The sequence below is a fragment of the Nonomuraea zeae genome (assembly GCF_005889725.1).
Lineage (GTDB): Bacteria > Actinomycetota > Actinomycetes > Streptosporangiales > Streptosporangiaceae > Nonomuraea > Nonomuraea zeae.
The window spans coordinates 1-47,817 of record NZ_VCKX01000066.1; the positions used below are offsets into that span (position 1 = coordinate 1).

Here is a 47,817-nt window from a genome sequence, read left to right on the forward strand (position 1 = left end):
GTGGTGGGGCGCATCGAGCGGGGCGGCGCGGAGGTGGTCGTGCAGGTGGCCGTCACCGCTTCAGGAGCCTGACTGGCATCGCCACGATCTGGGCCCGCCCTTTCCTCGACCTGGCCCGCCCTTTCCGTGACCTGGCCGTCGCCGTCGCGATCGGGCCATCACCACCCTGCGATCGGGCCATCACCACCCTGCGACCGGACCATCGCCACCGAACCCGATGGAAACCAAGAAACCTCACCAATCCTGACCACTCTTTGTTACCGCCCAGGAACGGTGCAGACATCCCCTAACCTGACTCTGCGTGTTGTGGCGGGGCCGTCCCCAGAGTCTTATTTCAAGAACCGCATGTCAGGGGAGCGGGCCCCGATAACATCGAGTGTCCTTGACCCCGGCAAGTGATGAGAGTGGCAGAAGATCGATGAGTTCGGTGACCGTACGTGTGCCCGCGAAGGTCAACGTGCAGCTTTCTGTCGGCCCGCTCCGGGAAGATGGCTACCACGACCTGGTCAACGTTTTCCACGCTGTGTCGATCTTCGATGAGGTGGTGGCGAAGGAGTCCGAGTCGATCACCGTCGTGGTCAACGGCAAATGGTCCGACCAGGTGCCCCTCGACGACAGCAACCTGGCGATCCGGGCTGCTCGCGCGCTCGCCAAGCACGCCGGGCGGACCTACGGCGCCGACCTGATCATCCAGAAGGACATCCCCGTGGCGGGCGGGATGGCGGGCGGCAGCGCCGACGCCGCCGGCGCGCTGGTTGCCTGCAACGAGCTGTGGGGGCTCGGGCTGCCCTTCGAAGACCTCATGGAGATCGCCGGAGACCTCGGCAGCGACGTCCCGTTCTCGCTGCTCGGCGGTACGGCGGTCGGCACCGGCCGGGGTGAGCAGTTGAGCGAGCTGCCCACGGGCGGCACGTTCCACTGGGTGTTCGCGCTGGCCAACGGCGGCCTCTCCACAGCCAGCGTCTATGCCGAATGCGATCGCCTCCGCGAAGCCGCTGCGACCGATGTGCCCTGGCCCAAGCTGAACGATTCGCTCATGGAGGCCCTGGGCACCGGCGACGCCTACGCCCTCGGCGCACACCTGAGCAACGACCTCCAGGCCGCCGCGCTCAACCTCCGGCCTGAGCTCGCGCCCACCCTCGATTCCGGCCACCAGCATGGCGCCCTGGGCGCGATCGTCTCCGGCTCGGGCCCTACCTGCGCCTTCCTGGCCATCGATGCTACGCATGCTCGTGACCTGGCGCTCAGCCTGACCACCACTGGCGCCGCCCACACGGCCGTCGCCGCCTACGGCCCCGTCCAGGGCGCCACCCTCATCTGACGATCCCGCAGACCCGGCACGCCCAACCCCTGACTCTTATCCTCTCCGCCCCAGGAGTCCGGGAGTCCAGGAGTCCCGCGAGCCCGCGAGTCCTACGGGTCTTACTACCCTGGAGCTCCATCGCCCCAAGGGCTCCGCAAGTCGCAAGAACCCCAAGAGCGTCATAAGCCCCTGGAGCCTGAGCCCTTTGGAGCTTGCGAGCCCCAAGAGCTCGCGAGGCTCAGTAGGTCAGGAGCTGGCGAGGCTAGGTAATAAGGCCACGAGCCCCCGACGAGCCCGGAGCTGCATGAGCCGCTCCAGGGGCGTTGGTACCCCACAACCCTCAGGATCTCCAGAAACCCAAGAAGCGGTCCCACGCGCCGGTTGGCTGGGCCGGCTGAGGTGTGCAGGCGGTCAGGGGTCCGGTGAGCGGGCGGGAGGTGGGGCGGAAGCCGATACCCTGAGTAGGCCATGAATCTGGTCAATCTTGAGTCGGTTTCCCATGCTTATGGGCCCAAGCCCCTCCTCAGCGACGTCTCACTAGGCGTAGAGGCCGGGGAGCGCATCGGCGTTGTCGGACGCAACGGGGGCGGTAAAACAACCCTGATGTCCGTCATAGCGGGAGATGTCCGGCCTGACAGCGGCCGGGTCACCCACAACCGCGGGCTACGAGTCGGGTTCCTGTCCCAGCAGGACACGCTCGACCCGGGCGCCACCGTGGGCGAGATCGTGCTGGGCGAGCTGGCCGAGCATGAGTGGGCGGGCGATCAGCGAGTCCGCGAGATCCTCGCCAACCTGATCGGCGACCTCGACCTCGCCGCCAAGTCCACCGCCCTGTCCGGTGGGGAGCGCAGGCGTACGGCCCTGGCGCAGCTGCTCATCGACGACCACGACCTGCTCATGCTGGACGAGCCCACGAACCACCTCGACATCGAGGCCATCGCGTGGCTGGCCGGGCACCTGGCCGGCCGGAAGAGCGCGCTGGTGGTCGTGACGCACGACAGGTGGTTCCTCGACGCCGTCTCCACGCGTACATGGGAAGTCGTGGACGGGCGGGTGGAGCGCTATGAAGGCGGATATGCCGCCTACGTGCTCGCCAAGGCGGAGCGGGCGCGCATCGCCCAGGCCGCGGAAGAGCGCCGCCAGAACCTCATGCGCAAGGAGATCGCCTGGCTGCGGCGCGGGCCGCCGGCTCGCACCTCCAAGCCCAAGTTCCGCATCGACGCCGCCCAGGCGCTGATCGCGAACGAGCCGCCGCCGCGCGAGAGCGTCGAGCTGATGAAGTTCGCCACGGCCAGGCTCGGCAAGACCGTCTACGACCTCGACGACGTCACCCTGCACGCCGGCGGGCCGGGCAGCGGGCCGCTGGTGCTCGATCACCTCACGTGGCAGTTCGGCCCGGGCGACCGGATCGGGCTGATCGGGGTCAACGGGTCCGGCAAGTCGTCCGTGCTGCGGCTGCTCGCCGACACGGTCAAGCCCGACTCGGGGCGCGTGGTCAAGGGCAAGACGGTACGCCTCGCGCACCTGTCACAGGAGCTGACCGAGCTCGACCCGACGCGGCGGGTGCTGGAGTCGGTCGAGGAGATCCGCAAATACCTCCAGCTCGGCAAGCGCGAATGGACGGCCTCCCAGCTGCTCGAACGCCTGGGCTTCAAGGGCGACGCGCAGTGGAAGGTCATCGGCGACCTGTCCGGCGGCGAGCGGCGGCGGCTGCAGCTGCTCAGGCTGCTCATGGACGACCCCAACGTCCTGCTGCTCGACGAGCCCACGAACGACCTCGACATCGAGACGCTCAACGAGCTCGAAGACCTGCTGGACGGCTGGCCCGGCACGCTCATCCTGGTGAGCCACGACCGCTACTTCCTGGAGCGGGTGACCGATCGGTGCGTGGCGCTGCTGGGGGACGGCAAGCTGGCGCTGCTGCCCGGCGGGGTGGACGAATACCTCGAACGGCGTGCGGCCGGCACGGCTCTGACCGCTCGCCTGGGCAACGGGGCCACCACCACGACCACCGCGACCCGCCCGGGCGGCGCCGCATCCGGTGGGGATGCCACCGAGGGGACGGCGTCCCAGGGCTCCGCCCCGGGCTCGTCCGTCGCCGGCCAGGACAAGCTCAGCGGGCTGTCGGCCAAGGAGGAGCGCGAGCTCCGCAAGGAGCTCAACCGCCTCGAGCGTCAGCTCGACAAGCTGAGCGACCAGGAGACCCGCCTCCACGCCGCCATGGCTGAGGCGGCCAGCGACTACGCCAAGCTGGGCTCGCTCGACGCCCAGCTCCGCGAGATCTCCGCCCAGAAGGACGCGATCGAAGCCGAGTGGCTCGAAACAGCCGACCGCCTGGGCGACTGAGCCCTCAGCCGCCCCATTCTCGGGCTTGATCCGCCGGCACCCAGACCAGTGTCGGCGGATCGGCCATTTTCACGCGCCTGCCGGAAAAGCCAGATCCGGGCGAGGAGCCAGGCCATGGTGAGGAGCCAGGTCACGGTGAGGAGCCAGGCCATGGGGAGGAGCCAGGTCACGGCAGAAGATGAGCCATCGTGACTGGCTGGTCCCGCCGCGAGGAGTAAAACCCGCCATGAGAAGTCGGGCCTACCGCGACAAGCCGGCCCCGCCTCGACGGCGGGGCGCCTGCCGCCGACGAGCCTGCCCGCCCGGGTGAGCTAAACCGGGTGAGCTAAAGGGGAGAGTCGAAGGGCTCCAGGAGGGTGCGGAGGAGGGCGGCGAGGGAGCGCTGATCGGCGGGGCCCAAGCTGGAGAGCAGGTCGTGCTCGCGCCGCAGCAGATCCGCGAAGGCCGCGTCCACCCGGGCCAGGCCCGGGTCCGTGAGCGACACCAGAACCCCCCGCCGGTCCTCGGGGTCGGGCCGGCGGCGGACGAGGCCGGCCGCGGCGAGGCGGTCGATGCGGTTGGTCATGGTCCCCGACGTGACCAGCGTGGCCCGCAGCAGCGCCCCAGGGCTCAGCTCGTACGGCTTCCCGGCCCGCCGCAGTGCCGTCAGCACGTCGAACTCCCAGGGCTCCAGATCGTGCTCGGCGAACGCCGCCCGCCTGGCACGGTCGAGATGCTTGGCCAGTCGTGACACCCTAGAGAGCACCTGGAGCGGCTCGACGTCGAGGTCGGGACGTTCCGAGCGCCAAGCCGCGACGAGACGGTCGACCTCGTCTCTAGCATCCTCGGTCATGACACAAGAGTGTACTGTCTTGACATCGAGATATCTCTCTCGATATCAATTATCTCTATGTCAAGAGATATCTGGGACCCGGTGACCTACGCGGTCTACGCGGACGAACGGTCGCGGCCGTTCATCGAGCTGATCTCCAGGGTGGGGGCGGTCAATCCCGATTATGTCGTGGACGCGGGTTGCGGCAGCGGCGAACTCACCGTTGAGCTGGGCAATCGCTGGCCGGACGCGACGGTGGAGGGGTTCGACTCCTCACCGGCGATGATCACGAAGGCCCGCCGGCTGGACACGGCGGCCAGGTTCGCGGTCGCCGACGTGGCCACCTGGCGTCCTGACCGGCCCATGGACGTGATCATCTCGAACGCCGTCCTGCAGTGGGTTCCGGCGCACCGCGACGTGCTGGAGCACTGGGTCGAGGAGCTGGCGCCGGGCGGCTGGCTGGCCTTCCAGGTGCCGGGCAACTTCCAGGCCCCCAGCCACGTCGCGATCCGCGAGCTGTGCGCCTCCCGCACCTGGTCCGACCGGCTCGGCGACGTGGTCAGGACCGAGCCGGTCGGCGACCCCGCCGAATACCTCGACCTGCTCAACGACGGCGGCGCCCAGGTGGACGCGTGGGAGACGACCTACGTGCACGTGCTCCAGGGGGAGAACCCGGTGCTCGACTGGGTCTCCGGCACCGCCCTGCGCCCGATCTTCGACCGGCTCCAGCCCGACGAGCAGCGGAAGTTCACGCAGGATCTCGCCAAGCCGCTGGCCGAGGCGTATCCGGCCCGGAGCTACGGCACGCCCTTCCCGTTCAGAAGGATCTTCGTGGTGGCCCAGAAGTGAGGTAGAGGATGATCAGAGCGCTTCATCACGTGCAGCTCGCCGCGCCCAAGGGCAGCGAGCCGCTGTTAAAGGAGTTCTACGAGGGCGTCCTGGGGCTGCGGGAGGTGCTCAAGCCGCCGGAGCTGGCCAAACGCGGCGGCGCCTGGTTCAGGGGCGAGGGCGTGGAGGTCCACCTCGGCATCGAGGACGACTTCAGGCCGGCACGCAAGGCGCACCCCGCGTTCCTGGTGGACGACCTCGACGCGTACGCCGCCAAAATCCCCGGCGCGCAGGCCGACGACCTCTTCCCCGGATACCGGCGGATCTACATCTCAGACCCGGTGGGCAACAGAATCGAACTCCTGCAACCCGTGTGATGTTCACCCTGCGGTGGCATGATTGTCCGAAATCGGACTCTTGCGAGGTGCAGTGGGCATCGAGATCGAGGACAAGTTCGACGTTTCTCCGGAGTACGTGGTCCCGGACCTGAGCGGCCTGGCAGACGTCGTGGGCCCGAAGGGCTATCAGCTCGTCGCGCTCTACTTCGACACGCCTGACCTGCGGCTGGCCGCCCGGGGCGTGACGCTCAGGCGAAGACGCGGAGGCTCCGACGCCGGCTGGCATCTGAAGCTGCCCAAGGCCAAGGGCGTACGCCAGGAGATCACGCACCCGCTCACGCGCAGCACCAAGATCGTGCCCGCGGAGCTGGCCGAACTCGTCCGTGCCTACACCCGCGGCGCAGAGCTGAAGGTGGTGGCCGAGCTTGAGACCCGCAGGAACGTCACGGTCCTGCGTGACGGCGAGACCGGGCTGGTCGAGATCGCCGACGACCGCGTCAAGGGCACCGTCTACGGCGAGGACGTCAGGATCGTACGGTGGCGCGAGGTCGAGGCGGAGCTGCTCGACGGCGGCGACCAGGCGCTGCTGGCCAAGGTCGGCAAGCGGCTCAGGAAAGCGGGCGCCACCCCGTCGGAGGCCACGAGCAAGCTCGCGAAACTGCTCGAACCCGCTCCGCTCCCCAAGGCCCCCACGAAACCGGGCACGGCCGGAGAGACCGTCATCGATTACCTGGCGAGCCAGGTCGCAGCCCTCCTTTCGCAGGACCCGCGGGTGCGCAGGGCGGAGGACGACGCCGTGCACCAGATGCGGGTGGCCTCCCGCAGGCTGCGCAGCGCGCTGAAGGCGTTCAAGACCGTCGTCACCGGCACCGGCTCGCTCCAGGAGGAGCTGCAGTGGCTCGGGGCGGTGCTCGGCGAGGCCAGGGACCTGGAGGTGATCAGGGCCAGGTTCGGGCGGGAGCTCGCCGGGCTGGCCCCTGAGCTGGTCACGGGTCCCATCCAGGTCAGGCTCGGTACGGATCTGCACAAACGGGAGGAGGAGGCGTACGAGCGCATCAAGGACGCGTTGAGCGGCGATCGCTACTACACCCTCTTGAACTCCCTCGACGCCCTCGTGGCGGCCCCGAACCTGGGCAAGGCGGCGGCCAAGCCGGCCGAAGAGCGGCTCAGCGCCATCGCGGCGGCCAACTGGGACCGGGTCACCAAGGCGTACGACACCGCACAGGCCGTCGAGGAGCCGGAACGCCGCGAGATCGCCATGCACGACGTGCGCAAGGCGGCCAAACGCGCTCGTTACACCGCCGAAGCGCTCCAGCCCACCCTCGGCAAGAACATGGCGAAGCTGGCCAAGCTGGCCGAGGGCATCCAGGAGATACTGGGAGCGCACCAGGACGGAGTGGTCGCCCAGGAGACGCTGGCGAAGGAGGCCGAGAGCGCCAGGCAGGCCGGCGAGGACACCTTCACGTACGGGCTGCTCATCGGGATCGAGCGCAACGCCGCCGAGCGGGCGCACGACGAGTTCCCCGGCGTCTGGGCGAAGACGGTCGAGGCAGTGAGGAAGGTGCTATGAGCAGACCGGTCATACCCTTCGAACGCGGCAACCCGCTGGAGGTGCCCACGGCGTACCGGGACCTGCGGGCCAAGGAGGGCATCGCGAGGGTACGCACCCGGATGGGCGACGAGGTCTGGCTGGTCAGCGGCTACGAGGACGCGCGTGCACTGTTCAACGACAGCCGGCTCGGCCGCTCGCACCCGGAGCCGGACAAAGCCGCCCGCGTGTCGGCCTCGGCCCTGCTCGGCGGCCCGCAGGGCGAGGCGGCCACGGAGAAGGCCGAGCACGATCGGATGCGCAAGCTGTTCACACCGTCCTTCTCGGCCCGCCGGATGAAGGCGCTCGGCGACGACGTCGGCGCCCTCGTCGATGAGCTGCTGGAGCGGCTCGCCGGCCTCTCCCCGCCGGCGGACCTGCACGCCGAGCTGTCGTTCCCGCTGCCCGTGCTGGTCATCTGCCGGCTGCTCGGCGTGCCGTACGAGGACAGGGAGTACTTCAGTGGCGTCTCCGCCCGCATGGGCGACCTGCTCGACGAGGAGAAGGGCCTGGCCGCGCGCGAGGAGATGGGCGCGTACATGGCGGGCCTGATCGAGCGCAAGCGGCACGAGCCGGGCGAGGACGTGCTGTCCGACCTGGTGGACGAGCTGGACGACGACGGGACGATCTCGCAGCTCGCGGGCGGCCTGCTGTTCGCCGGCCACGAGACCACGGTCAACCGCATCGACTACGGCGTGCTGCTCCTGCTGGCCAACCCGGAGCAGCTCGACCTGCTCAAGGCCGATCCCGGGCTGGCGAAGAACGCGGTCGAGGAGATCCTGCGCACGGCCGCGCCGAGCCTGCACGGCCTGCCCAGGTACGCCCACGAGGACATCGAGTACGGCGACATCACGATCCGCAGGGGCGATGCCGTGGTGATCACGACGCCTGCGGCCAACCGGGACGAGCGGATCTATCCGGATCCGGATGTGTTCGACATCCGCCGTCCGCAGACGAACCCCCATCTCGGCTTCGGGTACGGCCCGCGCTTCTGCGTCGGAGCCAGCCTGGCCAGGGTCGAGCTGGAGGCCGTGTTCAGCAGGCTGTTCCGGCGGCTGCCCGATCTGCGGCTGGCCGTACCGACAGAAGAGCTGCCGCGCAGCGAGGGAAGGATCACCGAAGGGTTCGCGCAGCTGCCCGTCACCTGGTGAACCGGCCAGATCAGGTCGCGTAGCGCTCGACGCTGATCACCCGGTCGCCGGCTCGGTGCAGGACGGCGAACGCGCCCTTGCGCAGGTGCACCTCCTTGCCGCTGAGCGCCTCGATCAGGCCGGGCAGCACCTTGCCGTGACTGCACACGGCGGTGGGCAGGGTGAGGTCCCTGACCAGCGCGGGAGTCTTGTGTGGATCCTGGCTCTCCTCGCTGAGCAGCGGCTCGATCCTGATCTCGCCCCCGTACGGCTCCAGAGTCTGGACGCATCGGGCACTGGGCGAGCTCACCAGCACCTCGGGCCGGTAGGCGGGCAGCGCGGTGGCCAGGCTCGCGGCCTGGGCGGCCCCGACGACGTCGAGCGGGCGCAGCGCGTCGGCGTGCGGCCACTCGCTTCTGGAGCCGGCCGCGCCGTGCCGGACGAGGATCAGCGGCACGGTCTCCAGCGGCGCGGCCCCGAGCGCGCGCAGCATCCCCGCGTCCCACTCGTACGTCAGCAGCCGCCGCGCCTCGTCCACCGGCAGCCAGCGCAGCTCGTCCACCTCGTCGTTGGGCGTGAACCCGGCGTCGGCGAGCACGCGGGCCGTCCAGTAGTCGACCCGCTTGAGCCGCCCCCCGCTGAGGTAGTGGGTGGGCGGCAGCGCGCGGCCGAGCAGGACCTCCAGGCCGGTCTCCTCGCCGACCTCGCGCAGCGCGGCGGCGATCACGTGCTCGCCGGACTTCAGCTTCCCCTTGGGAAAGGTCCAGTCGTCGTACGCGGGGCGGTGGATGACGGCCACTTCCGGGTGGCTCGCCACGCCCCTCCAGACCACGGCTCCGGCGGCGCGGAGCAGGTCAGTCATCAACGGTCCTCCAGCGGCGGGTGCCGATGAGATGGCTCTGCAGGTCCTCGCCCGGGTGGCGGGCCCACGTGCCATCGGAGTTCAGCCACCACGCGTTCGTGGTCTCGGCCATGGCCAGGTCCATCAGCTCGATGAGATAGGCCTTGTGCTGCTGCGCGGTCACCTTGACCAGGGCCTCGACGCGGCGGTCCAGGTTCCTGCGCATCAGGTCGGCGCTGCCGATCCACACCTCGGGCCGGCGGCCCAGGCCGAACTCGTACACCCTGGAGTGCTCAAGAAAGCGCCCCAAGACCGACCTTACGCGGATATTTTCGGACAAATCTGGGATTCCTGGGCGGAGGATGCAGATTCCGCGCACCCACAGGTCCACCGGGACGCCCGCCCTGGACGCTCGGTAGAGTGCGTCGATGATCGGCTCGTCCACCAGCGAGTTCGTCTTGATCCTGATCCGCGCGGGGCGGCCGGCCTGCTGGTGCGCGATCTCCCGCTCGATCCTGGCCAGCAGCCCGCTGCGCATCGAGTGCGGGGCGACGAGCAGCCGGCGGTAGGCGGAGTGGTTGGAGTATCCGGTCAGGTGGATGAACAGGTCGGTGACGTCCTCGCCGACCAGCGGGTCCGCCGTGAGCAGGCCGAAGTCCTCGTACTGCCGGGCGGTCTTGGGGTTGTAGTTGCCGGTGCCGATGTGGCAGTAGCGGCGCAGCTCGCCCGATGGCTCCTGGCGCACCACGAGGGCCAGCTTGCAGTGGGTCTTCAGGCCGACCACGCCGTAGACGACGTGGCATCCGGCGCGTTCGAGCTTGCGGGCCCAGGAGATGTTCGCGTGCTCGTCGAAACGGGCCTTGATCTCCACGACGACCACGACCTGCTTGCCCGCCTCGGCCGCGTCGATCAGGAAGTCCACGATGGGGGAGTCGCCGCTGGTCCGGTAGAGGGTCTGCTTGATCGCCAGGACCCTCGGGTCGGCCGCGGCCGCCTCGATGAAGCGCTGCACGCTGGTGGCGAACGAGTCGTACGGGTGGTGCAGCAGCACGTCGCGCTCGCGCAGGATGGCGAAGATGTCGTCCTCGGCGTTGATCACCTCCGCCGGCACGAACGGGCGATAGCTGAGCTCGCCCCGATCCAGGTCGGCGATGGCGCCCAGGCCCGACAGGTCGAGCGGCCCGGGCAGGCGGTAGATCTCGTGGGGCGCCAGCTCCAGCTCCTCCACGAGCGGGGCCAGCACCTCGGGCGTGATCGTGTCCTCGACCTCCAGCCGGACCGGCGGGCCGAAGCGCCGCTTCAGCAGCTCCTTCTCCAGGGCCTGCATGAGGTTCTCCGTGACGTCCTCGTCGACGTCGAGGTCCTCGTTCCTGGTGACGCGGAAGACGTGGTGCTGGACGATCTCCATGCCCTTGAAGAGCTGCCCCAGATGTGCCGCGATGACATCTTCCAGCGGGACGAATCGCTCTTTGGACGCCGGTACGAATCTCGGCAACTGCGAAGGAACTTTGACCCGGGCGAAAACCGTGTGATCGGTCGCCGGATTCCGCACCAGAACCGCCAGGTTCAGGCTCAGCCCGGAAATGTAGGGAAACGGGTGGGCGGGGTCCACGGCCAGGGGCGTCAGCACCGGCCTGATGCGCTCCCTGAACAGCTTGCGCAGCTCCGTGCGCTCCTCGCGGCCCAGGTCGTCCCACCGGGCGATCTCGATGCCCTCGCTCGCGAGCTGCGGGCAGATGTGCTGGTGGAAGGCCGCGGCGTGCCGTCTGGCCAGCTCGTTCGCGATCGTCGCGATCCTGGCCAGCTCCTCGCGGGGCTTCAGCCCGCTCTTGGTCCGCAGCAGCAGGCCCGTCGCCATGCGCCGCTTGAGCCCGGCCACGCGTACGCGGAAGAACTCATCCAGGTTGCTCGCGAAGATGGCCAGAAAGCGCACCCGCTCCAGCAGCGGGAGAGAGGGGTCCTCGGCAAGCTCCAGAACCCGCTCGTTGAATTGGAGCCAGCTCTCCTCACGGTTGAGGAACCGCTCCTGTGGCAGGGGTAGATCATTTGCTGGGTGGAACGGTTCCGCGGACATATCGCGTATATTGCCCCGTTTGGTTGAACAGAACGTTAACGTAGCCGCAACGACTCACATTCAAGGTCTGCCCAGCTCTGAAGGGACATCACCCGGGACGGCCGACCCGTTCAGGCGGGCGTCACCCGCGACAACCGACCTCGTTCGAGCGCGGACGCCACTCGGGATGATCGGCCTTTTCGAGCGCGGACGTCACTCCGGATGGTCGGCCTGTTCGAGCCGGGCGGCGCGCTCGGCCAGACGCGCCTCCCGCTGGCGGATCTTCTCTTCCCGCTCGCGGGCCTTCTCCGCCTCCTTCAGCAGCCGCTCGCGCTCCTTCAGCTCGCGGACCCTGGCCTTCTCGGCCTCCTTCAGCTCGCGCTGACGGACCTTCTCGGCCTCCTTGAGCTCCTTCTCGCGGGCCTTCTCCAGGTCCCGCTGCTCCTTCTCGCTGGTGCGCGGCTTGGCGATCGCCGATTGGGTGCGGGTCGCGGCGGTGATCTCGGGGTTGGGGTTGAGCCCGGTCAGGCCGTTCCATGCCAGGTTGACCAGGTGGGCCGCGACCTCCTCGCGGCCGGGCTTGCGCACGTCCAGCCACCACTGCCCGGTCAGCGCCACCATGCCGACGAGCATCTGCGCGTACATCGGCGCGAGCTTGGGGTCGTAGCCGCGCGAGACGAACTCGTCGGCCAGCACGTCCTCGACCTGGCTGGCGATCTCGCTGATCAGGCTCGCGAACGTGCCCGTGCCCGAGGCGGCGTGCGAGTCGCGCACCAGGATGCGGAAGCCCTCGCTGCTCTCCTCGATGTACTGCAGCAGCGCCAGCGCGGCGCGCTCCAGCTTGATCAGGGAGTGCGTGGCGGAGAGAGCTTCGGTGATCATGCTGAGCAGCTTCTGCATCTCGCGGTCCACCACGACCGCGTAGACGCCCTCTTTACCACCGAAATGTTCGTATACCACGGGTTTCGACACCTGTGCGGTAGCTGCGATTTCTTCGATAGAGGTCCCGTCGAACCCCTTCTCCGCGAAGAGGGTGCGGCTGATGCTGATCAGCTGCTCTCTTCGCTCGCTACCGGACATACGCCTGCGAGCTCGGGGTTCGGTCACGGTTTCCATAATGACGGCCACGGATGAATGACCGTTCATCGGCTGATCTGTGACAGGGTCACGCAATGCGCTTCGCCGCCAGGCGCTCCGGCGTCGGCCAGCGCACGTCGTGGACCCAGCCCAGCTTCTCGAAGATGCGGATGAGGCCGGCGCTCAGGTCGATCTGACCCTTCAGCGCGCCGTGCCTGGCGCAGGTGGGGTCGGAGTGGTGCAGGTTGTGCCACGACTCGCCGAAGGACGGGATGGCCAGCCACCACACGTTGCGGGACTTGTCGCGCACCTCGAAGGCCTCGTCGCCGAAGACGTGACAGATGGAGTTGATTGACCAGGTCACGTGGTGCAGCAGGCCGATGCGGACCAGCGAGCCCCAGAACAGCGCGGTCAGCGCGCCCTGCCAGGACCAGGTGAGCAGCAGGCCGAGCACGCCGGGGAGCAGGATCGAGGTGAGGGCGATCGCGGGGAACCACTTGTGCAGCTTGATGATGTCCTCGTCCTTGCACAGGTCGGGAGCGTACTTCTCCCTGTTGGTGCGCTCGCTCTCGAACAGCCAGCCCATGTGGGCGTACAGCAGGCCCTTGGACATGGACTTGAAGCCGGGGCCGAAGCGCCACGGCGAGTGCGGGTCGCCCTCCTTGTCGGAGAACTTGTGGTGCTTGCGGTGCGTGGCCACCCAGTCCAGCACGGACATCTCCAGGGAGAGGCTGCCCGCGATGCCCATGGCGATCTTCAGCGGGCGCTTGGCCTTGAACGAGCCGTGCGTGAAGTAGCGGTGCAGCCCGACGGTGACGCCCAGGCCGGAGACCACGTAGAAGACGAATGCGATCGCGATGTCGGTCCAGCCCAGCCCCCATCCCCAGGCGAACGGCACCGCTGCCGCGATCGCGACCAAGGGCAGGCCGACGACGAGTCCGAAAGTGATGAGCTCCGCCCTGGATTTGGGTTCGGGCTCGAAGTCGGGCTTCGGGGCAGGTGTCGCTCGTTCGGAGAGAACGGTCATGGGCTACCTCCAACGGCATGTATCAGATCGAATGTCCGAGCTACGCAACCGTAACCTACGCAAGCGTAAGTAAGGAAGACCTAAGCCGTGAATGTGGGGAAGGTGACGCTCTGCCGCCGCAGGTGGGTGGGGTTCGTGCCTTGCCACTTTTCGGGTGGTCTGTTATACGGACTGAGGCACGGCACACCCCCTTCGACCAGGGAACTTCACCAAGGAGTGGGATGTGGGGTGTAATTACGGGCGCGCGCCAGGGTGCGGGCTCGGTATCGTAGGAGTGTGTCGGACACCACGTGTTCGACCCGTCCCGGATCGTCTAATCGGCAGGACAAGTGGTTTTGGTCCACTTTGTAGGGGTTCGAGTCCTCTTCCGGGAGCTTGAGGCGTGCCCCGGGCAGAATGTTCGGGGTGGGGCCAGGTATCCTCACGGTGTCGGGAGGGTGGCGGTGCGGTAGCCGTACCAGTCGCCCTGATCCGTCCCAGCCACAGGGAGCCTCAGTCCGTGAGTGTGCCGCGCCCGGCAGCCGTCATCGTCCTCGCCGCCGGCGAGGGCACCCGGATGAAGAGCCAGACCCCGAAAGTCCTGCACGAGCTGTGCGGTCGTGCGCTCGTCGACCACATGCTCGCCTCTGCCCGCGACCTCGGTCCCGAGCAGCTCATCGTCGTCATAGGCCACGCGCTGGAGCGGGTCGGCGGCCATCTGGCCGCCACCAGCCCCGACGCGCGGGCCGTCGTCCAGCATGAGCAGCGCGGCACCGGACACGCCGTGCGCACCGTGCTCGAAGAGGTCGGCCCGATCTCCGGCACGGTCCTGGTCACCTATGGCGACGTGCCGCTCCTGCGCACCCAGACCCTCGCCGCGCTGCTCGAACGGCACGCGGCCGACGGCAACGCGGTCACCGTGCTGACGGCCGAAGTGCCCGACCCGACCGGCTACGGGCGGATCATCCGCGACGAGGCCGGCGCCGTGCTGGAGATCGTCGAGGAGAAGGACGCCAGCGCCGAGCAGCGCGCCATCAAGGAGATGAACTCCGGCATCTACGCCTTCGACGGCCTCCTGCTGGCCGACGCGGTCAAGCGCCTGTCCACCGCCAACGCCCAGGGCGAGGAATACCTCACCGACGTGCTGGGGATCCTGCGCGGCGACGGCCACCGGGTCGGCGTCTGCGTGGCCGGCGACCACGTCGAGGTCGAGGGCGTCAACGACCGCGTGCAGCTCGCCGCCGCCCGCAAGGTGCTCAACGGCCGCCTGCTCGAAGAGCACATGCGCGGCGGCGTCACGATCATCGACCCCGGCAGCACCTGGATCGACGTGGGCGTGCGGATCGGGCCGGACGCCGTCGTCCACCCCGGCACCCAGCTGCACGGCAGCACCGTCATCGACAGCGGCGCCGAGATCGGCCCGGGCACCACGCTGACCGACACCCGCGTGGGCGAGGGCGCGATCGTGCGCAACGCCGTCTGCGACAGCGCCGAGATCGGCCCGGAGGCCAGCGTCGGCCCCTACGCCTACCTGCGGCCGGGCACCGTGCTGGGGCGCAAGTCCAAGGCCGGCACGTTCGTCGAGATGAAGAACAGCCAGGTCGGCGAGCGCTCCAAGGTGCCACACCTGTCCTACGCGGGCGACGCCACCATCGGCGACGACGTCAACATCGGCGCCGCCGTGGTGTTCGTGAACTACGACGGGGTCGACAAGCATCGCTCCACCGTGCGCGACGGCGCGTTCGTCGGATGCGACACCATGCTCGTCGCCCCGGTGACGGTCGGCGCCGGCGCCTACACGGCCGCCGGCTCCGTGATCGACGCAGACGTTCCCCCCGGCGCCATCGGGGTGGCAAGAGCGCGACAGCGCAACATAGAGAAATGGGTCTTGCGCAGGCGCGCGGGCACGAAATCGGCCGCCGCCGCCGAACGCGCGCTGGCCGAAGAGCAGCAGGAGAACAAGCAGTGACCAGCATCAAGCAGCCGGGCGAGAAGAACCTCATGCTCTTCTCCGGCCGGGCCTATCCGGAGCTGGCCGAGGAGGTGGCCGAGCACGTCGGCGTCTCCCTCACCCCCACCAAGCTGATCGACTTCGCCAACGGCGAGATCTACGCCCGCTACCTGGAGTCCGTCCGCGGTTGCGACGCGTTCGTGATCCAGAGCCACACCGGCCCCATCAACAAGTGGATCATGGAACAGCTCATCATGGTCGACGCGCTGAAGCGGGCCTCCGCCAAGCGCATCACCGTGGTCATGCCGTTCTTCGGCTACGCCCGCCAGGACAAGAAGGGCCGCGGTCGCGAGCCCATCACGGCCAGGCTGATGGCCGACATGTTCAAGACCGCGGGCGCCGACCGGCTCATGTCGATCGACCTGCACACCTCGCAGATCCAGGGCTTCTTCGACGGCCCCGTCGACCACCTGTTCGCCATGCCGGTGCTGGAGAGCTACCTCAAGAACAAGCTCGACCTGGAGAACACCACCATCGTCTCGCCCGACACCGGCCGCGTGCGGCTGTCGGAGCGCTGGGCCGACACGCTGGGCACGCCGCTGGCCTTCATCCACAAGCGGCGCGACCTCGACGTGGCCAACTCCGTGAAGGTCAACGAGGTCGTCGGTAAAGTACGCGGCCGCACCTGCGTGCTCATCGACGACATGATCGACACCGCCGGCACGATCTGCAAGGCCGCCGACGCCCTCTACGAGCAGGGCGCGACCAACGTGATCACCGCCGCCACCCACGCGGTCTTCTCCGATCCCGCGGTCGACCGGCTGAAGAACTCCCGGATCTCCGAGGTCATCGTCACCAACACGCTGCCCCTGTCGCCGGCCAACAGGTTCGACAAGCTGACGGTCCTGTCGATCGCGCCGCTCATCGCCCGCGCCATCACCGAGGTCTTCACCGACGGCTCGGTCACGAGCCTGTTCGAGGGCGACACCTGAGCCGGAGGGCGGCCAACGCATCGGGCGGAGCCCGGCGAACAACGCAGTAGACTGAACAGGTTGCGCTCGTAACGCCTTCCGCTAGGGCGGGTGAGGGGGAGCGCTCAACAACCCGACTCTGAGCATCCCTAGGAGATGTCGTGTCCGAAGTACGTATCGCAGCCGAGCCCCGCACCGAGTTCGGCAAGGGCGCCGCTCGCAAGATCCGCCGCGCCGACAAGGTGCCCGCCGTTCTCTACGGGCACGGCATCGACCCCAAGCACCTGACCCTGCCCGGCCACGAGGTGCTGCTCGCGCTGCGTACGCCGAACGTCCTGATCCACCTCGCCGGTGACGGCGTGGACGAGCTGGCCCTGCCCAAGGGCGTCCAGCGCGACCCGATCAAGGGCTTCGTCGAGCACGTCGACCTGCTCCTGGTCAAGCGCGGCGAGAAGGTCACCGTCGAGATCCCGGTCACCACCGTCGGCGACGTCAACTCCGAGGGCCTGCTCGACCAGCAGCTCGTCTCCGTCGCCGTGGAGGCCGAGGCCACCCACATCCCGACCGGCGTCGAGGTCGACGTCGAGGGCCTGACGATCGGCACCGTGGTCACGGCCGCCGACCTCAAGCTGCCCAAGGGCACGACGCTGATCGCCGACCCGGAGGTCGTGGTCCTCCACGTCATCTCCAAGCCGGTCGAGGAGCCGACGGAGGAAGAGGCCGCCGCCGCCGCTGCCGCCGAGGGCGAGGCCGCCGAGGCCGCCGCCGAGAGCGAGAGCGCCGAGGCCGCCGCCGAGTAAGGCGGGGCACCGAGTTTTCCACTGAACGGGGCGGCCCGGTGAGAGCCGCCCCGTTCTGCTACAAGGGGAGCGCATGGACCGCTGGCTGATCGCCGGACTGGGCAATCCGGGGCCCGAATACGCGGGCAACAGGCACAACGCGGGCTTCATGGTGCTCGACGAGCTGGCCGCCAGGGCCGGCGGGCGCTTCAAGGCCCACAAGAGCCGGGCCGAGGTGTGCGAGACGAGCGCCGCCATCCTGGCCAAGCCGCTGACGTACATGAACCTGTCCGGCGGCCCGGTCAAAGCGCTCTGCGACTTCTACAAGATCGGCCCGGACCGGCTGATCGTCGTTCACGACGAGCTCGACGTGCCCTACGGCGCGCTGCGCGCCAAGCTGGGCGGCGGCGACAACGGCCACAACGGGCTCAAGTCCATCACCAAGGTCCTCGGCACCCGCGACTACCTGCGGGTCCGCTTCGGCATCGGGCGTCCGCCCGGCCGCATGGACGCCGCCTCCTTCGTGCTCAAGGACTTCGCCACCATGGAGCGCAAGGACCTGGCCTTCCTCGTCGACCGCGCGGCCGACGTCGTGGAGTCGCTGATGGCCCGCGACCTGGAGACCACCCAGAACGAATTTCACCGGGCTGATCTCCACATTTCCGGCCCTCCTCGCTGATCACCGCATAGAGCCGTTCGCCGGTTCGCGCGTGTTCTCGCCGCTACCATCTGTGACTGTCCGTCGGACTGATCACCTGGAGGCAACGCGTGCGCGGCCAACCTCGCGGTCAGGGGCTCACCACCGTCGTCACATACGGCGACACGGCCTCCTGGACCGCCCCTTGGGCCGCCTCCTGGCGCGTGAGCCCGCGCACCCCCGCCTGGGTCCGCTCCTACCGCGTGCGCGCCGTGCTGGCCGACTTGTGCGGGGCGGGGGCCGGGGCCTGTGCCGCGTTCCTGGTCAGGTTCGGCGCGCTCACCCCGTACGTGCTGCCGTACCTGCTGGTCAGCCTGGCGCTGCCGGTGGTGTGGTGCTGCGCGGTGGCGCTCAGCCGGGCCTACGAGCCGCGCATGCTCGGCGTCGGCTCCGAGGAGTTCCGCCGGGTCGTCCAGGCGGGCGTGTCGCTGACCGCGGGCACCGCCATCGGCTCCTACGTGACCAAGACCGACGTCGCGCGCGGCTACGTGGTGCTCGCGCTGCCGCTGGTCACCCTGCTCACCCTGATACTCAGATACGCCCTGCGCCGCTCGCTGCACCGCCGCAGGGCGGCCGGACACTGCATGCGCAAGGTGGTCGCGGTCGGCCACGCCGCCTCGGTCGCCGAGCTCGTGCAGCTCTTCCGCAAGGAGCGCCACCACGGCATGGACGTCGTGGCGGCCTGCCTGCCCGGCGGCACGCCCGGGGAGCTCGTGGCCGAGGTGCCGGTCGGCGGCGACCTCAGCGACGTGCCGATCGTGGTCGACCAGGTCCGCGCCGACACCGTGGCCGTGCTGGCCTGCCCCGAGATGGACGGGCAGGCGCTGCGCCGGCTGGCCTGGCGGCTGGAGCGCACGCACACCGAGCTGGTCGTCGCCCCGGCCCTGATGGACGTGGCGGGCCCGCGCACGATGATCAGGCCGGTCGCCGGGCTGCCGCTGCTGCACGTGGAGCACCCCGAGCTGGCCGGGGCCAGGCAGCTGGTGAAGAACGTCTTCGACCGGCTGGTCGCCGTCCTGCTGCTGGTGCTTCTCTCGCCGGTGCTGGCGGCGCTGGCGGTCGCCGTACGCGTGACGAGCCCGGGGCCCGCCCTGTTCAGGCAGACGAGGGTCGGCAGGGACGGGCGGCTGTTCACGATCGTGAAGTTCCGCACCATGCGGCGCGGCTCGGAGCAGCAGAAGATCACCCTGGTCAGCGAGCGCGACGGGCTGCTGTTCAAGATCAGGAACGATCCACGCGTCACCCCGCTCGGCATGCTGATGCGCCGCCACTCACTGGACGAGCTGCCCCAGCTCATCAACGTGATACGCGGCCACATGTCGCTCGTGGGCCCCCGGCCGCCGCTGCCGGAGGAGGTCGCACGCTACGGTGACGACGTGCGCAGAAGACTCCTCGTACGTCCCGGGCTGACCGGGCTGTGGCAGGTCAGTGGCAGATCTGACCTATCGTGGGAGGAATCCGTGCGCCTCGACCTGCGTTACGTGGAGAACTGGTCCCTCACTCTGGATCTCCAGATCCTGTGGAAGACTTGGTCGGCCGTCGCCCGGGGGCAAGGAGCATATTGATGACGATTCGCGACGACCACGCCCTCGCCGCCGACCTGGCGACCGAGGCCGGCGAGCGGCTGCTGCGCATCCGCGAGCGCCTGGGGTTCGACGACTCCCGCGCGCTGCGGGACGAGGGCGACCGTGCCTCCCACGTCTTCCTGATGGAGGCGCTGGGCAGGTTGCGGCCCAGTGACAGCATCCTGTCCGAGGAGGCCACCCGCGAGGAGCGGCTCGACCCGCGCAGGCTCAGCGCCGACCGGGTGTGGATCGTCGACCCGCTCGACGGCACCCGCGAGTTCTCCGAGCGCCGCGCGGGCCAGGACGCGGCCGTGGACGGCACGCCGGAGGGCAGGTCCGACTGGGCCGTGCACGTGGCGCTGTGGGAGCGCGGCCGGCTGGCCGCCGGTGCCGTGGCGCTGCCCGCCCAGGGCCGCACGCTGAGCACCGCCGAGCCGCCCACGCTGCCCGCCTTCGACAAGGGCAGGTTCCGCATCGCCGTGAGCCGCAGCAGGCCGCCCGAGTTCGTGCAGAAGCTCGCCTACCTCGTGGGCGCCGACCTCGTTCCCATCGGCTCGGCCGGCGCGAAGATCGCCGCGGTGCTCACCGGTGACGTCGAGGCGTACGTACACGCCGGAGGCCAGTACGAATGGGATTCCGCCGCGCCGGCCGCCGTGGCCCTGGCCGCCGGGGCCCACGCGAGCCGGATCGACGGCTCCGAGCTGACCTACAACCAAGCCGACCCCTCGCTACCCGATATCCTTGTTTCCCTACCGGAGCTGGCGACATCCCTGCTCGCCGGGATTCGGGACCTGCACCGCTAACGCCGGAGGAAGCTCCCATGCTCCAGCGCGACTACACGACGTCGCAGCTCGACGTGCTCGAAGCCGAAGCCATCCACATCATGCGCGAAGTGGCGGCCGAGTTCGAGCGTCCATGTCTGCTCTTCTCCGGGGGCAAGGACTCGATCGTCATGCTCCGCATCGCGGAGAAGGCGTTCTGGCCCGCGCCGATCCCGTTCCCGCTCATGCACGTCGACACCGGGCACAACTTCGACGAGGTCATCGACTTCCGCGACCGGCGCTCCACCGAGCTCGGCGCGCGGCTGATCGTGGCCAGCGTGCAGGAGTCCATCGACCAGGGCCGGGTCGTCGAGGAGACCGGGCGGCGCGCCTCGCGCAACCGCCTGCAGACGACCACGCTGCTCGACGCGATCGAGGAGCACGAGTTCGACGCGGTCTTCGGCGGCGCGCGGCGCGACGAGGAGAAGGCCAGGGCCAAGGAGCGGGTGTTCTCCTTCCGCGACGACTTCGGGCAGTGGGACCCGAAGAACCAGCGTCCCGAGCTGTGGAACCTCTACAACGCGCGCATCCGCAAGGGTGAGCACATCCGGGTCTTCCCGCTGTCCAACTGGACCGAGCTCGACGTCTGGGACTACATCAGGCGCGAGGGCATCGAGATCCCCTCCATCTACTTCGCCCACACGCGCAAGGTGTTCGAGCGCGACGGCATGCTGCTGCCCGACTCCCAGGTGGTCCAGCGCGGTGACGACGAGCCGCTCTTCGAGAGCGTGGTCCGCTACCGCACCGTGGGTGACATGACCTGCACGGGCGCGGTGCAGTCCAAGGCCGCCACGGTCGAGGAGATCATCGAGGAGATCGCCGCCACCCGGATCACCGAGCGCGGGGCCACCAGGGCCGACGACCGCGCGTCCGAGGCGGCCATGGAGGACCGGAAGAGAGAGGGCTACTTCTAATGCCGACCGTCCGCACCAGCCGCGGTCCGTTCCGGACCGGCTACGTCTATTCCGAGGGCTGCTTCTGATGGACATCCTTCGCTTTGCCACTGCGGGAAGCGTCGACGACGGCAAGTCCACCCTCATCGGACGGTTGCTCTTCGACTCCAAGGCGATCTTCGAGGACCAGCTCGAGGCGGTCGAGCGCACCTCGCGCGACCGCGGCACCGAATACACCGACCTGTCGCTGCTGACCGACGGCCTGCGGGCCGAGCGGGAGCAGGGGATCACGATCGACGTGGCGTACCGCTATTTCGCCACGCCGAAGCGCAAGTTCATCATCGCCGACACGCCCGGCCACATCCAGTACACCCGGAACATGGTCACCGGCGCCTCCACGGCCGACCTCGCGATCATCCTCATCGACGCCCGCAAGGGCGTGCTGGAGCAGTCGCGCCGGCACGCGTTCCTGACCACGCTGCTGCGCGTGCCGCACCTGGTGCTGGCCGTCAACAAGATGGACCTGGTCGGCTACTCGCAGGAGCGGTTCGAGGAGATCAGGGAGGAGTTCACGGCGTTCGCGTCCAAGCTGAACGTCACCGACCTGACCTTCATCCCGATCTCCGCGCTCAACGGCGACAACGTGGTCTCGCGCTCCGAGAACATGCCCTGGTACCTCGGGTCCTCGCTGCTGCACCACCTGGAGAACGTGCACATCGCCTCCGACCGCAACCTGGTCGACGTGCGCTTCCCCGTCCAATACGTGATCCGCCCGCAGCGGGCCACCGACCACGCCTTCCACGACTACCGCGGCTACGCGGGCCAGGTGGCCGGCGGCGTGCTCAAGCCCGGCGACGAGGTCGTGCACCTGCCCTCCGGCCTCACCACGCGCATCGCCTCGATCGACACGTTCGACGGGCCGGTGGAGGAGGCGTTCCCGCCCATGTCGGTGACGCTGCGCTTCGAGGACGACCTCGACATCTCGCGCGGCGACATGATCGCCCGCCCCAACAACCAGCCGCAGGTGGCGCAGGAGCTGGAGGCCATGGTCTGCTGGATGGCCGACGGCGCCAAGCTGGCGCCGCGCTCCAAGCTGACGATCAAGCACACCACCCGTACGGCTCGCGCCATGGTGCGCGACCTGCACTACCGGCTCGACGTCAACACCCTGCACCGGGACGAGGAGGCGACGTCGCTGAGCCTCAACGAGATCGGGCGGGTGTCGCTGCGGGTGACGCAGCCGATGTTCGTCGACGACTACGCCCGTAACCGGCAGACCGGCGGCTTCATCCTGGTGGACGAGGCCACGAACAGCACGGTCGGCGCGGGCATGATCATCGACGCCACCTGAGCCGCGGCAAGGAAGGTAGATCCTTTGGGGTTAGCCGACCCGCCGATTACTCTCCGCGCTAGGGTCTTCGCGTTCCGTGTTCGTGACGCGAAGGCCTTCTCTTTTGATCACCCGTGCTCCCGCCACCCGTGTCGTCTATCTCGGCGGCCTCGGCCGTAGTGGCACCACGCTGCTGGAAAGGCTCCTGGGCGAGCTGCCCGGCGTGGTGGCGCTCGGCGAGGTGGTGCATCTCTGGGAGCGCGGCGTGCTCGGCGGGGAGCTCTGCGGGTGCGGGGTGCCGTTCCCCGAGTGCCTGTTCTGGCGGCACGTGGGGGAGCGCGCGTTCGGCGGCTGGACCCCGGCGCTGGCCGAGCGGGTGCTGCGGCTGCGGCGGCGGGTGGATCGCACCCGCAGGATCCCGCGGATCGCACATCGGGACCTGGCCGCCTACACGCAGGCGTACCGGCTGCTGTACGAGGCCGTGGGCGCGCCGGTCGTGATCGACTCCAGCAAGCACGCGTCCCTGGCCTGCTGCCTGCTGGCGAGCGGGGTGGACGTGCGGATCGTCCACGTCGTCAGAGACCCGCGAGCCGTCGCCCACTCGTGGAACAGGACAGTACGCCGGCCCGAGGACGGGCTGCCCATGACCCGCTGGGGGCCGGCCCGCACAGCGCTGCACTGGACGGCCCAGAACGCCGCCATGGAGCTGCTCCCGGGACGCGGGGGCCGGGTGACCAGGGTCCGCTACGAGGACCTGCTCGCCGCGCCCGAGGCCACGCTGGCGGCGCTGGCCCGCGGGATCGGCCTGGAGGCGGACGAGCTGCCGTTCATCGACGGCGGCACCGCCTGGCTCGGGCCCGCCCACACGGCCTCCGGCAACCCGATGCGGTTCCACGTGGGGCGGGTCGAGCTGCGGCGAGACGACTCATGGGTGTCAGGGCTGCCCGAGCGTGACCGCCGGGTGGTCAACGCGCTCACGTGGCCGCTCAGGGCCAGGTACGGCTATCGGGGGGTACGGACGTGACCGGATTTCGTTCAGCCGGTGTGGTGATCCCGACCAGCGGGAACCGGCCCCGCCGGCTCCGGGAGGCGGTCGAGGCGGTGCTGGCGCAGGACTACCCGGGCGAGCTCAGCCTGGTCGTCGTCGCCGACGGCGCGCCCCTGGCGGTGGTGGCCGAGCAGGTGGCCGACGCCGTGGTGGGGGGCTCTCACTCCGTACGCGTCCTGCCGAACACGCTCAGCCCCGGGCTGCCGGGCGCGCGGAACACCGGGATCGCGGCCTGCGACACCGACCTCGTCGCCTTCTGCGACGACGACGACGTCTGGCTGCCGGGCAAGCTGACCGCGCAGGCGCGGGCGCTGGAGGACGGCGGCGAGTTCGCCAGTTGCGGCATCGAGGTCGAGTACGGCGACCGCCGCGTCCCCAGGCTCGCCGGTACGTCCCGCGTGACCGTGGACGACCTGGTCCGCTCGCGGATGGTGATGGTGCACTCCTCGACGTTCCTGTTCCCGCGCGGCGCGCTGTGGGCCGACGAGAGCGCGCCCGGCGGCCAGAACGAGGACTGGGACCTGGCCCTGCGCGCCGCCAAGCGGCAGCCGATCGTGCACGTCGACCGGCCGCTGGTGCGCGTGCGGTGGGGCGGGTCCCACTACTCCGCCCGCTGGGCCGACCGAATCGCCGGGCTCGACTGGATGCTCGCCCGGCACCCTGAACTGGCCGTGGATCCGTGCGGCGCGGCGCGGGTCTACGGCCAGCTCGCCTTCAGCCACGCGGCGCTCGGGCACCGGCGCGAGGCCGCCCGCTGGGCCGCCCGCACGTTCGCGGCCCGCCCTCGCGAGCCGCGCGGGCCGATCGCGCTCGCGGTGGCGGCGGGCCTGGTCTCAGCGCCTGCCGTGCTCTCCCTGCTCCACCAGCGCGGGCGTGGCATTTGACCCCGCCAGAGCGCACGATCCCGGCCGTCCCCGCCCAGCGGCCTGCACCCGCGCCCGCGTCCGACCCGCCACCGGCGCCCGAGCGGCCATGGGTCCCTCCACCCGCGCCCGAGCGGTCATCGGCGTCTTCGCCCGTGCCCGGCCGGCAGCCGGCTCATTCGTCCGCGTCGGAGCGGCCGGTCGTCCCGGCCGTTCTGGGCTCCCCGGCTTCCCCGGCTTCCCCGGCTTCCCCGGTCTCTCCCGAGCGGGACGGTGCTGCGGCGGGAGGGGCGCGCCACAGTTCGGGCCGGAGGGCGCGGGTGCGGGTGGCCGGCGTGGAGGTGGACCCGCTCACTCAGGACGAGGTGGTCCGGTGGGTGGCCGCCGAGCTCGAAGCCGGCAGGGGCGGGCGGATCGTCACCCCCAACGTCGACATCTGCCGGGCCGCCCGGCTCGATCCCGCGCTGCGGGAGCTCATCTGCTCGGCCGAGCTCGTGGTGCCGGACGGGATGCCGCTGGTGTGGGCGGCCAGGCTGCTCGGCACGCCGGTGCCCGAGCGGGTCACGGGCGCGGACCTCATCTGGTCCCTCAGCGCGCTCGCCGCCCGCCACGGCTGGCCGGCCTACCTGCTCGGCGGCGCTCCGGGCGTGGCGGGCAAGGCGGCGGAGGAGCTCACGGCCCGCCACCCCGGCCTGGACGTGTGCGGTGTCCACGCGCCGCCCTACCACTTCGACGCCACGCCGGAGGGAAGCTCGATCGTCCGGCGGACGGTGGTCGCCGCCCGGCCCCGGCTCGTGTTCGTCGGGCTCGGGTTCCCCCGGCAGGACCGGCTGATCGTGGCCCTGCGGGAGGAGCTGCCCGGAGCCTGGTTCGTGGGCTGCGGGGCGGCGATCGCGTTCGCGGCCGGCACGGTCACCAGGGCGCCGGAATGGCTCCAGCGGGCCGGGCTGGAGTGGGCGTTCCGGCTGGCCGGCGAGCCGGGCCGGCTGGCGCGGCGTTACCTGGTCGACGACCTGCCCTTCGCCGCGCGCCTCCTGGGCGGCTGCCTGGCCACCCGAATCGCACGACGGGTGAGACGAGCGCTATGAGCGCGCGCCCGGCCTGCGGGACCGGACGCGGTGAGCGCGCGCCCGGCACGTGAACCGGGCGCGGTGCGGGAGCACCCGGTCAGTGGACGGCGATGGCGGGGGCGGTGAGGGCGCGGACGCGGGCGACGTCCTCGGCGCTCAGGCCGCGGGCCGGGTCGTCCAGGGCCCGGCGGGAGTCCATCCGCCGGTACGCCGTCCGCGACAGGCCCGACCAGGTGAAGCCCGCCCCCGTCGCGGAGCCGCCCGTGCACGCCCTGGCGATCCGGCGTTCGGCGGCCGGGGTCCAGGGGAGCCCGGCGTAGGCGTACAGGCGCTGGAAGCCGGGCAGCGGGTCGGCGGCCAGGGACTCGTACGAGGTGAGGAGGATGCCGGGCGTCCGGGCGAGGATCGCGCGGGTCGCCAGCCACAGCGCGGCGGCCTTGGCGACGCGGTCCTGGGAGCCGACGAGGGCGCGCAGCCCCAGCAGCTCCGGATGGTCGCGGACCAGCAGCGGCTGCTCCAGCAGCTCGTGGAAGTAGACCGTCCAGCCGAGCCGCTGCCAGCTGGCCACGAACGACACGGGATCGCGCACCAGCGCGATCACCCTGCACCCCAGGCGACCGGCGAACCAGGCCGTGCTCAGCACCGCGAACGGGTCGTCGAGCAGCGCGCGCCGGCCGGTCAGCCGGCCCAGGGTGAAGGCGGTGCCGTAGCGGAGGAGGCGGGCCAGGTCGTAGGGGGAGCGGTTCGCGCGCAGCTCGGCGAGCCAGCGGTAGCGCAGGGCCACCGTGTCGCGGAAGGCGGGCAGCCAGCCGGCCGTGTTGTCGTCGCAGATGTACTGGAACCGGTGCGTGACGGCCGCCTTGAGCACTCCGGGGCAGCGGCCCGGCGGGTGCTGGGGGTTGAGCGGCTCGTTGACGTAGACCAGGTCGCCGCCGGCCGCGAGCATCCTGCCCGTCCAGCTCGTGCCGCTCCTCGGCAGGCCGGTCACCAGCACCGGGGCCCGGGAGGCCGGATCCGGATGCCGGTCCGCTCTCGGCTCCAGGCCGGCGGTCCTCATGTGAGCGTCCAGGTGCGCAGGCGGAGCGCGGGCAGGGTGTGGCGGCCGAAGGGGTGCAGGCCGTAGCGCCGGTGCAGCTGCCACAACGGGAGCAGGTTCTTGACGATCACGCCTCCCGACCATCCGACGACCGCGCCGAGCGCCCCGAGACCCGGGATCAGCGCCAGGTCCAGCGCCACGGTGCAGGTGATCGCGATCAGCAGGTTGAGCAGGCTCGTGCCGGTGTGCCCGGCCGCCGTCAGCACGACGTCCACCATCCCGCAGGCGGTCGCCACCATCATGGTGCCCGCCAGCACCAGGGCGACCGGCGCCGCGGAGCCGTACGCGGGGCCGAACACCCCCAGCACCCACGGCGCCAGCGCCGCGTACGCGAGCCACACCGGCCAGGTCAGCAGCACCAGCCAGATCGTGGTGGCCTGGTACAGCTCCCTGGCCCGCGCCGACTCCCCCTCGGCGAGCGCCTCGACCAGCCGAGCCTGTACGGCCTGCGTCAGCCCCTGACCTGCGAGCTGCCCGACGACCCTGAACCGGGTGGCGGCCGTGTACACGGCGGCCTGCGCCGGCCCGCCCAGCGCCGCGACGATCACGATGTCCACCCGCTGGAACACCGCCTGGATCGCCCCCGCCAGCGACCTCGGAGCCGTGTACCGCCACAGGTCCCGCCCCGTCCCCGGCAGGTACGGCGTCCGCGGCACCCGCCCGCGCAACCGCTCCGCGACCAGCACCAGCACCAGCGCGTACGGCAGCGCCCACGCCACCGCCAGCCACCCGGCCGCGCCCGCCACCGCCGCACCGGCCACCAGCACGAGCTGGGCCGCGGGCAGCAGCACCCCGTCCAGGAGCACCGTGGGCCTGACGGACCCGAACCCCCGGGTGGCCGCCAGCAGCACGTCCGCGGCCACCATCACCGGCAGGGCCGCCGCGAGCGGGCCGAGCCGCGGATACAGCAGCACCGCCGCGCCGCAGGCCACCGCAATGCTGGGCACGAGCGCCGCCCTGATATATCCAGAAATGCCGAGATATCCGTACGTCCTGGCCCGCGCGATGAAGTACACGAGCCCGTTCCCCGCGTCCAGCTTGGCGACCCCGGCCGCCATGAGCGCCACCGCGGTCGCGGTGAAGAAGGCGCCCGCCTCCGCGGCCGTGAACGCCCTCGTCACGACCACCAGCAGGCCGAACTGGGCCAGCGCGCTGAACGCGGCGCCCGCGACCCCGGCGATCCCCCCGCGCCGCACCCGCCGCGCGACACCGGTCAGCGCCGCCACGACGGCTCACCGTCCAGCCAGCGCGTCAGCCGCGCGTCGTACGGCTCGAAGTGGTCGCGCAGCGCCTGCCCCAGCACCGGGGACACCCGCCGGGGCAGCGGCCTGCCGTTGTGCCGCTCGAACGCCGGATATCCCAGGTGCGGCACCCCCAGGAACTCCAGCACCCGGTCGTAGACGCCCTCCGGCTCTTTGAAGAACCGGTGGCTGTCCAGCACCAGGATCCGCTCCCGCCCGATCAGCGGCTCCAGCCGGTCGAGCTGCTCGGCGTAGCGCCCCCTGGCCACGTAGGCGTGGTGGCGATGCGAGTGGTGCAGCGCGAACGGCGACTCGCGCAGCAGCTCCTCGGCGCCGGCCAGCCGCCGGGCTTCGAGCTCGACGGCGTACTCGAAGTGCGACTCCGTCTCGAAGCCCCTGGCCAGCTCGTGGGCGTGCGCCGAGCAGGCCCGCTCCACCGGATCGCGGACGAGCACGATCAGCTTCACCCCGGGCAGGTCGGCCGCGATCCGCTCCGCGGCCAGCGGATGGAACAGGTAGTAGGGGGAGGACTCGAACGCCTGGGCCCGCGCGTTGTACCGGTGCGAGAGCAGCGCCGCGCCCACCCACAGCGGGAAGTGCGCCTGGTACCACGGCAAACCGTGCGAATAACCGACGTCGAAGTAGTGGACCCCCTTGTGCAGCACCGGTTTGAGCAGCAGCGGATGCTGCGCCAGCGCCCGGTACAGCGAGGTGGTCCCGCACCGCTGCGCCCCCGTGATCAGGAACGACGGCAGGACCCGCGCCCCCGCCGTGAACCTCCCCGTGGCCCGCGAGAGCGACAGCACGGAGCGCTTCATGGTCCTCATGTCAGCAGTTCCTCGTGGTCGACGACCGGATTGAGCCAGGACCGCGGCGGCCCGAGCGGCGCGTGCCCGTCGGCGGCGTGCCGGTCGGCCAGCGCGATGAGGTAACGCAGCGCCGTCTGCTTGGCCACCGCCGCCGACAGGCCCAGGGGCGCGAGCTCGCGTACGGACCGCGCCACGCACGCCCGGGCCGCGGCCGGCGGGCCCATCCTGCGCAGCGCCCGGTGGAAGAAGTGGTGCACGGCGTCGAACCCGTAGGGGACGCCGACCTCGTACCGCTCCCAGTCCCAGACGAGCACGCGGCCGTCGGGCGCCGGGCACAGGTTCCACGGCGCGAGGTCACCGTGCCAGGCCGCGCGCGGCCCTCCGGTGCCCGCGATCTCCCTGATCGCCGCGCGCAGCAGCGGCGCGGGCACCCGGCCGCGCCGCACCGGCAGCGGCGACAGCGCCAGCACCGCCAGCCCGCGCCAGTCGCCGTGGTGGAGCACCGTCGGCGCGGTCACCGTGTCCAGCGACAGCCCGGCCAGCCGGCGCAGGGCCGCCGCCTCGGCCGTGACCAGCCGCCGGGCCCGCGCGCTGTCGCCGATCTTCACGAACGCCAGCCGCTCCCCGCCCGACCGCGCCTCCAGGATCGGCTTCCGGTTGGCCCGCAGCGCCGGGCGTACGTGCAGGACGGTCTCGACCGGCCTGGAGAACACCTCGCTCAGGTGCACGGCGATGGACCCCTCGGTGGGCACCATCACCTGGGACCCCACGTGCCACCACCGGCGCGGCGCCAGCCGGCGCGGCACGGAGGCGTGCGGCAGCAGCGTGTACGCCCGGGGCGAGCCCGAGCCCGGATGCAGCAGTTGTACGGTCTCCGCGAGGTAGCCGAGCCGGACGGCCGCGTCCTTCATGCGTTTCTCCAGGAACAGGCTCATGCGTTCCGCCACAGGAGCGCGAACGAGATGAGATAGAGGCTGAGCGGCGTGACCAGGCCGTCGTAGATGAACATGTAGAGCAGGACGAGCCCCATCACCAGCACCCCGGCCAGCCCGATCGGGCTGCGGTCGCGCCAGTGGCGGCGGATCGCGCCGAGGAAGAACGCCACGTAGAGCGCCGCCCCCGTGAACCCCTGCGTGATGATCAGCAGCCAGAGCTGCCCGTCGCTGCCCAGGGGCGGGTGCCCGCAGCCGCCGCACCACTGCGTCTTGCCCGTGGTGATCGTGCGGTGGTTGCCGGTGGCGTTGCGGGTGTTGCCGAAGCCGATGACCGGCGAGTGGCCCGCCGCCGCGACGGTGGCCGACACCGTAAAGGCCCTGATGTCGTTCGAGTGGGGTTTGTCCAGCCGCTGGGCGACCAGCGACGCCAGCGGGCTGAGCGCGAACACCAGCGCGCCCGCGGCCACCGCGCCGCAGAGCGCGACCCTGGTACGCCCGCCCACCCGGACGATCAGGTAGACGACGGCCAGGCCCAGGCCGATCCACAGGCCGCGGTTGAGCGAGTAGACGACGGGGACGGCCGCCAGGGCGATCGACACCGCGACGAAGATCTTCTGTCGCGGCCCGCCGTGCACCCACCAGCCGACCACGAACCACACCAGCAGCACCGACACGTTGCTGCCCCAGGCGTTCGCCCACTCGAACGGCGCCTCCGGCCGCGGCGAGGCGTACCCGAGCACCTTCTGCGTCTGGGCGGCGGTGGGGTGGATGAGGTTCTGGACGAAGGAGTTCTCGCTGACCCAGCCGGGCAGCAGCAGCTCCATCGGCGAGGTGAAGGCGAAGGCGGGGAACAGCACGCCGAGCAGCCCGCCGGCGACCGTGGTGACGAACAGCACGCCGAGCATGCGCACGAGGCGGAGCTGGGGCAGCTCGCGCTCGGTCAGGTTGCCCAGGTAGAGCACCATGATCAGGATGGACGCGTAGAGCGCCAGCCGCATGGCGTAGCCGGCGATCCGGCCGGGGCCGAGCTCGCCGTACGTGCCTGGCGGCATCTCCGCCAGCATCAGCGCGCTGATCAGGTAGCCGGCCAGCAGCAGCAGCCACAGCCCGAACCCGCGCGGCACCTTGATCGGCCTGCGCCGCCACAGCACCACCGCCATCGGCACCGCGAGCACGATGACCGACAGCCCGCCGAACCCGAGCGCCCACCACACCGGGTAGCCCACGAGCAGCGCCCCGATGGGCCAGGCGGGTCCTCTCACGTCGGCTGGCCTGGCCGCCGCGGCTGGTGGAGCGCCTGCATGGGCGTGGTCTCCGCCGACACGCTGACCTCCAGCTCGCCGGTGGCGACCAGCTTGCCGAGCGAGGTGTGGGTGCGCGGTTCGAGCAGGGGCACGAACGACGGGACCGCGTCGGTGGCCGTCACCACGCCGACGATCGGCACGTCGTGCGTGCCCAGCTGGCGCACGGCGGCCGCGACCTGGGCCGAGGTGACGTGGCCGAGCCGTACCAGGAGCAGGGCCGCGTCCGCCCTGGCCAGGTCGCGGACGTCGGAGCCGTCGAGCACGGACAGCGGCGCGCTGACGGCCAGCGGCTCGGCCAGCGACGAGGCGTACAGGTCGGCGGGCAGCGCCTTGACCAGCAGCCGCTTGCCCGGGCACGCGGCGACCACGGCGCAGGCCAGGTCGTGCAGCGCGCCGTGCTCGCGCGGGCTGGACAGGTCGCTCAGCACGGGGAGGCCGGTCAGCCGCTCGACGTCGGCGGCCGTGCGCAGCCGCCGGTCGAGCCGGTCGCGGAGGTAGGCGGCGGCGGAGCCGGTGAGCAGCCCGGCCATCAGCCCGGTGCCGAGGTAGAGCGGCAGGCTGGGGGAGCTGGGCGCGGACGGCGGCACCGCCTGGCTGATGACCGTGCCCGGCGTCACGGCGACCGTGCGCAGCGCGTCGTACTTCAGCGCGAGGCTGGCGGCCTGCCGGTTGAGCACGCTCTGCCGCTGCAGCGCGATCGCGCGCTCGGGGCCGCCCTTGGGCAGCGTGGGCAGCTGCTTGAGCACGGTGTCGATCCCGGTGTTGACCTGCTTGAGCTTGGCGAGCACGGCCTGCTGCTGCTCGGCCATCGCCGCCAGGGTGCTCTCGCGGCGGTTGGAGAGATAGGCCTCGGCGTACGCGCGGGACTGCGCCGCCGCGGCGGCCGGCTCGGCGGCCGTCACGGAGATCCACAGCACCGCCGAGTTGGGCGGCACCGAGACCTCGACCTGGGCCGGCAGGCCGGTGCCGAGTGACGCGGATGCCCGCGCCGCGACCACGTCCGACTGCGCGACCTGGGCCTCGGTGTCGAGATTGAGCGGCTCGCGCTGGCGCGCGGTCACCTGGTTGCCCGGCTCCTGTGTCCCGACCGGCATGACGAGGACCTGGGTGGTGGCGGTGTAGGCGGGCGGCGTGAGCCGCAGCAGCGCGAGACCCGCGGTGCCGCCGAACACGACGCAGCCCACGAGGAGCAGCCACCTCCTGCGCAGCAGTGCGAGGTGCTCGTCCAGGTCGGTACCGGAGCTCATGGGGGAGGGTCTCCTGGATGGTGTGCGAAACGTCGCCGACTGACGACGCTGCGTCACGTGCCGAGGTGTGCGCCCACTATAGGACGGACGGTTATCAGCCAGGTTGAATACCCAAGATTTTCTCTGGTGCGGCCAGCAATAAATGGCCCTAAAAGGGAAATGTCGCGAAAATTTGGCGCGCCTGGGACTCGCCATGAACTGGGGAGACTCTCACACTGGCTGAAGTTCCAGGAATGACATGGCAAGGTTCAGGTTTGATAGGCGGGGGTCGTTCGACTAGGGGGTTGGAAGGCTTTGCAGCTTCGGGGAATTTCGCATACCGCAACGCTCGCGGCATTTGTCGTGGGCATGGCCGCCACACTGGCCGCCTGCTCCAGCGCGGAGGGCTCCGACCTACGGGCTCCCGCGCAGGCAGCCAGGCAGGCGTCGCCGGGTTCGCCCGCCTGCACGGCCACCACGAGGCTCATCCCGTCGTGCGGCGCCTGGTGGGGCATCGCGCCGGAGGTCTTCACCGGCGCTCCGGTGGATGAGGCCCTGCACGGCGCCGAGTCGCGCATGGGCGCCACCGCCGACGTGCTGCACGTCTACCACCGGGGCAGCGAGCTGTTCCCGACCGAGGCCGAGGTCAGGCTCGCCCGCGACCCGGCCAAGCCGCGGCTGCTCATGATCAATTGGAAGCCCTCCTTCGACCACACCTGGGCCGAGATCGCCGACGGCGCGCTCGACGCCAGGATCGACCGGCTGACCGCCTACATCAGGCGCACCTTCCCCGAGCGGTTCTTCCTCACCGTCCACCACGAGCCGGAGAACGACGTGGACGGAGCGTCGGGCTCCGGCATGCAGGCGGCCGACTACGCGGCCATGTTCCGGCACGTCGTGGAAAGGCTGCGGGCCGGCGGGGTGAAGAACGCCGTCACGGTCATGACGTACATGGGGGCGCCCAACTGGGCGGCCAAGTCGTGGTTCGAGGATCTCTATCCGGGTGACGACGTCGTCGACTGGGTGGCCATGGATCCGTACGCCGACGACCGGGTGCAGGACTTCGACGGGCTGGTGAACAAGACCCGCAAGGAGTACGCGCAGTGGCCGGGGTTCTACCGGTGGATGCAGTCGCGCTTCCCCGGCAAGCCGGTCATGGTCGCCGAGTGGGGGGTGTTCGAGCGGCCGCTCGACCCCTCGTTCAAGCGGGCGTTCTTCGAGTCGGTGCAGCGCCAGATCAAGCGCTATCCGCAGATCAAGGCGCTGCTCTACTTCGACTCCCCGCAGGCGCCGCGCGGCGACACGAGCTTCGACACGGGATCCGGGGCCGACCGGGCGTTCAGCGAGCTCGCGCGCGACCCGTACTTCCGCGCGACCCGCGTGCCGCGGCCCTGACCCGAGACCGGGGCGTCAGGGGCGTCCGAGCGGTCGCGGGCGGCTCTCAGGCCGCGTTCACGGGCTCTCTTTCGGCGGCGGCGCGGCTCGCGCGCAGGCGCCAGCCCGCGACGGTGACGGCCGTGGCCGCCAGGAGCGCCCAGACGGTGAGCGTGTTGCTCGCGTCGAGCAGCTTGAGCGCGGAGGCGAGCAGGACGATCGCCAGCAGCGCCCTGATCAGGCCGCCGGGGGCCCGCGAGGAGATCCGGGCGCCCAGGTAGACGCCCGGGATCGAGCCGATGAGCAGCGACACCGTGAGATCGAGCTGGAAGTCGCCGAACAGCAGGTGGCCGAGCGCGGCCGCGGCGACCAGCGGCACGGCCTGCACCAGGTCGGTGCCGACGAGCTGGTTGGCCTTGAGCGCGGGATAGAGCGCGAGCAGGGCCACGATGATCAGCGAACCGGAGCCCACGGACGAGACGCCCACCACCAACCCGCCTACCATACCGACCAGTAGGGTCGGAATTGGGCGTACGGCGATCTCGTGCGCGCTCGACGTCCCGCCCCGCGCGCCGAGCCAGCTCTTGAGCGCCATGCCCGCGACGGCCAGCAGGAGCGCCACGCCCAGCGCGTATTTGACCGCGTCGGTGACCGCGAACGCGCGGGCCAGGAACACCCCGCAGAACGCGGCCGGCACCGATCCGGCGCACAGCCAGCCGACCAGGCGCAGGTTGACGGTGCCGCGCCGCAGGTGGACCACGCCGCCGACCGGCTTCATCACGGCCGAGGCGACCAGGTCGCTGGAGACCGCGGCCAGCGGCGGGACGTTGAAGAACAGCATCATCATCGGCGTCATGAGCGCGCCGCCGCCCATGCCGGTCAGGCCGACCACGATGGCGACCAGGAAGGAGCCGCCGATCAGTGCCCAGTCGATCAACGAACCCAGCCTCCGCTCTTCAGCGCGCCCAGCACCTGGGTGACGGCCGCGTCGATCGAGAGGTGCGTCGTGTCGATCACCAGCTCGGCGTCGTCCGGCTCCTCGTAGGGATCGGAGACGCCGGTGAACTCGGGGATGAGGCCGGCGCGGGCCTTGGCGTAAAGGCCCTTGCGGTCGCGCCGCTCGCACTCCTCCAGCGGCGTCGCGACGTGCACGAGCAGGAAGTCGGCGCCGACCGACTCGACCATCTCGCGCACCTCATCGCGCGTCTCCGCGTAGGGGGCGATGGGCGCGCAGATGGCCAGGCCGCCGTGCCGGGCGCTCTCGGCGGCGACGAAGCCGATGCGGCGGATGTTCAGGTCGCGGTCGGCCTTGGAGAACGTCAGGCCCTTGGACAGCAGGTGGCGCACCACGTCGCCGTCGAGGTAGGTCACCGTCCGGCTGCCCAGCTCCAGCAGCGCGTCGCGCAGGCCGCGGGCGATGGTGGACTTGCCGGAGCCCGACAGGCCGGTGAAGAACACCACCAGGCCGCGGCGGTGCGGCGGCCCGGGAATGCTCACGGGCTCCGGGCCGGCGAGGTGCTCGGCCGCGCCGTAGGCGGTGGCGACGTGCTCGCGCAGCTCCAGGTCGATCTCGGGCTCCTCGCGCGGCGCCAGGGGCACGGAGACGACCAGCGTGCCGGGCGGCAGCTGCTCCTTGGCCCGCAGCGCGGCGCGCACGACGGCGGGGCCCGCCTCGCCGTAGGAGAGGGGGAGCAGCAGGATCGCCGCGTCGAGCTCCTTGGCGGTGGCCACGATCTCGGAGAGGTCGTCGAGCGGCCCCCGCATGGTGACGGCGAGGGCCGGCCGCGCGCCGAGCTCGGCCCGCACCTCGGACGGCGTGCGCCGCAGCCGCGCGAACGGCCCGTGCTCCGGCGCGCCGAGGCCCTTGACCGGCCCGGAGACCAGCCCGTCGGGCTCCCGCGCGGCCACCGTGAGCTTCGCCAGCGGCAGGCCCTCCGGGTCGAGCAGGGTGACCTCGTCGCCGGGTGAGACCTCGGCCGGCAGGTGGAGCGTGACGGGCGCGGGCCACGGGGTGCCGTCGGCGAGCGTGCCCCGCTCGTGCACCGCGTGCAGGTCGTCGTGGCCGAGGAACCCGGTCAGCGGCTCGAACGCGCCCGAGAGCAGCAGCTCGAGATCGGCCAGCTCGCGCGGGTCGGGGGTCCACTCCACGTCGTCCTACATCCCAACTATTCCGATTGAATTGGTAGGAAAGGATCCTACCCGCTCAGATAAGTGTGGCACTAGATGACCCGGGCGAAGTGGTGCTGGGGCTTCCTGATGACCATGGTGATCTCGTCGTGCGAGCCCGGGTAGCGGCCGCTGGTCAGCCAGGACATCAGCGCGACCGCGGCGCTCCCGATCCGGCCCGCGCGCGCGGGGCCGCTGGTGTTGCGCTCGTCGTCGGTGATCTGGAGACCCCGGCTCAGGCAGAACGCGTGCATGCCGTCGCTCGACGCCAGCGGCTCGTAGACGGCGGGCAGCGGGCCCGGCGTGCCCGCCGGGGCGAGCGGGCGCCACAGCAGCCGGCGCAGCCAGGACGGCGTGACCCGGTCGAGCAGGCCGTAGGCGGACTTGCGGTCGCGCATGCGCAGCAGCACGAGGCCGCCGGGGCGCAACGACTGCAGGAGCCGGTCGAACACCAGCTCGGCGTGGTGGATGCGCTCCAGCAGGAACGAGAGCTGGATCACGTCGTAGGACCTGGGCGGCAGCGGCACGCAGCGCAGGTCGCCCAGCGACCATGACACCAGGTCCGCCCGCTCCTCCAGCACCTGCCTGATCGCCGGATGGTCGACGTCGGCCCCGGTCGCCCGGGTCTCGACGTGGTCCAGGATCAGCGGCTCGTCGTGAGCGCACCCGGCGACCAGCACGTCGAGCCGCCTGATCGGCTGCCCGGCGCAATGCTCGCGGACCCGTACACCGAAGAGGTCGCCTCGCTGGGCGACCGATCGCACCTCAGACATGTGACCTACAGTAATCGGCCGATCGTAAGCAGTAATGCATTTCCCTGCTAGCGTCCTGGCACGTGAGTGATGAGGTGCCTGACCGTGAGTGACGAGGTGTACGTGGGCAACGCCCATGTCGACGCGCCCGGCGACGCCGGCTGGCTCCTCGGTCACTTCAAACCCCCGGGCGACCCAAGACACAGCGGCGACGTCGAGATCAAGTGGGGCGTGCACGAGCCGGGCGACGAGCGGGCCCAGTGGACCGTGGGGGAGACGCGCACGGCCCTGCTCGTCCTCATCAGCGGCAGGTTCAGGGTCGAGCTGCCCGGCCGCAGCGTGCTGCTGGCCGAGCCGGGCGACTATGTGGTGTGGGGCAAAGGGGTTGACCATTCGTGGCGCGCCGAGGAGGCGTCGACCGTGCTCACCGTCCGCTGGCCTTCCGTGCCTGGTTACAAGGTGCGGGACGGCGCGGAGTGCGGCTCGGACGGCGAGTAGGCTGGTACGAGACCCCCGCGACCTGACCCGGCCGGGGGTAATCGTGTTGCCGTCGTGGGGCTGTAGGCGTATCTGATGAGTCTTTCCGGACTACTTGACCTTGTTCGCGCCGACCCGAAGCTGACCGCCGCTCTCGAAGAGGGCGGCGATGTCTCGCTGATCGCGCCGTCCGCGCTGCGGCCGTTCGCCGTGGCCGCGCTGAGCGGCCACGACCAGCGCGCCGTGCTCGCGGTCACCGCGACCGGCCGCGAGGCCGAAGACCTGGCCGCCGCGCTGACCAGTCTCATCGAGCCCAGTTCCGTGGCCGTGTTCCCGGCGTGGGAGACGTTGCCGCACGAGCGGCTCTCCCCGCGCAGCGACACGGTGGGCCAGCGGCTGGCGGTGCTCAGGCGGCTGGCGCACCCGGTCAAGGGCGACACGGCGGCCGGGCCGCTCAGCGTGATCGTGGCGCCGATCAGGGCGCTGCTGCAGCCGATCGTGAAGGGGCTCGGCGACCTGGAGCCGATCCGGCTGCGGGCCGGTGACGACGCCGACCTCGACGACGTGGTGGACAACCTGGTCAACAACGGCTATCACCGCGTGGACATGGTGGAGAAGCGCGGCGAGGTGGCGGTGCGCGGCGGGCTGCTCGACGTGTTCCCGCCGACCGAGGAGCATCCGCTGCGGCTGGAGTTCTGGGGCGACACGGTCGAGGAGATCCGCTGGTTCAAGGTGGCCGACCAGCGCTCGCTGGAGGCGGCCGAGGACGGGCTGTTCGCGCCGCCGTGCCGCGAGCTGCTGCTGACCGGCGAGGTCAGGACCATGGCCAGGGAACTGGCCGAGGAGCACCCGGCGCTGGCCGAGGTGCTCGACCAGCTCGCGGAGGGCGTCCCGGTCGAGGGCATGGAGGCGTTCGCGCCGGTGCTGGCGGGGGAGATGGACCTGCTGCTCGACCACCTGCCGGTCAGGTCGGCGGTGTTCGTGTGCGACCCGGAGCGGATCAGGGGGCGGGCCGAGGAGCTCGTACGCACCTCGCAGGAGTTCCTGGAGGCCTCCTGGATCAACGCGGCGGCCGGCGGCGAGGCCCCGATCGACCTCGGGGCGGCGGCCTTCCGCTCGCTGGAGGAGATCCGCGACCACGCCGACGCGCTGGGCCAGCCGTGGTGGACGATCGCGCCGTTCGGCGGCGGGGTGGAGCTGGACGCACAGGACTCCGAGGCCTACCGGGGCGACACCGCCAAGGCGCTGGCCGACATCAAGGGCTGGCTGGCGGAGGACAAGGCGGTCGTGCTGCTCAGCGAGGGCCACGGGCCCGCCGAGCGGATGGTGGAAGTGCTCAAGGGCGTGGACGTGCCCGCCCGGCTGCAGAAATATCTGGATAAAGCGCCTGAGCCCAAGGTCGTGCACGTCTCGACCGGGCTGATCGAGCACGGGTTCATCACGTCCGGCCTCGCCGTGCTCACCCACCTCGACCTGGTCGGCCAGAAGGCCTCGACCAAGGACATGCGCCGGCTGCCCTCGCGCCGCCGCAACATGGTGGACCCGCTGCAGCTCAAGGTCGGCGATCACGTGGTGCACGAGCAGCACGGCGTGGGCCGCTACATCGAGATGGTCCAGCGCACGGTGCAGGGCGCCACCCGCGAATACCTGGTCATCGAATACGCCAAGGGCGACCGCCTCTACGTGCCGACCGACCAGCTCGACGAGGTCACCCGCTACGTCGGGGGCGAGGCGCCCTCGCTCAACCGCATGGGCGGCGCCGACTGGGCCAAGGCCAAGTCGCGGGCGAAGAAGGCGGTCAAGGAGATCGCCGGCGAGCTGATCAGGCTCTACTCCGCCCGCATGGCCTCGCCCGGGCACCCGTTCGGGGCGGACACGCCCTGGCAGCGCGAGATGGAGGACGCCTTCCCGTACGCCGAGACCGGCGACCAGCTGGAGGCCATCGACGAGGTCAAGCGCGACATGGAGCGCGGCGTCCCGATGGACCGGCTGATCTGCGGCGACGTCGGCTACGGCAAGACCGAGATCGCGGTCAGGGCGGCATTCAAGGCGGTGCAGGACGGCAAGCAGGTGGCCGTGCTGGTGCCGACGACGCTGCTGGTGCAGCAGCACATGTCGACCTTCGCCGAGCGGTTCTCCAGCTTCCCCGTCTCGGTCAGGCCGATCTCGCGCTTCCAGACCGACGGCGAGGTCAAGGGCACGCTCGAAGGGCTCAGGTCGGGCGCGGTGGACCTGGTGATCGGCACGCACCGGCTGCTCAGCCCCGAGGTCAGGTTCAAGGACCTGGGGCTGATCATCATCGACGAGGAGCAGCGGTTCGGCGTCGAGCACAAAGAGGCGATGAAGCACCTGCGCACGCAGGTCGACGTGCTGGCCATGTCGGCCACGCCGATCCCGCGCACGCTGGAGATGGGGCTGACGGGGATCAGGGAGATGTCCACGATCCTCACGCCGCCTGAGGAGCGGCACCCGATCCTCACGTTCGTGGGCCCGTACGAGGAGAAGCAGATCGGGGCCGCGATCCGGCGCGAGCTGATGCGCGACGGCCAGATCTTCTTCGTGCACAACCGGGTGGCCTCGATCAACCGCGTGGCCGCGCGGCTGCGCGAGCTGGTCCCCGAGGCGCGCATCGCGGTGGCGCACGGCCAGATGAACGAGCACCAGCTCGAAAAGATCATGGTGGGTTTCTGGGAGCGCGAGTACGACCTGCTCGTCTGCACCACGATCGTGGAGTCCGGGCTCGACGTGCCCAACGCCAACACACTCATCGTGGACCGGGCGGACAACTACGGGCTGTCGCAGCTGCACCAGCTCCGGGGGCGGGTCGGGCGAGGCAGGGAGCGCGGCTACGCGTACTTCCTCTATCCGCCGGAGAAGCCGCTGACCGAGACCGCCCACGAGCGGCTGGCGACGATCTCGCAGCACACCGAGATGGGCGCGGGCATGTACGTCGCGATGAAGGACCTGGAGATCCGCGGCGCGGGCAACGTGCTGGGCGCCGAGCAGTCCGGGTTCATCGCGGGCGTCGGCTTCGACCTGTACGTGCGGCTGATGGCCGACGCGGTCAAGGAGCAGAAGGCCAAGCTGGCCGGCGAGGAGGCCGAGGAGGAGCAGCAGGACGTCAAGGTCGAGCTGCCGATCAACGCCCACATCCCGCACGACTACGTGACCTCCGAGCGGCTGCGGCTGGAGGCGTACAAACGGATCGCCGCGATCTCGGCGCCGATCCACATCGACGAGGTGCGCGACGAGCTCACCGACCGTTACGGCAAGCCGCCGGCGGAGGTGGAAAACCTGCTGGAAGTGGCGAAATTCCGGATCAAGGCCCGGCAGGCCGGGCTCACGGACGTCACGCTCCAGGGACAGAACATCAAGTTCGGCCCGGCCAGATTGCGGGAGTCACAGCAGGTCCGCCTCGACCGGCTGTACAAGAAGGCGATATACAAGCAGGCGGCGGAGACGTTGCTGGTTCCGGTTCCCAAGACCAAGCCGCTGGGCGGGCAGCCGCTGCGCGACCTCGACCTGCTCAAATGGTGCGGTGACCTGGTCGAGGCGATGTTCCTCGAGCCCGCACGGGTAAGCTAGCGGCGGTTTACGGTCGGAAAGGGACGTACGTGAAGTCGATACGAGTGGCTGTGGCTGCCGCCGCGGTGGGCCTGGCGCTGACTGCCTGCTCCTCGCCCATGCAGGCCGGGGCCGCGGCCGTGGTCGGTAATGAGCGCATCTCCACGAGCAAGCTCACCAAGGACGCCGAGGCGTACCGGGGGGCGCTCAAGAGCGCCAAGCTCGACGAGACGGCGCTCGGCGTGCCGGTCGATCAGTACGTGCTGCGGCGCCTGGTCGACATGAGCGTGTCCAAGCAGCTCATCCAGCGCCACAACATCCAGGTGAGCGAGGCGGAGATCGACGCCAAGCTGAAGGAGCCGGGCGAATACCAGTCGCCCGAGATCAACCTGCTGGCTCTGGGCGTCGCGCCCACCTACGCGCGCGAATACGGCCGGGTGTCGGCCGGGCTGGCGAAGCTGCAGCAGCAGGTCGGCGAGAGCGGCGTGCAGAAGCTGGCCCAGGAGTACACCTCCATCAAGGCCGTCTACAGCCCCCGCTTCGGCGTGCTCAACTCGCAGCCGTCGCAGGAGAACCCGTCGCTGTTCGTGGACGCCGGCCGGTTCGGCAAGGTCACCACCCAGCAGGCCGAGCAGGCGCCCCAGCAGCAGCCGCAGGGCTAGCGCATGCCGCTGATCGTCGTCACCACCTCGCCCAGGGTCGCGCCGGGCCTGCTGAGCCACCAGGCCTGGCAGGCGCTGCGCTCTGGTCCGGTGCTGACCGGCTCCGCCGCGCATCCGCAGCTCCCCTACCTGGCCGAGGCCGGGGTGGCGGTCGAGGTCGTCACGCCCGACGCCGCGGCGCTGGCCGGGCGCGCGGTCGCCGAGACCGTCGTGTGGCTGGCCTCCTCCTCCGAGCGGGAGGACGAGGACTTCATGCGCGCGGTCGGGCACGCCGCCGTGGCGCTCGACGAGCCGCCGGTGATCGAGGTGGTGCCGGGCTCGTACGACCTGCCGGGCGCCCGGGTGCTCGACCTGGTCGGCGTGATGGACCGGCTGCGCACCGAGTGCCCGTGGGATCGCAAGCAGACGCACGAGACGCTGGTCCCGTACCTGCTCGAAGAGGCCTACGAAGTGCTGGAGACGATCGAGCAGGGCGACTATCCCGCGCTCAAGGAGGAGCTGGGCGACCTGCTGCTCCAGGTGGTCTTCCACGCGCGGGTGGCCGAGGACTTCGACATGGACGACGTCGCCGCCGGGATCGTCGAGAAGCTCGTACGCCGCCATCCCCACGTGTTCGGCTCGGTGCGGGCCGAGAGCGCCGACGAGGTGAACGACAACTGGGAGGCCATCAAGGCGGCCGAGCGGGCGGCCAAGGGGCGCGAGTCGGTGCTCGAAGGCGTCCCCATGGGGCAGCCCGCCCTGTCGCTGGCGGCCCAGCTCCTGCGCAGGGCCGAGCGGGCCGGGGCGCCGGAGTCGCTGTCGGCCGCGGTGGGGCAGGGGGTGGCGAGGGAGCTGTTCGACCTCGTACGCCGGGCCGCCGACGCGGGGCTCGACGCCGAGGCAGAGCTGCGGGCGGCGGCTCGCTCGTACCGGAATCGGGTGCGGGCCTGGGAGTCCGACTGAGGCCGGTGCGGTGATCCGCGCGGCGCGGCGGCGGCCGACCGGCACCGTGCGGTTCCGCGCGCGGGCGTACCGATAGGCTTCTGTCGCATATTGCCTTTCGATTTAGGAGCTCATCCCGTGGCTACCATCGAGGTCGTATACGCCCGCGAGATCCTCGACTCCAGGGGCAACCCCACGGTCGAGGTCGAAGTGGTGCTCGACGACGGCAGCACCGGCCGCGCGGCCGTCCCGAGCGGGGCCTCCACCGGCCAGTTCGAGGCGGTCGAGCTGCGCGATGGCGGCAAGCGCTACGGCGGCAAGGGCGTGGAGAAGGCCGTGCTCGCCGTGACCGACGAGATCTTCGACGAGGTCCACGGGGTCGAGGCCGAGGACCAGCGCATCATCGACCAGATCATGATCGACCTGGACCGCACGCCCAACAAGTCCAAGCTCGGCGCCAACGCCATCCTCGGCGTCTCGCTGGCCGTCGCCAAGGCCGCGGCCGACAGCGCCGACCTGCCGCTCTTCCGCTACCTGGGCGGCCCCAACGCCCACGTGCTGCCCGTCCCGATGATGAACATCCTCAACGGTGGCGCCCACGCCGACACCAACGTCGACATCCAGGAGTTCATGATCGCGCCGATCGGGGCGGAGACGTTCCGCGAGGCCGTGCGCATGGGCACCGAGGTCTACCACGCGCTCAAGAGCGTGCTCAAGGAGAAGGGCTACGCCACGGGCCTGGGCGACGAGGGCGGCTTCGCGCCCAACCTGCCGTCCAACCGCGACGCGCTCGACCTGATCCTGGTCGCCATCGAGCGGGCCGGCTACGTGCCGGGCGAGGACGTCGCACTGGCGCTCGACGTGGCCGCCTCCGAGTTCCACAAGGACGGCGTCTACACGATCGACGGCAAGGGCCTGTCGGCGCAGGAGCTCATCGAGTTCTACGCGGACCTGGTCGCCAACTACCCGCTCGTCTCCATCGAGGACCCGCTCGACGAGGAGGACTGGGCCGGCTGGAAGGCCATCACCGACGCCATCGGCGACAAGGTGCAGCTCGTCGGCGACGACCTGTTCGTGACCAACCCCGAGCGGCTCGAGCGCGGCATCCAGTCGGGCACCGCCAACGCCCTGCTGGTCAAGGTCAACCAGATCGGCACCCTGTCGGAGACCCTCGACGCCGTCGACCTGGCCCACCGCAGCGGCTACCGCTGCATGATGAGCCACCGCTCCGGCGAGACCGAGGACACGACGATCGCCGACCTGGCGGTGGCGGTCAACTGCGGTCAGATCAAGACCGGCGCCCCGGCCCGCTCCGACCGGGTGGCCAAGTACAACCAGCTGCTGCGCATCGAAGAACTCCTCGACGACGCCGCCCGTTACGCGGGTCGCGCGGCTTTCCCGCGCTTCCGGCGCTAGTTTCGAGTACGGCTCGCGGTAGGCAGGCGGACAGACGGGTAAGACGGATGGGCCGCGGGCCGTACTTGAGGGGGTGTTCAGCAATTGGCGAAAAGGCCGCAGCTGACCGGGCGGGCCGCCATTCTGGCCGTCGTGGTCTGCGCGATCGCGATGAGCCTGGCCTACCCTGTGCGCGAGTACATCAGCCTGCGCCGCAGCATCGCCGAGCTGCGCGCGGAGAAGGCCTCGGTCGAGGCGGAGAAGCAGTGGCTGCTGGCCCGCGACCGGCAGAGCCGCGACCCCAACTGGATCAAGAAGACGGCCAAGGAACGGCTGCACTACTGCGGGCCGGGCGAGAAGTGCTACGTGGTCATGGAGCCTGACCAGACCCGGCAGCAGGCCGCGGTGAAACAGCCGGCGGCGGTGCCACCGTGGTATCAGACGCTCTGGGAGTCCGTGGAGGCCACGGACAAGGGCACCGGTCGCAGGGCGGTCACGGAGAAGGAGAGTGTTGGACAGTAAAGACGCCGAGGTCGTGGAGAAGCAGCTCGGGAGACCGCCCCGAGGGCTGCGCTCGGTGGCGCACCGGTGCCCGTGCGGCAACCCCGACGTGGTGGAGACCGCGCCCAGGCTGCCCGACGGCTCGCCGTTCCCGACCCTCTACTACCTGACCTGTCCCAAGGCGGCCTCGGCGATCGGCACGCTGGAGGGCTCGGGCCTGATGCGGGAGATGCAGGCCAGGCTCGCCACCGAGCCGGACCTGGCCGCCGCCTACCAGGCCGCGCACGACGACTATGTCGCCAGACGCGACAAGGCGGCACAGGAAGAGGGCATGGCGCCGCTGCCACGCGACATGCAGAGCACGGGCGGCATGCCGCTGCGGGTCAAGTGCCTGCACGCGCTCGTCGCGCACGAGCTGTCGGTGCCCGGTGCCAACCCGTTCGGCAGGGAGGCGCTCGACGCACTCCCCGACTGGTGGAGTGACGGACCATGCGTGTAGCCGCCGTCGACTGCGGCACCAATTCTGTACGCCTGCTCATCGCGGACGTCCACGACGACGTGCTGGACGACGTCGAGCGGCGGATGGAGATCGTCCGCCTGGGCCAGGGCGTCGACAAGACCGGCCGGCTGGCGCCCGACGCGCTGGAGCGCACGTTCAAGGCCATGCGCGCCTACCGCGGGCTGATCGACCGGCACGGCGCGACGGCGACCCGCGTGGTGGCGACGAGCGCGACCAGGGACGCGGCGAACCGGGCGGAGTTCGTGGCGGGCGTCCGCGAGATCTTCGGGGTCGAGCCCGAGGTGGTGTCGGGCTCCGAGGAGGCCGAGCTGTCCTTCACGGGCGCGACCAGAGGGCTGGTGCGGCTGTCGCCCGAGACGGAGATGCCCCAAGGGCCGCTGCCCCCTTACCTGGTGGTGGACATCGGCGGCGGGTCCACCGAGTTCGTGGTCGGGTCCAAGCACGCCGAGGCGGCGCTGTCGGTGGACATCGGCTGCGTGCGCCTGACCGAGCGCCACCTGCGCGACGACGAGGACCCGCCGTCCGCGCTCGCGCTGGAGGCCGTGGTCGCCGACATCGAGGAGGCGCTCGACCGGGTCGAGGCGGAGGTGCCCGTACGGCGGGCGCACACGCTCGTGGGCCTGGCCGGGTCGGTGACGACGATGGCGGGCATCGCGCTCGAGCTGCCCAGCTACGACTCGGCCCGGATCCACCACTCCCAGATGTCCTCCGCGCAGGTTCACGACGTCACCCGCAGGCTGCTGGCGATGACCCATGGTGAGCGGGCGGAGGTGCCCGTGATGCATCCGGGAAGGGTTGACGTCATTGGTGCGGGTGCGCTAATTCTTGATCGGATCGTCCGTCGTTTCGGGTTTTCGCAGGTCGTTGTGAGTGAACACGACATCCTGGACGGTATTGCCTGGTCCCTCGCCAGTAGCTGAAGAAATCCGGACATTTCCGATCTATGGGCGGTGTTGAGGGTGCAATCTGTATTGTGATTAGGTAAAGGGGCATTACGGGGGCTTTGCCATATCGCTGTGCACGGAAGGTGCTGGCGTGGCGACCGTTCCCGAGCGCGTCTTTTCCCTCACGGAATGGAGCACTCTCACATGATGTCTATCGGTTTAGCACGTAAGGCGGCCGCGTTCGGCGCGTCGGCCGCAGTGCTGGCCGCCCTGGCAGCGGGCCTGGTCGCCAGCCCCGCGCAGGCGGCGACCGCGTCCACGGCGACGGCGGCCACCGCCGCGACCGCCAAGGGCGCCAAGGTTTCGGTCTCTACGCCCAAGGCCTCCACGGGTGACTACGAAGGTTCCTGCCCGGTCAAGGTGAACTTCTCGGCCAAGATCAAGGTGGCCGTCAAGGGCAAGACCGAGCTGGCCTACCGCTGGCTGCACGGCGACGGGTCCAAGAGCAAGGTCAACGTGGTCAAGCTCAAGGGCAAGGGCACGAAGTCGGTGACGGTCAAGCAGTCCATCACCTTCAAGGAAGACGTCAAGGGCTGGGAGGCCGTTCAGGTCCTCGGTCCGAAGAAGGTCACCTCGAAGAAGGGCTACTTCTCCGTTTCCTGCGCCAAGCCGCAGGATGACGTGCGCACGCACCTGGACGTGTCGGTGACGGCCCGCGCCTGGGCCAGCCCCTCCTCGTACGTGGGCCCCTGCACCCCCGGCGACAAGATCGACTTCGTCGGCCTCATCGAGGCCAACCGGACCACGTGGGTCCGCTACCGCTGGGTTCTCAACGGTGACGTCGTCGACTACGGCCGCGTGAAGGTCCGCGACGCGCGCAAGGTCGGCTTCGGCTTCTCCCCGCGTCACAGCGACCGTGGCTGGGCGCAGCTGGAGATCCTCGGCCCCGACGGAAGCTCCTCGAACCGGGCCTACTACAAGGTCTGGTGCAAGGACTCCACCCCTGAGGCACCCGCCGTCAAGGTCTCGGCCGCTGCTACGGCGACGACCTCCTCCGACTGCAAGGTGACCGCCAGTGGCTCCGTCTCCTCGACCGGCGCCGCCAAGGTCAGCTGGTCCTGGCAGCTCAACGGCGCCACCGTGGAGACCGGCGAGACGTACTTCGGCCGTCACGGCGGCACGAAGACCGTCGGTTACGTTTCGTCGGTGCTGACCGGTGAGGCGGCCAAGGGTGGCAAGGTCACTCTGACGGTCACGGGCCCGGGCAACAGCGACGCCGTCGCGGTGGTCTACGCCCCGTGCCAGGCGCCGGCTTCCGCCACGCCGACCCCCACGCCGTCGGCTTCCTGAGCGACGCGAGGCTGACTGACAAGAAGCCGGTTGATCCGAGGCCGGCTGAATGAGCAACGGGAACCGGGTGGCCCCGCGAGGCGCCACCCGGTTTTTCGTGTTGCCACTACTGCGCTTTGCACAGTAGTGTGCTTTGCGTGGATAGCAGCCAGCTGCTCAAGGGAGTGCTCGACCTGGCCGTGCTGGCCGTTCTCAACGAGCGCGACGGCTACGGCTACGACGTGGTGCGCAGGCTCAGAGAGGCGGGGCTGGACGAGGTGGGCGACGCCTCCGTCTACGGCACGCTGCGCCGGCTGTTCAAGGCCGGCGCGCTGACCTCATATGTGGTGGCCTCGGACGAGGGGCCGCACCGCAAGTACTACGGGCTCAACGAGGTCGGCAGAGGCATGTACGCCACCTCGGCCAAGACCTGGGCCTCCTTCGCGGCCACCATGGCATCCCTGCTCAAGGAGGGACAAGCATGACCCCCGAACAGTACGCGCAGGCCGTACGGGATGCCTTAGCCGATCATCCCGAGCGGGAAGAGCTGCTCGAAGACCTCGACGACCACCTGGCGGAGATCGCGGCGGAGTCGGACCTGCCGATGGAGCTGCGGCTGGGGCCGCCGGAGAGCTACGCGGAAGATCTGGCCGCCGCCTACGGGGACAGGCCCGAGCGTGGCCGTGGGCGCCGCAGGGACCCGCGGGAGTGGGTCCTGGGCGCCGCGCTGGGCGTGCACACCAGGCTGCTGCGCCAGGGGCCCTACCGGAGCTTCACGGGCTTCCTGCCCGAGCTGCGCCCCGGATGGTGGGTGCTGCGCGGTTACCTGCTCGCCATGCTGCTGCTTTCGCTGGCCGGGGACGGCAGGATCGTGCCGGCCGAGCTCTCCGACCTGGCCGTGGTCGCGGCGGGCATCTGGGTGTCGGTCTGGTTCGGCCGGCGGCGTGGCGGCGGGCTGGTGTCGGTGCTGACGGCGGGCGCCAACGTGCTGGCGGTGCTGGCGCTGTTCGCGGGCATGGTGGCGGCGGGCTCGCTGCACTCATCCGAGCCGTCCATCGCCATGGCGGAGCGGGCGCAGCCGCAGGTGTGGGTGGACCGGGTCGCGGACGACGGCGTCTACAACATCAAGCCGTACGCCAAGGACGGCACCCCGCTGACCGACGTCTACCTATACGACCAGGACGGCAACCCGATCACCACCCATCCGGAGATCTACGGCTTCCGCCCCGACAGCTCGTGCGGCGAGCCGATTCTCAACCGCTACCCGCTGCCGCTGGTCAGGGACGGCCTGCCGGACGAGCCGCAGACGGCGCCGGAGCCGCGGCTCAGCTGCCCCACCCCGTCCGCCTCCT

Annotated in this window: 43 protein-coding genes and 1 tRNA gene; 30 read left to right on the plus strand and 14 right to left on the minus strand. The window is 70.5% G+C overall.

What is annotated here, in order from left to right; translation table 11 throughout:
- The first annotated feature begins 418 nt into the window (after positions 1–418).
- Complete coding sequence (locus ETD85_RS21965) at positions 419–1,321, plus strand: 4-(cytidine 5'-diphospho)-2-C-methyl-D-erythritol kinase (protein WP_138691675.1); 903 nt, start codon at positions 419–421, stop codon at positions 1,319–1,321.
- A gap of 450 nt (positions 1,322–1,771) precedes the next feature.
- Positions 1,772–3,649: an ABC-F family ATP-binding cassette domain-containing protein gene (locus tag ETD85_RS21970; protein ID WP_138691640.1), complete on the plus strand. Its 1,878-nt coding sequence runs from the start codon at positions 1,772–1,774 to the stop codon at positions 3,647–3,649.
- 325 nt (positions 3,650–3,974) lie between these two features.
- Here ETD85_RS21970 and ETD85_RS21975 read toward each other — a convergent pair whose 3' ends face one another.
- Entirely contained in the window at positions 3,975–4,481 is a 507-nt protein-coding gene (locus ETD85_RS21975) for a MarR family winged helix-turn-helix transcriptional regulator (protein ID WP_138691641.1), read from the minus strand.
- 57 nt (positions 4,482–4,538) lie between these two features.
- Here ETD85_RS21975 and ETD85_RS21980 point away from each other — a divergent pair, with 57 nt between their 5' ends.
- The 4 genes from ETD85_RS21980 to ETD85_RS21995 are packed head-to-tail and all read left to right on the plus strand — an operon-like array spanning position 4,539 to position 8,365.
- On the plus strand, positions 4,539–5,309 hold the full coding sequence (locus ETD85_RS21980; RefSeq protein ID WP_240779295.1) for a trans-aconitate 2-methyltransferase: 771 nt from the start codon (positions 4,539–4,541) through the stop codon (positions 5,307–5,309).
- A gap of 8 nt (positions 5,310–5,317) precedes the next feature.
- Positions 5,318–5,665, plus strand: a complete 348-nt coding sequence (locus ETD85_RS21985) for a VOC family protein (protein WP_138691642.1) — start codon at positions 5,318–5,320, stop codon at positions 5,663–5,665.
- 52 nt (positions 5,666–5,717) lie between these two features.
- A complete protein-coding gene (locus ETD85_RS21990; RefSeq protein ID WP_138691643.1) occupies positions 5,718–7,196 on the plus strand; it encodes a CYTH and CHAD domain-containing protein in 1,479 nt (492 codons plus the stop codon).
- Positions 7,193–8,365: a cytochrome P450 gene (locus ETD85_RS21995; protein ID WP_138691644.1), complete on the plus strand. Its 1,173-nt coding sequence runs from the start codon at positions 7,193–7,195 to the stop codon at positions 8,363–8,365. The genes ETD85_RS21990 and ETD85_RS21995 overlap by 4 nt, the downstream gene beginning before the upstream one ends.
- Positions 8,366–8,375: 10 nt before the next feature.
- Here the strand turns inward: ETD85_RS21995 and ETD85_RS22000 are convergent, their stop codons facing one another.
- From ETD85_RS22000 to ETD85_RS22015, 4 genes are all read right to left on the minus strand, one after another.
- Positions 8,376–9,206 (minus strand): NUDIX hydrolase, encoded by an 831-nt coding sequence (locus ETD85_RS22000; RefSeq protein WP_240779296.1) that lies wholly within the window; start codon positions 9,204–9,206, stop codon positions 8,376–8,378.
- On the minus strand, positions 9,199–11,259 hold the full coding sequence (locus tag ETD85_RS22005; protein WP_138691645.1) for an RNA degradosome polyphosphate kinase: 2,061 nt from the start codon (positions 11,257–11,259) through the stop codon (positions 9,199–9,201). Before ETD85_RS22005 ends, ETD85_RS22000 begins: the two co-directional genes overlap by 8 nt.
- Before the next feature lie 192 nt (positions 11,260–11,451).
- Positions 11,452–12,384: a TetR/AcrR family transcriptional regulator gene (locus tag ETD85_RS22010; protein WP_338087166.1), complete on the minus strand. Its 933-nt coding sequence runs from the start codon at positions 12,382–12,384 to the stop codon at positions 11,452–11,454.
- A gap of 19 nt (positions 12,385–12,403) precedes the next feature.
- Positions 12,404–13,342: an acyl-CoA desaturase gene (locus tag ETD85_RS22015; protein ID WP_138691646.1), complete on the minus strand. Its 939-nt coding sequence runs from the start codon at positions 13,340–13,342 to the stop codon at positions 12,404–12,406.
- A 302-nt stretch (positions 13,343–13,644) separates the two neighbouring features.
- Here ETD85_RS22015 and ETD85_RS22020 point away from each other — a divergent pair.
- The 12 genes from ETD85_RS22020 (at position 13,645) to ETD85_RS22075 (ending at position 25,327) form a co-directional block, all read left to right on the plus strand.
- A tRNA-Gln gene (locus ETD85_RS22020) sits at positions 13,645–13,716 on the plus strand.
- Positions 13,717–13,841: 125 nt separating this feature from the next.
- Positions 13,842–15,290, plus strand: a complete 1,449-nt coding sequence (glmU, locus tag ETD85_RS22025) for a bifunctional UDP-N-acetylglucosamine diphosphorylase/glucosamine-1-phosphate N-acetyltransferase GlmU (RefSeq protein WP_138691647.1) — start codon at positions 13,842–13,844, stop codon at positions 15,288–15,290.
- On the plus strand, positions 15,287–16,264 hold the full coding sequence (locus ETD85_RS22030) for a ribose-phosphate diphosphokinase (RefSeq protein WP_138691648.1): 978 nt from the start codon (positions 15,287–15,289) through the stop codon (positions 16,262–16,264). The genes glmU and ETD85_RS22030 overlap by 4 nt, the downstream gene beginning before the upstream one ends.
- A gap of 140 nt (positions 16,265–16,404) precedes the next feature.
- On the plus strand, positions 16,405–17,043 hold the full coding sequence (locus ETD85_RS22035; RefSeq protein WP_138691649.1) for a 50S ribosomal protein L25/general stress protein Ctc: 639 nt from the start codon (positions 16,405–16,407) through the stop codon (positions 17,041–17,043).
- Positions 17,044–17,116: 73 nt separating this feature from the next.
- Positions 17,117–17,701, plus strand: a complete 585-nt coding sequence (pth, locus tag ETD85_RS22040) for an aminoacyl-tRNA hydrolase (protein ID WP_138691650.1) — start codon at positions 17,117–17,119, stop codon at positions 17,699–17,701.
- Positions 17,702–17,883: 182 nt separating this feature from the next.
- Entirely contained in the window at positions 17,884–19,284 is a 1,401-nt protein-coding gene (locus ETD85_RS22045) for a sugar transferase (protein ID WP_138691679.1), read from the plus strand.
- Positions 19,284–20,087 carry a 3'(2'),5'-bisphosphate nucleotidase CysQ gene (locus ETD85_RS22050; protein WP_206058452.1) on the plus strand — a complete coding sequence of 268 codons (804 nt, stop codon included), beginning with the start codon at positions 19,284–19,286 and terminating at the stop codon, positions 20,085–20,087. The genes ETD85_RS22045 and ETD85_RS22050 overlap by 1 nt, the downstream gene beginning before the upstream one ends.
- 17 nt (positions 20,088–20,104) lie before the next feature.
- Complete coding sequence (gene cysD / locus ETD85_RS22055) at positions 20,105–21,019, plus strand: sulfate adenylyltransferase subunit CysD (protein WP_138691652.1); 915 nt, start codon at positions 20,105–20,107, stop codon at positions 21,017–21,019.
- A 67-nt stretch (positions 21,020–21,086) separates the two neighbouring features.
- Positions 21,087–22,349 carry a sulfate adenylyltransferase subunit CysN gene (cysN, locus tag ETD85_RS22060; protein ID WP_138691653.1) on the plus strand — a complete coding sequence of 421 codons (1,263 nt, stop codon included), beginning with the start codon at positions 21,087–21,089 and terminating at the stop codon, positions 22,347–22,349.
- A 106-nt stretch (positions 22,350–22,455) separates the two neighbouring features.
- Positions 22,456–23,352, plus strand: a complete 897-nt coding sequence (locus ETD85_RS22065) for a sulfotransferase family protein (protein WP_138691680.1) — start codon at positions 22,456–22,458, stop codon at positions 23,350–23,352.
- A complete protein-coding gene (locus ETD85_RS22070) occupies positions 23,349–24,260 on the plus strand; it encodes a glycosyltransferase family 2 protein (RefSeq protein WP_138691654.1) in 912 nt (303 codons plus the stop codon). The genes ETD85_RS22065 and ETD85_RS22070 overlap by 4 nt, the downstream gene beginning before the upstream one ends.
- A 299-nt stretch (positions 24,261–24,559) precedes the next feature.
- Positions 24,560–25,327: a WecB/TagA/CpsF family glycosyltransferase gene (locus tag ETD85_RS22075; protein WP_138691655.1), complete on the plus strand. Its 768-nt coding sequence runs from the start codon at positions 24,560–24,562 to the stop codon at positions 25,325–25,327.
- Between the two features lie 79 nt (positions 25,328–25,406).
- Here ETD85_RS22075 and ETD85_RS22080 read toward each other — a convergent pair whose 3' ends face one another.
- Genes ETD85_RS22080 through ETD85_RS22105 form a run of 6 tightly spaced genes read right to left on the minus strand, consistent with a single transcriptional unit; the run spans position 25,407 to position 31,941 of the window.
- Positions 25,407–26,366, minus strand: coding sequence for a sulfotransferase (locus ETD85_RS22080; protein WP_138691656.1), 960 nt, complete (start codon positions 26,364–26,366; stop codon positions 25,407–25,409).
- Positions 26,363–27,631 carry a lipopolysaccharide biosynthesis protein gene (locus ETD85_RS22085; protein WP_138691657.1) on the minus strand — a complete coding sequence of 423 codons (1,269 nt, stop codon included), beginning with the start codon at positions 27,629–27,631 and terminating at the stop codon, positions 26,363–26,365. Before ETD85_RS22085 ends, ETD85_RS22080 begins: the two co-directional genes overlap by 4 nt.
- A complete protein-coding gene (locus ETD85_RS22090; RefSeq protein ID WP_138691658.1) occupies positions 27,619–28,473 on the minus strand; it encodes a sulfotransferase family protein in 855 nt (284 codons plus the stop codon). Before ETD85_RS22090 ends, ETD85_RS22085 begins: the two co-directional genes overlap by 13 nt.
- Positions 28,470–29,390 (minus strand): hypothetical protein, encoded by a 921-nt coding sequence (locus tag ETD85_RS22095; protein ID WP_240779297.1) that lies wholly within the window; start codon positions 29,388–29,390, stop codon positions 28,470–28,472. The genes ETD85_RS22090 and ETD85_RS22095 overlap by 4 nt, the downstream gene beginning before the upstream one ends.
- Positions 29,387–30,652: a hypothetical protein gene (locus ETD85_RS22100; RefSeq protein ID WP_138691659.1), complete on the minus strand. Its 1,266-nt coding sequence runs from the start codon at positions 30,650–30,652 to the stop codon at positions 29,387–29,389. The genes ETD85_RS22095 and ETD85_RS22100 overlap by 4 nt, the downstream gene beginning before the upstream one ends.
- Positions 30,649–31,941 carry a Wzz/FepE/Etk N-terminal domain-containing protein gene (locus ETD85_RS22105; RefSeq protein WP_170246786.1) on the minus strand — a complete coding sequence of 431 codons (1,293 nt, stop codon included), beginning with the start codon at positions 31,939–31,941 and terminating at the stop codon, positions 30,649–30,651. The genes ETD85_RS22100 and ETD85_RS22105 overlap by 4 nt, the downstream gene beginning before the upstream one ends.
- Before the next feature lie 348 nt (positions 31,942–32,289).
- On the opposite strand from ETD85_RS22105, the gene ETD85_RS22110 reads away from it, so the two are divergent.
- Positions 32,290–33,315 (plus strand): glycoside hydrolase family 26 protein, encoded by a 1,026-nt coding sequence (locus ETD85_RS22110; protein ID WP_138691661.1) that lies wholly within the window; start codon positions 32,290–32,292, stop codon positions 33,313–33,315.
- A gap of 46 nt (positions 33,316–33,361) precedes the next feature.
- On the opposite strand, the gene ETD85_RS22115 is transcribed toward ETD85_RS22110, so the two are convergent.
- From ETD85_RS22115 to ETD85_RS22125, 3 genes are all read right to left on the minus strand, one after another.
- Positions 33,362–34,231 (minus strand): sulfite exporter TauE/SafE family protein, encoded by an 870-nt coding sequence (locus ETD85_RS22115; RefSeq protein WP_138691662.1) that lies wholly within the window; start codon positions 34,229–34,231, stop codon positions 33,362–33,364.
- Entirely contained in the window at positions 34,228–35,442 is a 1,215-nt protein-coding gene (cysC, locus tag ETD85_RS22120; protein ID WP_138691663.1) for an adenylyl-sulfate kinase, read from the minus strand. Before cysC ends, ETD85_RS22115 begins: the two co-directional genes overlap by 4 nt.
- A gap of 71 nt (positions 35,443–35,513) precedes the next feature.
- Positions 35,514–36,233, minus strand: a complete 720-nt coding sequence (locus tag ETD85_RS22125; RefSeq protein ID WP_138691664.1) for a class I SAM-dependent methyltransferase — start codon at positions 36,231–36,233, stop codon at positions 35,514–35,516.
- An 84-nt stretch (positions 36,234–36,317) separates the two neighbouring features.
- Here ETD85_RS22125 and ETD85_RS22130 point away from each other — a divergent pair, with 84 nt between their 5' ends.
- The 11 genes from ETD85_RS22130 to ETD85_RS22180 form a co-directional block, all read left to right on the plus strand.
- A complete protein-coding gene (locus ETD85_RS22130; RefSeq protein WP_138691665.1) occupies positions 36,318–36,710 on the plus strand; it encodes a cupin domain-containing protein in 393 nt (130 codons plus the stop codon).
- Between the two features lie 75 nt (positions 36,711–36,785).
- Positions 36,786–40,274: a transcription-repair coupling factor gene (gene mfd, locus ETD85_RS22135; protein ID WP_138691666.1), complete on the plus strand. Its 3,489-nt coding sequence runs from the start codon at positions 36,786–36,788 to the stop codon at positions 40,272–40,274.
- A gap of 29 nt (positions 40,275–40,303) precedes the next feature.
- Positions 40,304–40,915 carry a SurA N-terminal domain-containing protein gene (locus tag ETD85_RS22140; RefSeq protein ID WP_138691667.1) on the plus strand — a complete coding sequence of 204 codons (612 nt, stop codon included), beginning with the start codon at positions 40,304–40,306 and terminating at the stop codon, positions 40,913–40,915.
- 3 nt (positions 40,916–40,918) lie between these two features.
- Entirely contained in the window at positions 40,919–41,857 is a 939-nt protein-coding gene (locus ETD85_RS22145; RefSeq protein ID WP_138691668.1) for a nucleoside triphosphate pyrophosphohydrolase, read from the plus strand.
- A 117-nt stretch (positions 41,858–41,974) separates the two neighbouring features.
- Positions 41,975–43,252 carry a phosphopyruvate hydratase gene (gene eno, locus ETD85_RS22150; RefSeq protein ID WP_138691669.1) on the plus strand — a complete coding sequence of 426 codons (1,278 nt, stop codon included), beginning with the start codon at positions 41,975–41,977 and terminating at the stop codon, positions 43,250–43,252.
- Positions 43,253–43,336: 84 nt separating this feature from the next.
- Positions 43,337–43,753, plus strand: a complete 417-nt coding sequence (locus ETD85_RS22155; RefSeq protein WP_138691670.1) for an FtsB family cell division protein — start codon at positions 43,337–43,339, stop codon at positions 43,751–43,753.
- Entirely contained in the window at positions 43,743–44,231 is a 489-nt protein-coding gene (locus ETD85_RS22160; protein WP_138691671.1) for a DUF501 domain-containing protein, read from the plus strand. Before ETD85_RS22155 ends, ETD85_RS22160 begins: the two co-directional genes overlap by 11 nt.
- Positions 44,222–45,172, plus strand: coding sequence for a Ppx/GppA phosphatase family protein (locus ETD85_RS22165; protein WP_138691672.1), 951 nt, complete (start codon positions 44,222–44,224; stop codon positions 45,170–45,172). Before ETD85_RS22160 ends, ETD85_RS22165 begins: the two co-directional genes overlap by 10 nt.
- Positions 45,173–45,340: 168 nt before the next feature.
- On the plus strand, positions 45,341–46,486 hold the full coding sequence (locus ETD85_RS63230; protein WP_170246787.1) for a hypothetical protein: 1,146 nt from the start codon (positions 45,341–45,343) through the stop codon (positions 46,484–46,486).
- 137 nt (positions 46,487–46,623) lie between these two features.
- Positions 46,624–46,950, plus strand: coding sequence for a PadR family transcriptional regulator (locus ETD85_RS22175; RefSeq protein ID WP_138691673.1), 327 nt, complete (start codon positions 46,624–46,626; stop codon positions 46,948–46,950).
- Positions 46,947–47,817, plus strand: an 871-nt coding sequence (locus tag ETD85_RS22180) for a serine/threonine-protein kinase (protein WP_138691674.1), incomplete at its 3' end; no start/stop codon positions are given. The genes ETD85_RS22175 and ETD85_RS22180, both read left to right, overlap by 4 nt.

Coding starts and splice junctions, on each gene's coding strand:
- ETD85_RS21965 (WP_138691675.1), top strand. CDS start 419: ATGAGTTCGGTGACCGTACGTGTGCCCGCGAAGGTCAACGTGCAGCTT.
- ETD85_RS21970 (WP_138691640.1), top strand. CDS start 1,772: ATGAATCTGGTCAATCTTGAGTCGGTTTCCCATGCTTATGGGCCCAAG.
- ETD85_RS21975 (WP_138691641.1), bottom strand. CDS start 4,481: ATGACCGAGGATGCTAGAGACGAGGTCGACCGTCTCGTCGCGGCTTGG.
- ETD85_RS21980 (WP_240779295.1), top strand. CDS start 4,539: ATGTCAAGAGATATCTGGGACCCGGTGACCTACGCGGTCTACGCGGAC.
- ETD85_RS21985 (WP_138691642.1), top strand. CDS start 5,318: ATGATCAGAGCGCTTCATCACGTGCAGCTCGCCGCGCCCAAGGGCAGC.
- ETD85_RS21995 (WP_138691644.1), top strand. CDS start 7,193: ATGAGCAGACCGGTCATACCCTTCGAACGCGGCAACCCGCTGGAGGTG.
- ETD85_RS22000 (WP_240779296.1), bottom strand. CDS start 9,206: ATGACTGACCTGCTCCGCGCCGCCGGAGCCGTGGTCTGGAGGGGCGTG.
- ETD85_RS22005 (WP_138691645.1), bottom strand. CDS start 11,259: ATGTCCGCGGAACCGTTCCACCCAGCAAATGATCTACCCCTGCCACAG.
- ETD85_RS22010 (WP_338087166.1), bottom strand. CDS start 12,384: ATGAACGGTCATTCATCCGTGGCCGTCATTATGGAAACCGTGACCGAA.
- ETD85_RS22015 (WP_138691646.1), bottom strand. CDS start 13,342: ATGACCGTTCTCTCCGAACGAGCGACACCTGCCCCGAAGCCCGACTTC.
- pth (WP_138691650.1), top strand. CDS start 17,117: ATGGACCGCTGGCTGATCGCCGGACTGGGCAATCCGGGGCCCGAATAC.
- ETD85_RS22050 (WP_206058452.1), top strand. CDS start 19,284: ATGACGATTCGCGACGACCACGCCCTCGCCGCCGACCTGGCGACCGAG.
- cysD (WP_138691652.1), top strand. CDS start 20,105: ATGCTCCAGCGCGACTACACGACGTCGCAGCTCGACGTGCTCGAAGCC.
- cysN (WP_138691653.1), top strand. CDS start 21,087: ATGGACATCCTTCGCTTTGCCACTGCGGGAAGCGTCGACGACGGCAAG.
- ETD85_RS22080 (WP_138691656.1), bottom strand. CDS start 26,366: ATGAGGACCGCCGGCCTGGAGCCGAGAGCGGACCGGCATCCGGATCCG.
- ETD85_RS22090 (WP_138691658.1), bottom strand. CDS start 28,473: ATGAGGACCATGAAGCGCTCCGTGCTGTCGCTCTCGCGGGCCACGGGG.
- ETD85_RS22095 (WP_240779297.1), bottom strand. CDS start 29,390: ATGAGCCTGTTCCTGGAGAAACGCATGAAGGACGCGGCCGTCCGGCTC.
- ETD85_RS22105 (WP_170246786.1), bottom strand. CDS start 31,941: ATGAGCTCCGGTACCGACCTGGACGAGCACCTCGCACTGCTGCGCAGG.
- ETD85_RS22110 (WP_138691661.1), top strand. CDS start 32,290: ATGGCCGCCACACTGGCCGCCTGCTCCAGCGCGGAGGGCTCCGACCTA.
- ETD85_RS22125 (WP_138691664.1), bottom strand. CDS start 36,233: ATGTCTGAGGTGCGATCGGTCGCCCAGCGAGGCGACCTCTTCGGTGTA.
- mfd (WP_138691666.1), top strand. CDS start 36,786: ATGAGTCTTTCCGGACTACTTGACCTTGTTCGCGCCGACCCGAAGCTG.
- ETD85_RS22145 (WP_138691668.1), top strand. CDS start 40,919: ATGCCGCTGATCGTCGTCACCACCTCGCCCAGGGTCGCGCCGGGCCTG.
- ETD85_RS22165 (WP_138691672.1), top strand. CDS start 44,222: ATGCGTGTAGCCGCCGTCGACTGCGGCACCAATTCTGTACGCCTGCTC.
- ETD85_RS63230 (WP_170246787.1), top strand. CDS start 45,341: ATGATGTCTATCGGTTTAGCACGTAAGGCGGCCGCGTTCGGCGCGTCG.